Genomic DNA, 57,671 nt, shown 5'->3' on the forward strand with positions numbered 1-57,671 from the left:
GGCGTACGTAAATTCAAATAGCCATCAATCATGCTGTTCAATAAGCGTAAGCATAAATCGGCAGGTGTACTGGCTAATTTTCTCGGCTTATTTTGTTCCGCAATCGGACGACCCATAATTACTTGAATACGTTGAATATAGCTTTCGATTGCTTTATTTCCCTGCTCCCTCACACTCACCAAAATATTCGGTGTTAGGATAAAACTCATCGGTGTAGTTGCTAGGCCAAAAATACTTTCATGAGATTCTAAAGCATTGTCACTTTCATAAATTTGATCGTCTGGACTGATCAATTTCCGAAATACTAATAGGTCATATTCTTCAACTGTATCAAAAGCACAAGGATGTTCAATATTGAGCAAATCACGCATATGAAATTCGTTAAGCACTACACCTGTATGCTCATAAATATTTTTTTGCCAAGAATCGGTATGATTAACCAAATCCTGTCTCAAACTATCAACCCATAAAAACTCAAGCGTATGTTCTGTTTGTTGTTCCACGCTAATAAAAATCGTATTTTCACTGTTATGACGATAAAAATAATAAAGCTGCATAGAGTCGAGATAAGTTTGAAAATCTATAGAAATGCTGCCATGAAGCACAATAAAAAGCTATGTTTATTCTATTATCAAAATCAAATGACATGAAAAAGCCTCGTATGCGAGGCATCGAGGCTTTTACAAATTAGGCGGTATTAAACTTCTTTGTTTACTACCACGCCATGTTTTAAGGCTTGGTCGAGTTGCTCTTTATCTAATGCCTTATCCCATTTTGCAACAACAATTGTTGCGCAAGCATTACCAACTAAATTGGTTAAAGCACGGCATTCAGACATAAAGCGATCAATACCTAAGATCAATGCCATTCCCGCAACTGGAATCGCAGGAACAACCGAAAGCGTTGCTGCCAAAGTAATAAAGCCTGCGCCCGTAATCCCCGCAGCCCCTTTAGAACTGAGCATAGCCACCAATAAAATTGTCACTTGTTGAGTGAGTGTCAATTCAATATTACATGCTTGTGCAATGAATAATGCAGCTAATGTCATGTAAATATTGGTACCATCTAAATTGAATGAATACCCTGTCGGAATTACTAAACCCACAACCGATTTTTCACAGCCTGCTTTTTCCATTTTCGCCATCAATGATGGGAGTGCTGCTTCTGATGAACTTGTACCAAGAACCAACCACAGTTCATCTTTGATATAACGGATCAGGTCGATAATCGAAAAACCGTTATATCGAGCGACTGCACCCAAGATAACGATAACGAAAAGTAATGCGGTGATGTAGAAGGTTGCGATTAATAACATCAAGTTCCCAATTGAACTAATCCCATAAGCACCAATGGTAAATGCCATCGCACCAAATGCACCAATAGGTGCAAACTTCATTAACATACCCACTAGAGTGAATACAGGATTGGTTAATTGTTGCAAGAAATCAGTAATTGGACGGCCTAAATCGCCTGATTTAGCAAGTGCCAAACCAAATAAGACTGCGACAAACAAAACTTGAAGAATTTGACCTGATACAAATGGACTCACCAATGTATCTGGAATGATATTCATCAAGAAACCTGTAATAGTTGATTCATGTGCTTTAGCTGCATATTCATCAACTTTAGTACTGTGTAATGTACTTGGATCAATATTTAAACCATGACCAGGTTCAATTAAATTACCAACAATCAGACCAATGATCAGCGCAAGTGTTGAAAAGGTCAGGAAGTAAATCATTGCCTTACCTGTAACACGACCCACACTGCCAAGATTTTTCATCCCTGCAATACCAGTCACGACAGTCAAGAAAATCACAGGCGCAATAATCATTTTCACCATTTTAATAAAAGCTTCACCAAGCGGCTTTAAGCTTTCACCAAACTCAGGAAAGAAATGACCTAATAGTATCCCCGCAACAATTGCGAAGATCACTTGTACATAAAGAATTTGATAAAACTTGGGTTTCTTTGGTGGCTGCTGGTCATCTTGACCTGCGGCTACATGGTCGACGTGCATGTGCGATATTCCTTCATATTGGGATAACAAATAGACTTCCGACTGTCTATCTAAAACCTTATAAACACAGGCAGGAGCGGAAATTTGGGGAATTCTACGTTAATTGTAATCCTCACAATTTAAGCACTCGACTAATGTCTAATATAAAATAATTTTATGTTTATTGTTTCGCCAATTTATATTTATAGTTTTCATCTAGTTAATAAAAAAGCGCATTGTAAAAACAATGCGCTTTTTTTAAGCAAAAGTATTGCTATTATTGAGCTTGCTCAATATCTTTCATTGTCAACTTAATACGACCACGATTATCGACATCAGCAACTTGTACTTTTAGTTCCTGACCTTCTTTTAACACGTCGGTCACATTCGCAATACGCTCATTTGAGATTTGTGAAATGTGAAGTAAACCATCCGTACCAGGCATGATATTTACGAACGCACCAAATTCAACGATACGAATCACTTTACCGTCGTAGATTTTACCTGGCTCAACTTCAGCAGTCAGTGCTTGGATTTTTGCAATCGCAGCACGAGCAGCAGCTTTAGTTTCACCAAATACACGAACTGTACCATTGTCTTCGATATCAATCGCAGCTTTGGTCTCTTCTGTAATGGCACGAATGGTAGCACCACCTTTACCAATCACATCACGAATCTTATCTGGATTGATGTTAATCACTTCGAAAGTCGGCGCATTCGCACTGATTTCTGCACGCGCACGTGAAATGACTTTATTCATTTCATTCAGGATATGCATACGACCAGCAAAAGCTTGGTTTAATGCAACTTCCATGATCTCTTCAGTAATCCCTTCGATCTTGATGTCCATTTGAAGCGCAGTAATACCATTTGCAGAACCTGCTACTTTAAAGTCCATGTCACCAAGGTGGTCTTCGTCACCTAAGATGTCTGAAAGAACTGCAAAACGCTCACCTTCTTTTACTAAGCCCATTGCAATACCTGCAACTGGTGCTTTAAGCGGAACACCTGCATCCATAAGTGCAAGAGATGCACCACAAACAGACGCCATAGAAGATGAACCATTTGATTCAGTAATATCAGATACGATACGAAGTACGTAAGGGAAACGATCAACAGGTGGAAGAACCGCTTGTACACCACGACGTGCTAAACGACCGTGACCAATTTCGCGACGCTTAGGACCTGATTCACGACCCGTTTCACCTACTGAGTAAGCAGGGAAGTTATAATGCAACATGAAGTTGTCAGTTTTCGTACCCGCTAAGGTATCAACCATCAATGCATCACGTGTGTTACCTAAAGTTGCAGTTACAAGTGCTTGTGTTTCACCACGTGTAAACAATGCTGAACCATGAGCACGACCTAATACACCCACTTGAACGTCGATACCACGAACTGTTTTGGTGTCACGACCATCAATACGTGGCTTACCAGACAAGATGTTGTCACGTACGGTACGGTATTTAAGATCTTCGAATAAGAAATCAACTTCATCAGCGATGCCATCAACATCTTCTTCAGGAACGAATTGCGCTTTTGCTTCTGCATAAAGTGCATCTAAAGCTGCATAACGTTCTTGTTTTACCGCAATCGTATACGCTTCTGAAATTTTTGCTTCAAATGCTTCTTTTAATTTAGCACGTAATTCTTCATTGTGCGTTGGAGCAACCCACTCAGATTCTTTCGCGCCAACTGCAGCAGCAAATTCTTTGATTGCTTGTACAGCAATTTGCATTTCGTCATGACCGAAAAGTACTGCGCCTAACATTTGGTCTTCTGAAAGTTCTTTCGCTTCAGATTCAACCATTAACACTGCTGATTCTGTACCTGCAACGACAAGATCAAGATCAGATTGTGCAAGTTGTTCTAACGTTGGGTTAAGAACATATTCACCATTGATCAAACCAACACGTGCACCACCAATTGGACCACGGAAAGGTGTGCCCGCAATCGACAATGCAGCAGATGTACCTAACATCGCAGCAATATCAGCATCCATTGTTTTGTCAGAAGAAACAACTGTTGCTGTGACTTGGATTTCGTTGAAATAACCTTCTGGGAACAATGGACGAATCGGACGGTCAATCAAACGAGAAATTAAAGTTTCAGCTTCAGACGCACGACCTTCGCGCTTGCCATAACCACCAGGGATACGACCCGCCGCATATTGTTTTTCTTGATAGTTAACAGTTAACGGGAAAAAGTCTTGACCCGCTTTTGCTTTTGGCTGTGCAACAACCGCAACAAGCACAGTTACACCACCCATGGTGATTAAAACGGTATTTGCTTGACGTGCAACACGACCCGTTTCTAAAACAACTTGGTGCTGACCAAATTGGAATTCTTTACGAACGATATTAAACATTGACATGTATTATATTTTCCTAGTTTTATTCTAGTGAGACCCCTAAGGTTTGGCATTCAGACTACAACTCATGTGTAGATAAATGACAAAGCTTAGAAGCCATCGCACTAGATCAAAATTTTTACATAAAAGTTAAACACAAAGAAGGAGCGAACAAGCGCCCCTTCTAAAATCACCTAAACCAAATCAGGTGAAACTCTCTTTTCAGCGATAAAGCATTGCAACATGCGAAATAGCGAAAACAAAGTAAAATCGAATTAACGACGTAAACCTAATGCGCCGATCAAAGCAACATAACGACCGTGATCTTTACCATTTAAATAGTCAAGTAATTTACGACGTTGGTTAACCATACGAATCAAACCACGACGGCTGTGGTGGTCATGTTTGTGTTCTTTAAAGTGACCTTGCAAATCATTGATTTGAGCAGTCAATAAAGCAACTTGTACTTCAGGTGAACCAGTGTCGTTTTCTGCACGAGCAAATTTAGCAATGATCTCTGCGCGATCTGCGTTAGTTAAAGCCATTCGATTTCTCCGAGATGCTTAAAAAATAAAATGATAATGATCAGTTGCAAGCAACTGACTGCCGTGCATCACTACAGCAAGTCACCTATTTTAAGTGATCTATCACCATATTGCAAAAATGTTTTAACTTTGCTGGCATTTCGGCAGCTGACAGCATTGAACAAAATAGGCACACTATCGTATATCTGTTTTCAATTTATGACAGAGACGAAAGAAAACGAAAATATTGCGAGGGAATCGTGAAAATTTTATCAACCAATACTTGTTATGTACCAAATGACTTAAATCAAGTGATTCGCTCAAAAGATGAAGTTGCAGCTGAATTGGGTGGAATGACTGAAAAACAGATTCAAAAGATCTGGAATAGCGTTGAATGCCTGTATAAAACAGGAAACTATCCACTCGTTACATTATGTTTGCGACGTCAAGGACAAATCTTACTGAACCGCAGTATTGGTTATGCACAGGGTAACTCCCCAGATGGCTTAGCCGCGGATGCAAAAATTGGTACGCCTGATACGCCTGTATGTTTATTCTCTGCATCAAAAATGGTTACAGCAATGCTGATCCATATGTTGGATGAGCGCGGTGATTTAAATCTGCTCGATCCGATTAGCTACTATATTCCTGAATATGGGGTCAATGGTAAACGTCGTGCGACTATTTTCCATTTGCTTTCTCACCGTGGCGGGATTCCACGTATTGATACAGAAGTCACACCAGAACTTTTATTTAACCAAGAAGAAATCTTAAAAGTACTTTGCGCAGCTAAACCTGTTTCGCCATCAGGGACACATCTTGCTTATCACGCTGTTACCGCTGGTTATATCCTAGGTGAAATCGTTCAGCGTGTAACTGGACAAAGCGTACGTGAGTTTTTGGCTGAAAATATTGAAAAACCAATGGGGCTAGATTATTTCAACTATGGTTTGAAACCAGAATATCGAGACAATGTTGCACTAAACTATGCCACAGGAATTCACCCAAGCTTAGGTACAGACCATTATCTTAATCATGTACTCGGTGGTGGTTTACAACTTGCAGTGGATGTCACCAATGATACTCGTTTCATGGATACTATTTGTCCTGCTGGAAACATTTATACCAGTGCTGAACAAGTTGGTCGCTTTTTTGAAATGTTACTCAGCGGTGGTGAATATCAGGGTAAAGAAATCATGAGCGCAAAAACTGTATTTCGCTCAACCCTACCAACATCAGGAACAAGCCTAGACCGTACTCTACTCGCCCCAATGCGTTATGCGTTAGGTCCAATGCTTGGTAGTAATCCAGTCGGTTTATTTGGTCCAATGACTGGTCAGGCTTTTGGGCACATTGGTTTTTCTAATATTTTATGTTGGGCAGATCCAGAGCGTGATGTTAGTGTATCGTTGCTTACCACAGGAAAATCTGTCGTTGGGACACACCTCCCTGCTCTTGCCAAAACATTATATCAAATCTCAACAAACTGCCCTAAGATTCCAAAGAATCAACGTCGTTCATTATTTGCAACAGATCGACACGAAGCAGACATCGTCTAATTCATTTGATCGCAGCAAAAAAAAGAGCCCAAGTCAGACTTGGGCTTTTGCGCGTTATTCAAGGTTCTTTTCAGTTTTCTATTATTATTCTTTATGTTTCTTATTAAGCTACTTTCAGACCCTCTGAACGTATTTTACACATCACTTTTTATGTTTTTGCTTTGAGTGTGTATCTTCTTTATACGGACTATTCTGTCAGAACTAATTGTGGAGAAAAATAGCATTTTTCTTATCTCTATGTAAGCAAAAACGTACAGGTCTGTATAACATTTAACTTAATAATACAGGAAAATTGTCAAACAATCATATTTTTAATTTAAACTTTTGGTTAAAAGCTTTTATAGAAAAATTAATGTTTACTTCACACAGTCAGAGGTAGATATTCTTCATTAAAATCATTTTGATTAAAATAAATACAATAACTATCATGATGTTAGTAAGATTAAAAATAAAAAAGCCCTGTAGTCTCTCCCAAAACTACAAGGCTTAGCGGCTGTAAGTTTCCTCTTTTATCACTTACCTCACTGTAAGTTCGCTGTCTCATTGACTTTATTATTATATTTGTGCGATTTACCTAGCTTTCCTTGCTAGGCTCTTTGTGTGTACATGATCTCAAAAACAGTTATTTCACTCTAGCGACAATATCTCGAATTCGTGTAAGCTTTTACTTACAAAACAGTGAATTTTAAAGAATAAGTTCATAATCACCCTAAATTGATCTTTTGCACTAAACCACTACGACGAACGGTTCTAGTAATCAATGACTGTTGTAATGCCTTCCGATCAGACAGAATACTCACTACTTTTTTAGCACGTGTCACTGCGGTATAAATCAATTCCTGACTCAATAGTTTCTCGGCATGTGCATCTAAAACAATCGCAGTATGGGTAAATTCCGAACCTTGTGATTTATGAATGGTTAAAGCAAAAGCGGTTTGCATACTGCGTGGGAGTCGGTGCGCTGCAATCCATTTATTTAAGCTCGGGAAAAAGACTTCGAATTGTTGTGACTGGGTGCGATGCTTAAAACAGATGCCGATATCACCATTAGAAATTCCAAGCTGATAGTCATTATAGGTCATCATGACAGGACGTCCGATATACCAGTCTCCAACAGCGATTTGTTTGAGTTGCTGATTGAGCCAATGCCCCGCATAACGATTCAGTTGCTCAATCCCCAATGACCCATGTCGAACTGCCGTTAAGATTCGATAATCATCAAAGGCTTGAACCACATGCTGGATTTGCTCAGCAGACTCATCTGCCTGTATATAATGTTTTAAAGCCTCGATATAGCCGTGAAATCCTGCCATTAGCTTCTGCTGATAAGGCTCAACATCAACCTGCTGTTGCTCGGGTAAATATTCCAGCTGAATCAGGTCTGGCATATCCTTACTCAAGGAAATTGTTTGCAAAGGTGCAGCAGGAACAATGTCCATCTCTAGTTTTGATAAGACTAAATCGGGATCGCTTAGATCTTGCTGGGCCTGAATAAATCGTGCGAATTGCCCAATCTTGGCTTCACCAGAGAAACGGCGGCTAGTCTGTAGCTGGACTCGGTTTTCAGCCAATCCCTGTACTTGCTGTAAATCAGCCAAAACCGAGCCGACATCAACCGAAGCCAACTGATTGGCATCACCGAGCAAAATAACTCGGCATTGATCTGGAACTGCCTCGAATAACAGGGTTGCCAAATTCAAATCCAGCATGGAGGCTTCATCCACCACAATCACGTCATATGGCAGAGGTTGTTTGAGATGAAAGCGTGGTATTTGTCGATTGCCCATGCCCAGTAAACGGTGCAAGGTCTGTGTGGTTTGATTACGCAACTCATCGGTGATGAGCCCTGATTGCAATAATTTTGGATCATTAAAAGAGTTTTGTAATGCTTCCTGCATACGCTGTGCGGCTTTGCCTGTCGGTGCTGCCATGGCAATACGAATATCAAGTATGGTCTGGTTGAGGGCTGCAATAATACGTGCCAAAGTATAGGTTTTACCTGTCCCTGGCCCGCCGGTAATAATGCTCAGACCTTGTTGCAACACCATTTTCAGTGCAGCCTGCTGGTGTTCATCACTGAGTAAGTCTTGATAATGTTCGGTATCAACAACCTGAATCGTTTGTCGCTTTAATCGACAAATCTGCTGTGCAAGGCGTTGCTCTAAGTACCAATATCGGTATAATGCCAAGCCCTGCTGATCATAGACACATGGGGCAACCTGTGTGGTTGCGATTTCGCTAGAAACAGCCAAATCACCCAATGCTTCAAGCTGTGTCGTATCGACTTCGATACAACTGTCACCTTGCAAGCTGGCTTCAACCAATTGCTGTAAAATATGCGCAGCGTTAACTGCTTGAGCAGAGTGAGAAAAGGGTGCTTGTGTGAGGTAGTTACTCCACATATTCAACCAAGTCATTTGTTCTGACTGACCACTGATTAGCTTGTCCACAGAGTTATCCTCAAACTTACCCACACGATTGTCCACAAGGTTATAAACACTCTTATCCACATGATAAGTTTTTGTTTAATCTAAAATCATCTATTTTATCTACACTATTTTTCCTACTTTATCCTCAGCGAAATATCCAAGAATCGCATCTAAGCGTAAAATAAACTCATCCTCAGGTTTCCAGTAAAAATAACCCTGCTGCGTCTGCCCATTCATGCCGCGCAAATACAAATAAGATGCGCCACCCAAATGCAGTTGCATATCATAATCCTGCAATTTGACTGACAGATAACGATGCAATGCCACTAAATATAAAGCGGCTTGTAACCAATAGCTCGACAGCGACATACTTTCTGCAATCTGAGCAGGCTGATAATCCAGTTGCGCTGCCCCCAAATAATTACTCTTATAATCGGCAATATGGTAACGCTGTCCATCGAAGTAGACTAAATCGATTGAACCATTTAAATAACGGGCAGATTTAGCTTCAAGTAACTCAGGCATTTCGATGCCATATTCCTCAAATAGCTGCTGTACACGCTGCATCGCCAGCACTCGATCAGATAACGCCAAATAAAATGGACATTCCGACAGATATTGTCCTGCAACTAATTGCTTTAACTGAAAACCCTGATTCAGTGGCGTGTGTAATACTTCACTAAGCCAATCAGCAATCCATTGATAGAGTTGCTGCTCAGCATTTTCTTGTTCAGGGAAATGCTGTTGATATTGAAATAGTAGCTCTGACCATAAACTTTGATAGGTATTTTTAAAACGACGGCGAATTTCTTCCACCCACATGTGGGGTTGCTGAAAATCAATCTGCTCAAAAATCTCATGTAAGAAATTGCCCGCCAAAGTCCCTTTCGGGAAATACTGTTTAATCCAGGCAATCGGCTGGGACGTGGTTTTATTTTCCAATTCTGCAAGATTCAACTCATCTTCTGCTTGCTCAAAATCGGTATCGATATTAGCCAAGCGATCAGCCCGAGTCGCTTTGTGCTTTAAATGTTGTGCCAAATAGCTAAAACTGGTTTTTCCGCGTGCATAAAAACGTTGTGTCGGCAATGCTTGGGCCAACAGTACGCGCTGTTGTTGAGTTTGTTGCATCTGTAAGGCTTGTGGTCGCGCTAAGATCAGCGCAGCATCGGCACTATAGGGATGTTGAAAGTTATCGCCCTGATTCTTCCAAAAAGCCAAACCTGAAAACTTATTCTTATCGCCTTTTTCCGGTTCAAACACAGCATAAACACGGTGACTGGCACGTGTTAGTGCAACATACCACAAACGATTTTGTTCCGCTAAAGCGCGTTGCTGATGTTGATCCAGCTCAGTTTGCTGTAAAAAATTTTTATCCGCCACGGCTACCACCCGTTGCGTCCGTATTTGGCCTGTCTCAGGCAACTGGATTTCAGTGGTAGAAAAATTCAGTGTTTTCTGTACTTCAGTAAAGGCCTTATTCGCCCCCAGTAAAAAGACGATTTTAAACTCTAAGCCTTTGGACTGATGAATGGTCATCAGTTGCACACCCGCCTCACTGGACAGCTTGTGCTCAAGCTCCCAATCGCGATCACTTGGTGAATTTAATTGTTTTAAATACCAGTGATACAGGTTTTGCATCCCTTGTACATGTTCACTGTGCTGACTCAAGAGATCTGTGAGGTGGCGTAGGTTCACCACGGCACGTTCATTGTCTTTACTTTGTGTAGCCACCAGTTGCTGCCAAAGACCAAACTGATTTAGGCAACGCTGCCATGCCGATAAAAAGCCCTGATTCAGCCACATTTCGCGTATGTCATCAAACTGCTGAATATAATCACTCAAGCCTGCTGCACTTTGTTCTAAGGCCAACAGTCGAGCCAGATCAAAGCCAAATAAACGGCTGAGCAAAGCCCGTTTGAGCTTGGCTTCGTCATAAGGATGAAGCAACGCCGTCAATAAGGCCCCCACATCCTGTGCAATGGGGGAATCAAACACACTACGTTTCGACGGTCGGTTGACCCGAATTCCCATACGTTCCAATACATATTGCACTTCATCCAGTTGGCGATGGCTACGCGAAAGAATAGCAATATCATCTTCATCAATCGCAGTCGGGACATCACCTTCTAAGTACAATTGCTTTAAATACGATTGATTGAGTAAGTGCTGAATCTGCCACGCCACTTGTGTGGCCTGTTCATTGCCCTCTTGCAAATGCAACCAGCGTAAAGGCATTGGATTGGGTTGGGCATTTTCAATCAAGGCAGGGTGCGGACGTGAACCCGATTGAATCGGGTCATAGCTGACCTGCTCACCAAAATCGATCTGGCGCTGAAATAGCACATCCACCACTTCAACCAGCTCTTTCACCGAACGGTGGTTATGTACCAACTTATACTCACGCCCCTGTTTGGCCATAATATCCTGATAGGCATTCAGGAAGGTCAACATATCTCCGCCACGGAAACCATAAATCGCCTGCTTACGGTCGCCCACCATAATCATGCAGCCTTTTTGGTAACGCTGCGGATGGCGCCAGATACTGGCCAACATATCATCTTGGTCTTGGTTGGTATCCTGAAACTCATCCACCAGAATCAATGGATAGCGTGACTGTACAAATACCGCAAAAGATTGTCCTTGCTCACCTTTTAAAGCTTCAGACAAAGTCTTGATTTGCTGAGCAAAGGTAGTCTCCCCTTTTTGCTGCAACATTTGCGGCAAACGTTTTTTGACTTCAACACACAAATAAGCTTTTAAATAGACCTGTAACTGCTCAAATTCTTGCTGAGTCTGCTGTACAGCTTGAAACAGCTTTTGCAGTTGCAACACGCATGGATGTTGATAGAAGCCTTCGGCAATTTCCGCAGGACATTTCTTAAAAATTTTTTGTGCTTCGAGTTTGTCTAAAAACTTAAATACCGCATCACGTGCATCGGCAAAATAGGCATCAAAGATCTGTATATTCTCAGGACTGTTGAGTGCAGTTAATAATGGTGGCAAGGATTCTGTAAACAGTTTATGAAAGGCATTGTTACGGAAAGAAGCACCATTGATATGTGCATAATAGGCGCCCTCTAACTGAAAGTATTCAGCCAAGCTGCTCAGGTCAATCTGCTGCGCTTGCTGTTGCCACTGCTGCAACTGATCCAACTCAATTTCAGGCATGACAGGCAGTTTAAATTGTGCCGAACTAAAATTCAGCGAGCTTTCCACCATCCCGACAAAATGATCGACACTCTTCAGTCCACCCACGCTATACATCGCATTGATCACTTGCTGGGGTTGGGTCTGAATCCATTCCCGCAACACATCATGAATCAATTGACGGGTATAACTTTTAGCATCCTCTGTGATTTCTGCGCGTTCAATTTTGCCACTTTCAAAGGCAAACTCTCGCAATAGCTTTTGGCTAAAACTATCCAAGGTTCCAACAAATAATTCATCCAATTGATCGATGACCAATTTTAGCCGTTCACAGGCATAGGCAATTCGTGGTGCAAAGTTTTGCAAGACCTGTTGTTTTAAGGGATCAGATTCTTGTAATGCCTGTGCCTGAATATCTTGTTCCAATACATCACGAAAAGGTTCTAAAAACTCAAGGATTTCGACCAAACGCAAACGGATACGCGTTTTGAGTTCTGCGGCTGCAGCACGGGTAAAGGTGGTGGCAATCACCTGATTGGGTAGATATTTTTCTAAGAAAATCCGCACCATCAAACTAGAAAGTGTATAGGTTTTCCCCGTCCCTGCTGAGGCTTCGATTAAATGCAGCCCTTCAAATTGAATATCACTAATCGGCTGATAAGACACTGGGTACTTTGAGTTCATGTCTTACTCCACCCGTAAAAATTCAAAAATCGGTTGATACAAATCATAAGAATAATGATCACAGGCATATTGCAATAAAGCGGTTGCATCTTGTTCCTGCAAAATGAATTGCCAATCACGGTGCAATTTACAAGCTTCATTCTGGGTCATATCAAAACCCGAGAAATCACCCGTATCATTCCAGTCTTTCAATACTTGCTTTTGACTGTCTTCAGTTAACACCTGAGTTGAATCCTGCTCAATCCACTCATATTGTTTGCCTTTTTCCAAAGGCTTTAACACTAAGGCCGCAGGCAAGACCACAGGCTGCTGCTGTGAAGCTTGCCAAAGCTGTAACCATGCCTGCAGATAAACTTGGGCTTGCTGAGAGTTCAACCCTTCACAAATCACCGTCTGATCGCTAAACACCACAATTCGGCGCTTCGTTGTGACAGTCTCACTATTCAATACCACCAACCAAAGCAAGTATTCCAGCCAGACTTTGGCAAAGCGCTTGGCACGTGCACTGGAAGCATCCAAACTGACCCAATCTTGGCTCAGTTGCTTCGGGGTCACACAGGCGATTTGTAATTGTTTCGAGACCCGCCAAACCCGTTGCGTGGTTTCAGTCGGCGCTGGGGCATACTGCTGCAAGCGTTCCGACAAGCGTTGCTGCTCTAAGCGACTTTGCTGCCAAGCACTGTGCTGAACTTTGCCAACGGGCAACTGATCTTGCAAAATACTCGGTGATATCGACTCATCCTGCTGCTGTAAAAAATGCCGAATGGCATATTTACCGAGACCATCGAGTAATAACGGTTCAGCTTGATCAAGCGATGCTTGTGCAGTTAAATTTTCCACACCTAAGGTCTTTAAATACAACCGTGCAGGGAAACTAATATCCTGAATCCATTGCTGACTCTCCAAAATAATCATTTCATTTTGTTCAACGGGATAGGTGATATTGGCCCACGCCTGCCGCTCACCTTTCATCTGCTGAATCTGTGAGGCCACCTTAAACCATTGGTCTTGAAAGCGCACAGGACGATCCGAAACAAAGCCGAGTGGATCGAACGGTTGTAGACGATGTAAATGATACAGTGGATAAAGCTGTGGCGGGATTTGTAATGCATCCAATCCAGCTAAATCCACTTCAGATAAAGGAGGCCTATCTTCACTGCTGGTCGGTTTTACAATCAAAGCCAAATGCTCGCGGAAGCCCTGCAACACACTGGATGGTTCTCTGACTTCACCATCATTAAGATCAAAGCCATTATAAAACAACCAAACTTGTTCTTGCGCCAGCAGGACTGCATCTAAAAATGCTCCCTGATCATCTTCCAAACGAGAGCGATCACCTAATTGCTGACGTAGTGCATCCATCAAGTCAAACGGAATATGGCTGTCCCGATTTGGAAATTTGCCTGTATCCAAGTTCAACATCACGATCAAACGATAAGGAATCGGGCGAATTTGTCCAATCTGACTAAAGGTAATTTGTCCTGTCGGTTCAACTTGCGCAGACTGACTTTCCAATGTGCGCTGAATTTCTTCAATAATATAAGGCAAAGGTAAGGTAATTTGGCGCAACTGCATTTCTGCATCGTCATAATAGCTGGCCAGAGTCAGCATCCGCTCCTGCTTCTGAATAATTTCACGGATTGCTTTTAATGCCACCACATCGGCTTGTTCAAACTCTTGTACATCCTGTTTGATCCGTTGCAACCATACCTCAACAGGCAAACGCTGTCCTTGCTCATGTGCCACCAGCCAATCTCGTCGCGCTGCTAAATCTTGATAGATCTGAATCAGAATACCTATCAGTTCAAAATCACTTGGCTGCACCAAGGCATAACTAAGCATATCCTGCACCATTACATGGGCAGGCACAGCAATTCCTAAAGCCAAACGGTCCAAAGCAAATTTAAAACTATAACGATAGTCTTGATCATCGTCACTCAAACTTTGCTTTAAGTGTTGTTCGTCTAAACCACGCTTAAAGCCAGCATCATCGAGTAAACTCAGAATCCGTTGTACCTGTGTATAATCCAAGCCATAACGTTGTTGCGTCGCGGAAAGATTGAGCCAATCCGCAAAATCATCTTGATTAAATCGCCCTTGTGTCAGTTGCAAACGTCCGAGTACAGCACGCCATGCGTTTAAGGCATCTAATTGCGCAACGCCAGCAATTTTAACAGGTAAAAATATCTCATGTTCATTGGCAACTGCTGGGAACACACTACGGATCAAAGGCTCTAGTTCAGCTAAGTTCGGAGCCAAGATCAATACGTCATTTGGACGACGTGGCTGAGCATCCGCCTGAGATAGCCAATGCACCAACTGCTCTTTTAAGACTTCGAGTTGTCGTATGCTGGAGTGGCAAACATGGATTTGAATGGATTCATCTTCTGCCGCAAGCTCATATTGCTGCGACTGTGGCTCTGCCAAATAGAAGATATCGGATTGAATTTTACCTAGTAAACTTTCTGGAAACTGCTCTACAAAGGCATCAACCCACTTACCTTCATCTCCAGTTGCCAGTTGTGACAACAGCGAAAAGTGGTCACGTGCCTGCTTGCCCAAACGGGTCAGCAATGGATGTCGAGACTCACGATTTAAGGCATTAAAGCCCAAACTGAAACTGTCAAAGAAAGCAGCAATGTCTGCATCGCTGGCGTTGGGATGTTTGGCAATATAGCGCTCTTTTACACCCAAGTCATAACGCTTCTTCCAGAGTGGATCGACACTGTCAGCCCAATATTCTTGTGATGGGTTATAGTGCAAAATTACCACATCCAGATATTGCCCCAAACGACGTAAAAATTGCAGTTGGCTCGGCGGTAAATCTAAAATCGTAAATACAATCACCTGACTTGGCAGTTGTGTCAACGCTTTCTGACGTGTCTGCTGATTCTCTAGAAGCTGCCAAAAATCAGCATCAATGCTTTGTATTTCAACAAAGTCATCATGAAAGTAGTTTTGCCACAACCAACGCTGCCAAGCTTCCAACTGTTCAGTTTGCTGCAAGCTAAAGGCTGAAGTTTGTTGATCCGTGGGCGCAATCAATTGTTCGATATTTAAGGCTTTATTCTGTCCCCAAGTCGATAGCCAATTCCCCACACAGGTACAATTGCTTTGGCAGCCGCGTTGACAATGACCACGATAAATCATGTAGTTATTAAACAGTTGTGAAACCTGCTCCGCCACCCAATACAACATACTTTGTTTTTTAAGTTGTTTTTCAGTACCTTGCTGCAATTGATCAGCACTATCATAAATCCGTTGCACAATCGAATATAAAGGGTGTTCTTGTGCAAGGCTATTCTGTTCGGGTTGAATAAAAGGCTGTAAAGCTTGATGAATGCGCCATTTTAAAATCAAGCGAGGAATATTGGCTTTACGCACTTGTTCTTTATTTTCTAATACTTGCTGGTATGCATACCACTGAAAACCACGAATGCGTTGATGAAATTGATAGTTGGCGGTCATGCCTTGTTGTTCGGCAATTTTCTGCGTCAACCATTGTTCTTGTGCGGGGCTAGGGACAATAAAATGCTGAGTTTTAAATACCTGAAATGGAGAAGAACTCGGTTGGGTGATTGATGCCATCACACCTTGTAATAACACTTCAAGGCGTTGACTTTGAATAACATGAATACCCATCTACGAATATGACCTCATCAGGAATGCTTATTGTATTGCACAAAAACGTACATATTTATCACTATACAACTTCATATAACTATGTCACGTTAAACACACAAGGAAATAAATAAATTGTTTTGAAATTCACCACTCAATCCGATTGAATGTACTATCGAGGGATAAACTTTAGGTATAACTTTATGAAAATTGAAAAAATTCCTGATTCGATTGATCCAAGCTTAAACTTGGAGCAAATTCGTGAAGAGTGTTTGGCACTGACCAAAAATCGTGCATATTGGTCTGCAGGCGCAGCGATTGTACCCATCCCATTTTTTGATGTGGTCGTTGATTTGGGCATGCTCTCTCAGATTATTCCTTATATTAATGCGCGTTTTGGTTTAGCACCTGAACATATCAGTGTTTACGACCCTGAAACTAAAAAAGTGCATTGGGATGAACTACGCAAACGTGGTTTCGAATTTTCAGGTTTTGTGGTGGCGCGCACAGCAATGAAAAAATCTTTTAATGGTTTTTTCACGAAAATTGCCACCAAGCAAGTGACCAAGTTTATTCCTTTAGGTGGACAACTGGTTGCTGCAAGCCTCGGTTATTTCATGATGCGTAAAATCACTGAAGCACATATTCAAGATTGCTATAACCTTGCCAAACGAATTCAACAAAAAAGTCGCAGTACTATTGTGGCTTAATCATAATATTTGATGACGACAAGGCGGTTTAATCCGCCTTGAGTTGTTTTAAAATCGCCTTTAAAACTTCGATTCGTGCTGTATTTTTATCATCGGTAGCGATTACATACCAAGGGGCATAATCTGTGTTGGTTCGTTCGAACATATCTGCAGCAGCTTCTAAATAATCGTCCCATTTATCACGATTACGCCAATCTTCTTCAGTAATCTTAAAACGCTTATGTGGGGTTTGTTCACGATCTTTAAATCGAATTTCTTGTTCATCTTTACTGATTGCCAGCCAAATTTTCACAATCACGGTTTGGCTATCTACCAAGTTTTCCTCGAAACGGTTGATTTCGTTATAAGCACGTTGCCATTCAACAACTGAAGCAAAACCTTCTATACGTTCAACTAGAACACGACCATACCATGTACGATCAAAGATGGTGATTTTCCCACCATCATTCAGCTTATTCCAAAAACGCCATAGATAAGGACGGCGTAATTCATAACGTTCAGGTGCAGCAATACTATGAATTTCATATTCACGTGGATCTAATTTTTTAACAATTCTTTTTATCGCTCCCCCTTTACCTGCAGCATCCATACCTTCAAAAGCAACAATCACTTTTCGTTCGTCGTAACGTAATGCATCAGCAACTTTTTTGGTTAATTTGTTCAATTCCTCTTTGTAGTCATCTTTATCTAAGCTTTGTTTTGAAGGTTCTAATAGTGCTGTGGGAATCTGTGCTTGTTGCCATTTTTCCGTGACTTTAGTTTGATGGTCAGGTAACTCTTGTAAAGTTTGTAATATGTATTGAGCAAAACATTGATCACGTAGAGCTTCGTCTTCACCGTCAATCACAAACCAATCATCGGTAAATCTTTGGCTTAACTCCTGTAAAGTATCGTATTGTTTTTTATTGCGCCAATCTAAACCATGTAATTTATGCCAATGTTGTTCGGACGCATCGATTTGGTCTAAGCGTTTTTGTAAAGACTTCCAAGATAGATCAAACCAAACTTTGGCCACATGTACATTATTATGCTGTAAGTCATGTTCGAATGAACGCATCTGATCAATATAGGCATCAAACAATGTTTCATCCAATGGTTTTGACACATGCATCGCGGTTGAAAGCAAGTCACTGTACCAATTCCCAAACATCACCACGATCTGACCTTCGGCAGGAATAAAGCGCGTATAAGACTGCCAGAAGGTTTGATAGGTCGTTAATAACCGTGGTGCATCTGCTTTAACTCTTAAATAGCGTGGATCTAACCATTCACGTAATTGCTTAACCGCCTCACCTTTCCCTGCTAATTCAATCCCACTTACTAAAATCAGAACACTTTTTGCATTTTTTTTATCTTGGCTATCTTTTAAGGCATATTGTGCTTCAATCAAATCTAAAGAAAGCTCATCTTCATCGCGCAATTCAAATTTTGGTTGTTGTACACTCATGTTCTGCTCTAAATGGCTCATTATTAAGAATAAGTATAGTGAAATCTATTTCACTGCATGCAAAACCCTTGTACAGTTTCTGTAGAGTAGAATCAGTGTATAAACATACTGACCGATTGTTAGACATTTAGGGTTTAAGCTGTCATGGTTCTTCGTTATGATGCAGCCTATGATTTTCTGGTTTTATTTTCTTTGAGTTCGAACATGTCAAAACTCGCAGCATTTGATCATCTTTTATTACAATATCAAACTCTGAATTACCACCAAAATCCAGCACTTAAGCAACGTCTGCATGAAGTACAAGCGTGGATGAAAGCACGCATCGCCGAAACCCATAAAGAATTTTTTGCTCTGCCTGAAAATCAACTGATGGCACAATATTTTCTCAATCGCTTGTATGGTGGTCCTGATTTTGATGCAATTGCACAACAAATCGAACGCCTGTTGAAATATGCACATAAAGCAGAAAGCTTACTCCCTGAAAATGCAATTAAAACAGGAACAAAATCGGTCAGTCTTGCTGTACTTGCCACTCAACTCGATGAACAAGTCGCAGAACAACTACTCAAAGATTATCCTTTAGAAACACGACTAACTGATGAAATCATGCGCCAGACCTTAGTCAAACTCGATCAAGGCGATGCACGTTATGAACAATTACAATTACTTGACGAGCTTGGTCTCACATTAGATAAGTATATGCGCTCTACGATGATGTATGCAGCTTTTAAAATGTGTAAAGGGATTGCAACCAAATATCAATTTGAACGTATGTACGAGTTTATCCAAGAAGGTTTTGCAGCAATGAAACCAATGAAGTCTGCTGCAACGTTTATCAAAACATTTACGGCAAAAGAACGTGAAATCATAGAAAAAGTGCACGCTGGTCACCCAAACCCATTTCGTGACTAAATTGAATTGATAGCCATCCCTCTTCGTGTTAGGAGGGATTATTGAATTCAAAAACAAAAATTAAAAATGCTTTTGAGCGTGTGACTTTCTGTATATTATTCATAACAATGATATGCTAAACCCTGTAAAAAAATACAAAATCTGTCATCATGCTTGCTGATTCGTGCCGCTAGAGCGAAAGTTTAGGAGAAAACAATGTCTAACGAAAACCAACAGCCTACCCCAGAAGTTGAGCAAAACCCAAGTTCAGACAAAGTCAGTCCTTTCCTCAGTTCTCCACTTCCTCAAGGAGCACCTCAAGGTCAACAGCAATCGTTACAACAAGGCTTAGCATCGACACCTACTGGTTCAGTGCCGAAATATAATTTACCGCGTGGTGCAAACACAGGCAATGTTGGTCAAACCACACACTTTGGTTATCAAACTGTAAATAGTGATGATAAAGCACAAAAAGTTGCTGAAGTTTTCCATTCAGTTGCAAGTAAATACGACATTATGAATGACCTAATGTCATTTGGTATTCACCGCCTTTGGAAACGTTTTGCGATTAATATGTCAGGTGTTCGCCGTGGTCAACATGTACTTGATATTGCGGGTGGTACAGGTGACTTGGCTAAAGTATTTAGCCGCGAAGTCGGGCCACAAGGTCATGTCGTACTGTCAGATATTAACGAATCTATGTTAAATGTAGGTCGTGATCGTCTGCTTGATGCAGGCTGTACCAATGTTGATTTCGTACTTGCCAATGCTGAAACTTTAGAACCCTTTGCCGATAACAGTTTTGATTTAGTGACCATCAGTTTTGGTTTACGTAACGTGACCGATAAAGATGCCGCACTACAAGCCATGTATCGTGTACTTAAACCAGGTGGTCGTTTATTGATTCTCGAATTCTCTAAACCTGTGTTCGAACCATTCTCTAAGCTTTACGATCTTTATTCATTCACTGCATTACCAATCATGGGTAAACTCGTTGCAAATGACTCTGAAAGTTACAAGTATCTTGCAGAATCTATTCGTATGCATCCAGACCAACGTACCCTCAAAGGTATGATGGAAAATGCAGGCTTCCAAAGCTGTGACTACCATAACCTCACTGGTGGTATTGTTGCAGTTCACCGCGGATTCAAACTTTAAGGCTTAAGATATGTGGTCGATTTTAGCACTCGGTGCAGTCGAACGTATCATTCATCATGTGATTGATTTGGATGCGATTACACGCATTCAACTCAATCAACTGCAAGGGCAATTATTACGTGTTGTGATTGATAGCCCACAACTCTCAGTTGATGTTTTTTTTGATGAAAATAAAGTTCGCCTAGAACCTACTGTCACAGGACAGGCTCAAACGCCTTCAATTTTCGAACAACGTCCTTTCGATAATCAAAATAAGATTACCGATGCTACTGCGACTTTAAAAGTTGCGAATGTAGTCGAGCTAATAAAGCTGCTGTTGAGTGATATGGATCAGATCGGTAATATTCCTTTACAGGGTGATTATCATCTTTTGCAAGACATTCAAAGAATTATGCAACAGGTCGAGCCTGATCTTGCGGCGCATTTATCCCCTTGGATTGGTCCACAACTGGCACATGAGTTGGGCAGAATTCAGCTTGCACCTCAACAAATAAAACGCTCGTTGCAAAGTCATTTGTTCTTTGTCGAAGATGCACTTAAAGAAGATAGTGGTTTATTTGCACCACGTTGGCAAATGGATGATCTGAATCGAGAAACTCGCCAGCTCAATCAAGAGCTAGATCGCTTAGAAGCTAAGTTTCAGCAATTACAGGCTTCTTTCAACCCACAAAAACAATCCTCTCAAGACTAGGTAAGATTTTATATGATTCCGCATGTTACACGGTTACTCGAACTCTGGCGTATAGCAGCACACTACCGCCTTGACACCTTGTTCCCTGCGGAAGAATTACCAGTTAAAGCACGCCATGCCCTAAACATTATCAAAACCCACCCTGCGGCATGGTCAAGCCGTGAGAAAAAGAATCCGCTCAAGCTCAAAGAAGCTTTAGAGGATATGGGACCCTTAGCGATTAAACTGGGTCAGTTGCTTTCTACTCGTCGTGATTTGATTCCACCAGAAGTATTATCACAATTGGTGTTGTTACAAGACCGTGTCAAACCCTATGACACCCAATTGGCAAAACAACGCATCCAAGAATCGCTCAAAGCAGATGTATCCACATTATTCTCTCGCTTTGATGAGCAACCCCTTGCTGCGGCATCGATTGCACAAGTACATACTGCTGCCTTACACGATGGTCGTGAAGTAGTGGTTAAAGTCACTCGCCCTGATATTCGCAATCAAATTTTACAAGATTTTGAAATCTTGGCATGGCTCGGTGACTGGCTTGAAAATCGTTTAGAAGCAGCACGTGCGCTGCATTTATCTGAAATCATTCAAGACTATCGTCAAATTATCTTGAATGAACTTGATTTGAGTCTAGAAGCGGATAATACCCGCCGTATGCGTCATTACTTTACAGGCTCAAGCATGATGTACGTGCCTGAAGTCTATATGGACAGTAAAGATGTCATGGTAGCCGAACGCATCACAGGTGTGCCTATTTCAGATATCGCAACCTTTGATCGTTTGGGTATGGATCGTGCTGATTTGGCTGAAAAAGGTTTAACCATCTTCTTTACCCAAGTGTTTCGTGACAATTTCTTCCATGCCGACATGCATCCGGGTAATGTGTTTGTTGAAACCATTAACCCAAGCAACCCACGCTTTATTGCGTTGGACTGTGCCATCATGGGTGAATTGTCTAAGCATGATCAAATGACGATTGCACGGATGTTGCTTGCAGTGATGAACAGCAACTTTATGCAATTGATTCAGATTGTACATCAAGCAGGTTGGATTCCGCCGGGGACTGACCAAGATGCCTTGTCGCGTGAAATGCGTCGCACAGTTGGTCCAATGGTTTCAAAACCAATGGATCAACTGGATTTTGCAGGAATTTTAATTCAAGTCATGGATATTGCGCGTCGTTTCCATTTAGAAATTCCACCGCAATTGATGTTGTTACTCAAAACCTTGGTACATGTTGAAGGCTTAGGCACAGATCTTTACCCACAACTTGATATTTGGAAACTGGCAAAACCGATTTTGACCGAATGGGTCAAAGCCAATATGAACCCAGTTAAAAATATCAAAGAACTCGGGCAACAAATCCCAGACTTGTTATTAGGCGCTCAAGACTTACCTACCCTACTGATCGACAGTTTAAATGGTTTAAAAAACCAATCCGCATGGCAGGACAAACAACTCCGCGAAATTCAGCAAATGCGTTTGCAAATGCAACAGCAGCAACGCCGTAGTTGGATGTTTGGCAGTACCATGTTGATTTTACTGACCATTGCCATCATCAGCCCTTGGTTTGTCTCAGTGGTCTTGATTGGATTGAGTGCATTGATCGCACTTTGGCGAATTATGAAATAAGTTCTAAATCCCTTGTACTGACAAGGGATTTTTTATAAGCAAGATTTATTTTCAGAAATTGCCGTGATTCAATTAAGATCATAGCTAAACAAATTTATAGATCCTTAAAAAGAATAAATAATGAAAACACCACACTTTGCCATTATTGGTGCAGGTACAGCAGGACTGGCGACTGCGATTTTGCTCGCACGAGAAGGTCATCAGGTCACGATTTTTGAAAAGGTTGAAGAACTATCGCCTGTTGGCGCAGGCTTGTTACTACAACCTGCGGGTTTGGCTGTTTTTGAACATTTAGGCATACTCGATCAGGCGTTAAAACTCGGTGCAAAAGTCACAGGTTTAGAAGGGCAACTTGCAAATAAACGTCTATTGATCAATAGCCACTATCATCAGGCAGGCAACAACCTTTATGGTCTCGGCATCCATCGTTCTACGTTGTGCTATATCCTCACTCAAAAACTCGCTGAATATTCAAGTCATGTCACGTGGCGAATGAGCCATCATATTGAACGCATTGAAGAACAGCCGCATGAAATTCGATTATTTGGCACTGATCAACAACACAACTTTGATGACTGTTTCGATGCTGTACTAATTGCCAATGGCGCGCGCAGCCAACTTCGCCCTAAAGCATGGGTCAAAGTTGATCAAGCTTATCCGTGGGGAGCTGCATGGACAATCGTGCCTGAATGCCTAAATTTAAATCCTGAAATTCTGCATCAATTCTATGATCGTTCTAAAATCATGATAGGCGTTTTGCCTACAGGTGCAATACCCTCCGCACCGCAACAACGACTTTCCAGTGTGTTTTGGAGTTTGCCGACATCACAACTGCAATCATTCTTAAAAACTGAACAATCAAAACAAGATTGGTTAAAGCAAGTATCAGATCGTTGGTCTGATGTCGCTGAATGGCTAGAACAACTTTTATTGGATGAACACAATCAACCGCAATGGTTGTCTGCTCAATATCGTGATGTGGTGATGTCTCGATACGGACAAGGTCGAATCGGGGTGATTGGTGATGCTGCACATGCCATGAGTCCACAATTGGGACAAGGTGCGAATATGGCACTTTTAGATGCGTGGGCTTTTTCCCAATCATTACGCGCCGCTCAGAAAAATCAGCAAATTGACTGGTCAATGTTATGGCAACATTATCATCAACAGCGTCGTTCCTCGACTCAGTTCTATCAATTCCTTAGTCGTTTACTGACTCCACTTTATCAATCTGATCATTGGTGGGCGGGTGGCATACGTGATCTTACTTTTCCTTGGATGTATCAAATCCCCTATTTCCGTAAAGAAATGGCGATTACCATTTCAGGTTTAAAAACAGGTATGTTCCAACATATGAGCTATCAAGAGATTGCGACATATCCGCACAATCAAAATGTCTTGATTCAAAACAATCAATCATTGCCTGAATATGACTAAGATCAAAAATAAGAGTTGAATTCAATATGAAAATTAGTCATTTAGATCATTTGGTTTTGACAGTCGCTGATATTGAAATCAGTTGTCAGTTTTATCAGTCTGCCCTAAATTTTGAGGTGATTACTTTTGGTGAAAACCGAAAAGCACTGCGATTTGGTCAGCAAAAAATCAATTTACATCAAGTTGGAAAAGAGTTTGAACCTAAAGCACTTCGTCCAACCTCAGGTTCTGCGGACTTATGTTTTATTGCTGCGACGCCTTTAAAGGATGTGATTGCACATCTTCACGCATTAAACATTGAGATCATTGAAGGCCCTATCGAAAGAACTGGGGCAATAGGAAAAATTCTTTCGATTTATTTACGTGATCCAGATCAGAACTTGATTGAAATATCGAACTATCTCAATACTTAAAAATTAAAATTCATCAATAAAAATAGGGTTAGACATGAAATATAGTTTTCTATGGGCTTTGTATCGGCAGGATAAAGGCAAGGCGATTCGAAAAGGATGCTGGTTTTTATTTCCTAGCCTTTTTAACTTGTTTTGTTTTCTAAATTTTCACCATCACTTTATTGAATGGCAAATAAATCCTAAATCAACGATAGGACGATTGGTGATCAGCCCTCTATTTCCGTGGGTGATTTTATGGGACAGCTTGCCCTTTATATTTCTTCTATTGATCCATCAAAAATATTTGCCTCGAATTTTAAACATTTGGCTTTATATCACAGGCGCTTATTTTTTAGTTGATGCTTGGTTTTGGTCAAGCTATCCTTGGGGTATGCTGATCATTGTTGCTTCTGCATTACCCTTTCTCGAAATAGAAAACAAAAAACTCATGGGTACTTATATCCAACCAAGCACCTAAAGCATTTTTTACCCAACAAGCATAGCCAACCCTAGTCACAACCGCTACACTAACGGCTTTCCGCTCAATGGATTTTTCACTCATGTCAAACTGGTTAGATGAAGTTAAATTTGATTCCAATGGTCTTGTTCCAGCCATTGCACAACATCATCAAACTGGTCGAGTGTTAATGGTTGCGTGGATGAATCGTGAAGCCTTACAACTGACTGCTGAAAAAAATCAAGCTGTGTATTACTCACGTTCACGTCAAAAATTGTGGCACAAAGGCGAAGAATCAGGGCATTTCCAAACAGTGCATGAAATTCGTTTGGATTGCGACGCCGATGTCATTATTCTGCAAATTGAACAGCATGGTGGAATTGCTTGCCATACAGGTCGGGAGTCTTGTTTTTATCGTAAACTCACGCCACAAGGCTGGGAAATTGTTGATGCTCAACTGAAAGATCCGACTGCAATTTACGGCGCATCTGCGAAAGTCGAAGCACACGATCATGGTCAGGCTGAGCAAGTTGACGTACTTAGCCACTTAGGTCGTTTGATGCAAGAACGCAAAAAAGCTGAAGCAGATAATTCCTATGTTGCCAGCTTATACAAAAAAGGCATCAATAAAATTTTAGAAAAAGTCGGCGAAGAAAGCGTCGAAAGCATTATTGCAGCCAAAGATTATGCAGCACATGCTTCTTTAGAAAATAAGCATGATCTGATTTATGAAGTTGCAGATTTATGGTTCCACACGATTGTCATGCTCGGCTACTTCGACCTTGATCCACAAGAAGTTCTAGATGAACTGGCTCGTCGTCAAGGTCTTTCTGGTTTGGTTGAAAAAGCCAACCGTAGCCAAGAAGCGTAACCCCTGCCTGTGTCGAATATCGAGAAACCCAAAGCCACCTATGAGCAAGCGATTGCGATAGACAATGCACGTTTAGGTCAGTCCTTTAAAGTGATTGCGTATGCTGGCACAGGTAAAACCACGACTTTACAAATGATCAGTGATGCCATGCCCGAACGGCGTGGTATGTATTTGGCTTTTAACAAAGCCATTGCAGCTGAAGCACAGAGTAAATTTCATGGCAATGTAAATTGTCGTACCTTTCACTCTCTTGCCTTTCGTAGCGTACCGCGTGGAGTGACTGATAAATTACGACTACCTCGCTTAAGCCCAAGTTTTATTGCTAAAGAATATCGTTTAGAGCCTATTACGCTCCGTCGTTTAATGGGTGGACGTTACGAAAAATATGTATTGATGCCAAGTCGTCTTGCGAGTTTGGTTGCCAATGCCGTCAGCTATTTCTGCTCGACCAGCTCACAATACCCTGCCCCTCGTCATATCCAAGCACCTAACTGGTTGCATCAAGATGATATTGAATCGTTACAACAGCACTTATATCCAGCAGTTGAACGCCGTTGGTTAGAGTCGATTGATCAAAATCATCAAGCAGGCATTGGTCACGATATTTACCTCAAACTTTGGGCATTATCAGAACCCAATATTCCAACAGATTATGTTCTGTTTGATGAAGCACAAGATGCTGACCCATTGATGTTGGGCATTTTACTACGCCAAAAAAGCACACAAGTGATTTATGTCGGTGATGCACATCAACAAATCTATGCTTGGCGTGGCGCAGTCAATGCCATGCAACAAATGCCATTACATGAAAGTCGCTTAACCACCTCTTTCCGTTTTGGCGATGCAATTGCTGATGTTGCCAATAGTCTGCTGGGTGCATTAAACGAAACTGTTCCGCTACTTGGCAATCCAAATGTTAAATCGAGTGTGGTGAATAAACCGCATACCAAAATGCGTGATGCAATTCTATGCCGTACCAATGCAAGAGCAATGGAACTATTACTCTCAGGTTTAGTACATGGTGACAAAGTCGGTTTGCAAGCTGATCACCAAAAACTCAGTCGTTTTGTTGATGCAGCCAGTTTACTCAAACAAGGCAAACGTATTACCGATGTACCCGAATTGGCTTGGTTCAACTCTTGGCATGATGTGCATGAATATTGTGAAACCAATGATGGTAGTGATATTAAGCCCTTAGTTAAACTGGTTGATGATCACGGTACTGAGCCACTCAAAAAAGCGCTTGCTAAAATCACGCCCATTGAACAAGCAGATTATGTGATTTCCACCGCACATAAAGCCAAAGGCTTGGAATGGAATCGTGTGCATATCGAAGATGATTATCAATTTAAAATCAATGGACTAGAACACAAAATTACAGATGAGGAATTAAGATTACTTTATGTTGCCTGTACTCGTGCTAAAGTAAGTTTAAATATTCATCATCTTTACGATTTGATACAACAATTAAAACGGGGCGCTCCCTCAAGTCTTCGCCAGTCCGTAGGTTAAAGCGCTTATGTTCAGGGAGAGCTTATGCAACTTGAATCAGTGCTATTTAAACATGTTGGCATGTTTCGTGACTTAACCATTGAATTTCAACCAACACAACGCCCAATTACACTTATCTTAGGTGAGCAAGCTACAGGCAAAACTACAATTTTAAGAAATATCTATCAAGCCTTAACGTGGTTCTCCGCACGTTATAAAGATATTCGCACTGCTGGTGTTGTGATTGCTGATCAAGATATTTTGTTGACACGCTTACAAGCCAAAGTTCAAGTCCAAGTTAGAATGAGCAGCGAATTAAATCATCATCTACCAGAAAGTAGCTCTGCACAAACGACCGACACCCATAACTGTAGTTGGAAGTTATTTAAAACATTTAACAGTCAAGGCGTGGGCATTAGCCAAGTTGAAACTCAACAATTGGATCAAATGGTGTCGTTGTATCAAAAAACCAGTCTTCAAGACCCGTTATTTGGTTTACCGTTCATTGCCTACTATCCTGCTGAACGTTTTGTGCAAGAAGTCAATTTACAAAGTAAGAATGCACCAGGAACATTACAAGATATTGCTGCCTACGATTTAATGGCGATTCCTTACACAACTTTTGCGCGTTTCTTTGAGTGGCTACGAGAAATTAGTGATGTTGAAAATGCTCACTCTGCCCACATTGTCAGACGTATTATTGGCAACGATTTCACTCAGCAGAATCAATCAGAGGTTTTGCAGCAATTACAACAAGAACTGATGAATCATCCTAAACAACTTTCAGCACCTAATTTATATGCGTTGAAAAAAAGCTTACATACCATCTTTCCAGAATTGAATGATATCTATATTCAATATATTCCTAAACTTCAATTAATGGTGCGTTACAAAGATCAGACCATTCCATTTCAGCAATTATCGGCCTCTCTTAAATCATGGATTGCATTGGTAGGTGATATTACACGTCGTTTATGCTTGCTTAATCCACATTGTTTCGACCCATGTTTAGAGGGTGAAGGCATATTATTAATTGATCAAATTGAGCATCAATTAGATCAAAATATGAGTGCTGAAATTTTAGAGCGTTTACATCAAGCATTTCCAAGACTACAAATTATTGCTTCAGGCAATCGCGATGAATTATTAGAACATGCTTTAGAATATCAATGCTTAAGGTTAGGTGATAAAGAAATTTATGAGATTAATCTTGAGAAATCTCAACAACAACTTTCACAACTCTATAATGAGTTAAGTCAATCAGAAAGCATTCTCTTGCAGCAGAATCAACACTTATTAGAATCAGAAACTTTGATCAGTAAAGTTGATGAACTCTTTCATCAAATCCAAGCGCTTGATGAGCAAGAAAAGAGTAATTTGCTTCATCTACTTAAAATTGATGATACCCCTCAAGAGACATCACTTTAATATTGGGGTTTAAGCTTGATTGCATCATTAATCCTCATAAACTAGAGATCAATTTTTTCTTTTGAATAGGTCTTATATACCTGAACACTAGATTGTAGGGACAAGCATTTGATCCAAGACCAGATCTCTATCCCTCTTATGTATACAGATAATTGAATGGAAAACATTCAATTAAATAGCGAACAAAAAACATTGATAGACAAGTTTTAGCGACAAAGATGTTGTTATTTTCATGTAATAACATCAGATTTTTGTTGATTTTTTATAGTAAAATAAAATTCATTTTTTACTTTCAAGTTGTGCAATACAACTTGCCCTTTCCGTTAACTTGATTGGGTTTCGAGACTTGAAAATTTGGCTTTCTCTTTGAATGCCTTAAGTCTTGGAAGAAAATCCACCATTAGGTCTCTCTCGACCTAAATCATCGACATGGATATCAGTGTGCTACCGATTATTATTTTATTACCACTCATACTTGGCACAACCCTTGTCTCACAATTGCAACGTATTTCACGGGGTATGACGGCAATTGGAGCAATTGGCATTAGCCTGAGTTGTTTTATTTTACTGCTTAGCCAAGCTGAAACGGTTTTACAGGGTAATGCCCTGCAACAGAGTTGGGAATGGCTTCCACAACTGGGCATCAATCTGAGTTTTCGCCTTGATGCGTTAGGATTATTGTTCGGCTTACTGATTAGTGGGATCGGCACACTGATTTATATTTATGCCTATTATTATCTCAGTCCCAAAAACTCACTCAGCAAACTGTATCAGTTGCTCATGCTATTCATGGCGGCTATGCTTGGAATTTCACTCTCCAACAATTTGATTATCTTACTGATATTTTGGGAACTGACCAGTATTTCTTCATTCTTGCTCGTGGGCTATTGGAGTCAATATGATGCCGCACAACGTGGCGCGCGTATGGCACTCACCATCACAGGAATGGGTGGTTTAGCAATGTTAGGGGGCTTTGTACTCCTAGGGCAGATCACAGGGACTTATCAGATTGATCAATTGGTGTCAATGAAAGAGGCTATTCAACAGCATCAATTATTTGTTCCCACTCTACTGCTCATTTTACTAGGTGCATTTACCAAAAGTGCGCAATTTCCTTTTCACTTTTGGTTGCCAAATGCAATGGCAGCTCCCACCCCTGTTTCAGCCTATCTACATTCAGCAACGATGGTGAAAGCAGGCATTTTCTTATTAGCACGTTTAGCCCCTCTATTTATTGGTGCTGCGCTGTACCACAACATTGTGACCTTTGTTGGTCTATTTACCTTGTGTATGGCAGCAGGTTTCGCCATATTCAAAGAAGATCTCAAAGGGCTTTTAGCTTATTCAACCATCAGCCATTTAGGTTTGATTGTTTGTTTACTCGGCATTGGTTCACCACTCGCTGTTGCAGCAGCAATCTTTCATATCATTAATCATGCAACATTCAAAGCTGCTCTTTTCATGATTGCAGGCATTATTGATCATGAAACAGGAACACGTGATTTACGTAAGCTCAGTGGTATCTGGCAACTCCTTCCGTTCACAGGTACCCTAACCATGATCACCGCTGCTTCGATGGCTGGTGTACCGCTGACCAATGGCTTTATTTCCAAAGAGATGTTCTTTACGGAATTACTGGCAAACCTATCAGGCCCAGTAATGATAATTGCAGCCACCGTGGCAACTTTATCTGGTATTTTTGCTGTTACTTATTCTATTCGTTTGGTACATGGTGTGTTCTTTGATGGTGGGATTGGTAAACACATTCCTAATAAAGATGCGCACGAACCACCTCTCGGAATGCGCTTACCAGCGATTATATTAGCGACATTATGTATTCTGGTCGGTATTCTGCCTGCACTATTGGCTGGAACAGTCGTGAATAGTGTAATGCGTGCGAGTTTGGCTCAACCTGAATTTGAGGGTGTTCACTTAGCGATTTGGCATGGTATTAATGCACCTTTAATCATGAGTCTGATTGCATTGATGGGTGGTGGTTTATTTTACTTTAGCCTCATTAAAAATGAGCGTTTACGTAAAATTGACTTAGACCCTTATTTAGGTAAATTCCAAGGCAAACTTTTATTTGAATCATTCCTGAAGCATCTCTTACTTACCAGTCGAAAAATCAAACAAAAGACAGAAACTGGTTCTCTACAAAGTTATCTTCTTTGGATTGTTTTCTTTAGCATCATCATGGTGGGTTTACCCCTATTCAATCAGGGTTTAACAACTGGCACACGTGAGCTTACCCATGCTCCATGGATTGCTGTGGTCTTATGGCTCACATTATTCTCTGGCTGTTGGATGATGTTGTGGTTCCACCACGAACGGATTAAAGCTGTTTTAATTAGTGGTGCTGTTGGACTTGTTGTCACCATGGTGTTTGTCACCCTATCTGCACCAGATCTTGCACTTACTCAGATCACAGTTGACGTTGTTACTACTGTTTTATTGTTGATGAGCTTATCGTTATTACCGCAGTTAACCCCTTACGAATCGAGTCGTCCACGCCGCTGGCGAGATGCAAGCTTAGCAATCGCAGGTGGTATCGGTATTGGTTGGATTACATGGCTAATACTAACACGAGAACATAATTCAATCTCATGGTTCTTCTTACAACAATCCCTCCCATTAGGCGGTGGTTCAAACGTCGTCAATGTCATTCTTGTTGATTTCCGTGGTTTTGATACCTTCGGTGAAATTACAGTATTGGGTATTGCAGCAATAGGAGCACTGTGTCTCATGGATGGTATGCGTGCGCATGGCACTACCATGACACAAGGTTTATCTTATCGTTTTAACCCTTCACCATTGATGTTACGTATTTCAGCCTCATGGGTACTTCCTCTTGCCCTTGTCGTCAGTATCTACATTTTTATGCGTGGGCATAACTATCCCGGGGGTGGATTCATTGCAGGTCTGATCACGGCAATGGCACTCATCATTCAATATATCGTATTGGGTCAAGATCAAGCTGAGCAATTGATTAAAGCAAAATCTGGTCGCTTATATGAGATTTGGATTGGCTCAGGTTTAGCAATTGCAGGTTTAACGGGTATTGCAGCTTGGTTTTGGACACGCCCATTCTTAACAACAGCACATATTTATATAGAACCACCATTATTGGGGAAAATGCATTTAGCTTCGGCTGTCTCATTTGATCTCGGGGTTTATATGACCGTTGTTGGCGCGACAATGCTGCTAATTTCAGTCTTAGGTGATTCGCGTCACTCAAGTATGTCTGGACCTGTTCCAAGTGGAGATAAATAAAAATGGTTAGTATTGAATTTTTGCTCGCTTCGGGAATTGGTCTTCTAACAGCAACAGGCATCTATTTAATTTTACGTGCCAGAACCTTTCCTGTCGTACTCGGTCTGGCCATGATCGGTTATGCCGTAAATTTATTTTTATTTGCAGTCGGTCGTATTCAAATTAATGCACCTGCAATCATTACAGAAACAACTAAAGTAACAGATCCGTTACCGCAAGCGTTGGTACTGACTGCGATTGTGATTGGTTTTGCAACAACCGCTTTTATTGTACAGCTTGCTTTACGTAGTCGCTATGAATCTGGAACAGATCATGTTGACTCCAAAGAAGAACCAACGGTAACTTATGACCCACGTGAGGATGAGCCATAATGTTTGATTTCAATAATTTTTGGCATGCTCATACTCCTATTTTAAGTATTTTGATTCCAGCATTTACGAGTTTTTTATTACTTTTATTAGGCAATCCTGGTTCCGGTTCTCTAAAACAGGATTGGCGCCAACCTTGGCGACGTGGCATTAGTTTAGGTTCTGCACTTCTAGGCTTAATCACAGCAATCAGTTATTTGATGATCGCCAATACAGGTCAAGTTACCGTTTACCAACTTGGTGAATGGTCTGCTCCTTTTGGAATTGTTTTAGTTCTCGATCGCCTCGCTGCATTCATGTTGGTGCTCACTTATGCACTTGCAGTGCCTGTCATTTGGTATGCAAGTGATAACTGGGACACACGTGGGCGCTATTTCCACACCATGTTCCATTTTTTATTAATGGGTATAACAGGTGCATTCCTGACAGGTGACTTATTTAACTTATTCGTGTTTTTTGAAATCCTGTTAATGGCATCTTATGTATTGCTATTACATGGTCAAGGGCGACCGCGTTTCCAGCTAGGCATACATTACGTCACGATTAACTTACTCGCATCAGCGCTATTTTTGATTGGTTTAGGGATGATCTACAGCAGTGTTGGTAGTTTAAATATGGCTGATGTGAGTCGCCTTATCCCAACCCTAGACAGCGATCAACATAAACTTGCAATCGCTGGTGGCTTGTTACTGTTTGTAGTATTTGGAATCAAAGCAGCAATGCTACCTGTCGGCTTTTGGCTACCAAAAACCTATGCTGTTGCAAGCACACCTGTTGCTGCAATTTTTACTATTATGACCAAAGTTGGTATTTATGCCATTCTACGTGTCAATGGTACTGTTTTTGATGATGCAATGGCACAAAGTATTTTCAAAAACTGCTTATTAATGATTGGCTTGATTACTTCATTCTATGGTGTAATCGGTGCAATTGCTGCTGAACGCTTACGCCGTTTTGTTGGCTTTATGGTGTTGTCATCGATTGGAACATTACTCATCGCTATTGCCATGTTTAATACCCAAGCATGGTCAGCAGCCTTGTATTATTTAGTACATAGTACGCTGGTTGCCGCTGCATTCTATTTATTCTGTGGTTGGATGACCTCACAACGTGGTTCTTTCAAAGACCACTTAAAAGTTGCACCTAAAATCAAACAGGAAAAAGCGGCTGCTTTTACTTATTTTACCATTGCACTCATGATGGCAGGTCTACCCCCTTTCAGTGGTTTCTTAGGTAAAGTTTTTATCTTACAGGCTACCGCTGAAGCGCCTTATCAAGGTTGGATTATTGCTGTTATTCTGATTGTTAGCTTACTCAGCATTATCGCATTCACACGTGTTGGTTTTATCCTTTTTTGGCGTGCTAGCCCACCCGAAGAAAATCCTAAAGAATCAGCATATATCGCTTATCAATCACTACCTGATACAGCACCTAATCGGAATGACAAAGCAATCTATGTATTACTGACCGCTTTGATAAGTTATGTTGTATTTGCAGCACCAATTCAGAGTTATACAACTTCAACTGCACAACAAATTCAAAATCATGCGCTTTATCAAAAAGCGATTCTAAAACATGATAGTCAAGGTCGTGCCATTAGCGTGCAGCCATTTGATGCAGCGTATTTGCCTGAAACTAAATATGGTGGTGAGGTTGAGGATCATAATGCGGTATTAATTCCAGATGTTATCTCAAAACCGACGCTACAAGGCGAGCATATTTCGGAATATAAACAACGTCAAATTGCAGAGCAAACTTTATCAAATCCAACTATTCCAAATGCTACACAATTAAAACCGATGGAGGAACACTAATGCAAAAACGTGCTTTGCTTGATCGTTGGTTTCCCCACCCCTTTGTGTCATTTTTAATTTTCGTGACTTGGCTCATGCTGTCACATAGTTTAGACATCACAGATATTTTTATTGCAATTCTATTAGGTATCTTTGTTTCACGTTTGGTAAGCCCTTTTATTGCACGTACACCACATATTCATTGGTTTCCTGCAATCAAACTTTTTTTTGTGGTGTTATGGGATATTGTGATTTCAAACTTTCGTGTAGCTAAAATGGTACTTGGGCCAATGGATGAGTTGCATCCAAAATGGTATCGCGTGCCATTAGAAACTGAACATGAGCAAGTAAATACTTTACTCGCAATGATCATTACAACGACGCCAGGTACGGTATCCGCAGGGATTGATCAAGAGCGAGGAGATATTTTAGTTCATGCACTCAGTACCGATAATGCTGAATTAGATATTCAAGACATCAAAAATCGTTATGAGCTACCTTTGCTCGAAATCTTTGATGTAAAGATTGCAGAAGGAGCAGCGAAATGACCATTTTACCTTATGCACTTGCGATTAGTTTAGTGGCAATCACGATCTCCATGTTTCTTTGTCTCATCCGCATGATCATTGGACCATCTGTTGTTGATCGCTTGTTAGCACTCGATACTCTTTTTCTTAATGCAATATGCCTGATTGTGGTGTTAGGTATCTATTGGGCAAGTACCAATGTATTTGAAGGTGCTTTATTGGTGGCGATGCTCGGTTTCGTTTCAACTGTTGCACTGGCTCGCTATTTTACCACTGGACATGTGATTGATTAAGGAGAGAGGTTATGCAAATAATTTTTGAGATTATCATTTCGTTCTTTTTGATCTTTGGTGCATTTTTTATGCTCGTAGGTTCAATCGGAATGATTCGCTTACCCGACTTATTTATGCGCCTACATGCACCGACTAAATCAAGTACGCTAGGCTTAGGGAGCTTTTTAATTGCGGCTATGATATTTGGAGCGACTCAAGGTCATTTCGGTTTTGCTGAATTATTGATTACTTTATTTGCATTTATTACTGCCCCAGTATCTGCAAATTTGATGGCACAAGCTGCAATTCATTTACGTTTGCGTTCAACCAGTGGTGATGTTCCAGAAGCTTTAAATCGTCCGCTACCATGGCAACGTTATCGTCGTAATGCAGAAAAGAAAGATCAACTTTAAGTTGGTCTTTTTATTGAGCTCAATGTGTTTTTAAGTTTCAGAAAGCCTAAACTAATTAACTAGCTGAAAGATATAATTTTAATAGAAAAAATCATATCAATCACAATGATCTATAGCACAAAAGAAAGCCACCCGAGGGTGGCTTTCTTTTAAAACTTATTCTTTATCGTCTTGCCCTTGTTCAGGCAGATCCTTCACAGCTTCCGCGATCAGACCAAACATATAGTTACCATAGGCATTAGTTTTATCGTAATGGAAACGCAATCTTGGCGTAATACGTGTCTTGATACGACGGCTCAACTCATGACGCAAGAAACCAGAAGCTTTATTCAATACATCTAAAGTTTCTTTATTTGCGACTTCACTTTGCTCATCACCAAGTTCACGTCCCATCACAGTGACATAAACTTCAGCATAACCCATATCTGCACTGACTTTCACCGCAGAGATGGTCACTAGACCACCTAAGCGAGGATCTTTAAGCTCTTGACGGATCAGCTCAGACAACTCACGTTGTACTGAATCCGCCATCCGCTTTAAGCGTTGGCTACCCGCCATTAAAGACTCCGTTTAATCAATTGAACATCATAGACTTCGATCTTGTCTTTGACTTTGATGTCTTTATAGCCTTTCACCGCAAGACCACATTCCATACCGGCACGAACTTCTTCAACCACTTCTTTATAACGACGAAGAGATTCAAGTTCACCTTGGAATACAACCACGTCATCACGTAATACGCGAATTGGTTTATTACGGTGTAACATACCTTCAAGTACCATACAGCCTGCTGCTGCACCAAATTTACTTGAGTGGAAGACTTCACGCACTTCTGCAACACCTAAGATCGTTTCACGATGTTCAGGTGCAAGCTTACCGCTCATTGCAGCTTTTACATCATCAATTAAATGATAGATGACGCTGTAATAACGAATATCAATGCCATCTTGATCAGATTTTTGACGAGCAGTGTTATCTGCACGGACGTTGAAACCTAATAATACTGCTTCTGAAGATTCAGCTAAAGTCACATCTGACTCAGTGATTGCACCAACACCAGAACCAATGATGCGGACTTTAACTTCATCTGTAGAAAGTTCGTCAAGCGCAACATGTAATGCTTCTAAAGTACCACGCACATCAGTTTTGAGTACGACATTCACATAAGGAATATCTTTTTTACCCATAGATGCCATGATGTTTTCAAGACGCATTGCACTGGCACGCTCTAGACGCTTATGACGCTCACGGTCAGAACGAGCATCAGCAACTTCACGTGCTTTCTTCTCATCATTCACTACAAGAACTTCATCACCTGCCATTGGTGCATCAGGTAAACCTAAAATTTCAACTGGAATTGAAGGACCTGCTGAAGTGATACGTTGACCATTTTCATCAACCATCGCACGTACACGACCATAAGATGAACCCGCAAGAACCAAGTCACCAATGTTCAATGTACCATTTTGTACAAGAATTGATGTTACCGCACCACGACCTTTGTCAACACGTGCTTCAATTACTACACCTTGCGCCGCACCTTCTGCTGAAGCTTTAAGCTCCATCAGTTCAGATTGGATCAAGATAAGATCAAGTAACTCATCAATACCCGCACCAGAATGTGCTGAAACTTTAGCGATAGGTGTATCACCACCCCATTCTTCAGGTACGATTTCTTTATGTGCTAATTCGTTTAATACGCGATCGACATCCGCAGATTCTTTATCCATTTTGTTGATAGCAACAATAATTGGTGTACCCGCTGCACGTGCATGGTCGATTGCTTCAGCAGTCTGTGGCATTACACCATCATCAGCAGCTACAACAAGAACCACGATATCCGTTGCTTTTGCACCACGTGCACGCATAGACGTAAACGCTGCATGGCCCGGTGTATCTAAGAAAGTAATAATTCCTTTCTCAGTCTCAACGTGATAAGCACCGATATGCTGTGTAATACCACCCGCTTCACCCGCTGCCACTTTAGAGCGACGAATACGATCCAGCAATGACGTTTTACCATGGTCAACGTGACCCATGATTGTTACTACTGGTGGACGAGTCGTTTGTTCACCACGTGCTTCTTCAGCTGCTTCTAATAAATTATCTTCAGCTTGTGTATCAGAAACTAATACTGGGTTATGACCCATTTCTTCTACAACGAGTACCGCAGTATCTTGGTCAATTGCTTGGTTTTGAGTGACCAACTCACCCATTTTCATAAGTGTTTTGATAACTTCACGAACTTTAATCGCCATCTTTTGTGCAAGATCGGCAACTACAATTTTTTCACCAATTTCAACATCATAAACCTGTTTTTTAACAGGTTTTTCAAAACCATGCTTGTTTGCCTGACTGGTTTTCAAGCCGCGCTTATTATGGCTCTTACTGAAGCTTTGCTCAGACTGAGCATCGCCACCACGACCACCTTTCTTACCAGCACGAGGATTTGCAGTTGCGCCCCCACGTTTGATTTCACGGTCTTCTTTATTGAAAGAATCTTCGTATGCCTGACCAACGAGACCCGCAGCCAAAGGCGAATCATCAATAACACGAATCGTTGTCGTTGCATCATCACTTGAATATTTTGATGCCATCTGACGCATTTGCTCAAGTGTACGCTGTTGCGCTTCTTCAGCTGCTTTACGACGCACTGCTTCTTCAGTTGCTTTCAACTGAGCTGCTTGTGCTTCACGTGCTTTTTTCTGTTCAGGGGTTTCTGTAGGCTTAACAACAGGTGCTTTAATCACCTTGTCACTACCACGTTTTTTTACCACAACAGCCGTTTTAGCTGGTGCTTGCGCTGCACTATTAGACGTATGCGCTGCACGCATTGCATCTAAAGTTGCATTGGCTTTTTGTTCAGCTACATCACGTGCATTTTGAACAGCTACATCACGTGCATTTTGCTCTGCACGTACTTTAGCATCTGCTTCTACACGTGCTTTCGCTTCTGCTGCAAGTAATTCTGGATTCGGTTTAGCAAAAACTTGTTTCTTGCGAACTTCAACATTAATGTTTTTTGCTTTACCCGAGGTACTTGTTACTTTAGCAGTACTGGTTGTTTTACGTTTCAACGCAATTTTTCCTGTGTTACCACTGTCCTGACCATGTACTTTTTTCAAATGATTGACCAAAGTATTTTGTTGTTCAGCGGTAATAATGTCATCTGCTTTACGCTGTGGTAGACCTGCTTCGCGAACCTGCTCTAGGAGTTTCTCTACAGGACGTTCTACGCTGAGCGCTAACTCTTGAATCGACTTGTCCGTCATCTATTATCTCCTAGTTAAACCATGATTCACGTGCTTTCATGATCAATTGACCTGCTTTGTCATGACCTAAACCTTCGATATCTGAAATATCATCAGTCGCTTGATCAGCCAAATCATCAATTGTAATCACACCACGCGCCGCCAATGCATAAGCAATCTCAGTGGTCATACCATCCATACCGAGAAGTTCTGCACTTGGCTCTTGAATATTTTCTTGCTGTTTCAGTGCATCAGTTAAAGCAGCTTCTTTCGCACGGCTTTGAAGCAATTCAACTAAATCTGCATCTAGTTCAATTTCATCAAATGTTTCAGCTGGAACATAAGCAATCTCTTCTAATGAAGTAAAGCCCATTTCCACCAATGCCATTGCTAAATCTTCTTCAATATCGAGACGTGTAACAAACATATCTAAATACTGTTGTGCTTCATTTTGCTGACGAGCACGATACTCTTCTTCTAACATCATGTCGAGTTTATAACCCGTCAATTCCGATGCTAAACGAACATTTTGTCCTTGCGAACCAATCGCACGTGCTAACTGATCATTGGTTGCGAAGATGATATCTGCACTGCGTGCATCTTCATCTAGCACAATACCTGATACATCAGCTGGTTCTAATGCGCTTGCAATATATTGTGCTGGATCATCAGACCACACCACTACATCAATACGCTCACCGTTCAACTCTTGTTGTACTGCTTGAATACGTGTACCACGCATACCAATACATGCACCAACTGGGTCGATACGATGATCATTGGTTTTCACTGCAATTTTAGCACGAACACCCGGTTGACGAGCAGCTGCTTTAATTTCGATGATTTCTTCAGAAATTTCTGGAATTTCTTTTTTCATCAATGCAATTAACATTTCAGGACGGGCACGAGACAATAATAATTGTGCGCCACGACCTTCGCGGTTTACGCTGTATAAAATGGCATTGATACGTTGCTTAGGACGCAAAATTTCTTTATGAATGGTTTCTTCACGCGCTAAGTAAGCTTCAGCATTGTCACCTAGATCAATGATAAAGCCATCTTTAGTTTGCTTTTTCACTTCGCCGTAAATCAACTCACCCACTTTAGATTCATAAGCATCTGCAACCAAAGCACGCTCAGCTTCACGAATCTTTTGCACAATGACTTGTTTCGCAATTTGAGCAGCAATACGACCAAACTCAATTGACTCAACTTCTAGCTCACGCACATCACCGATTGACCATTTTGATGGATCAACATCTGAGATTGCATCTTGGCAAGCTGGCATTTCATGATCTTCATCCGCCACAACTGTCCACTGACGGAAGGTGCGATAATCACCTGTTTTACGGTCAATCTCAATACGAAGCTGTGCTTCTTCTGAATGTGTTCCTTCGTAAAACTTTTTCTTCGTTGCTGCAACAAGTGCTTGCTCTAATGCTTGGAAGATCGCCTCACGACTAACACCTTTTTCATTACTAACCGTTTCTGCAACGGTAAGAATTTCGCGGCCCATAAGTCACCTACCGATTTCTTATAAAATTAAGTTAATATTAGTCTTGATAGATTAAATTTGCTTTATCAATATTATTACTATCAATTTCAAGCACATGTTTAGCTTCCACTTCAACTTGAATGATTTCATTTTCTAAGTCTACAGAAAGTAATTTCGCTTGAAACTTACGACGATTTTCGACGGCAGCAATTAATCGTAAAGCCACTTGTTGCCCAACATAAGCAGGCAATTGATTGAGTTGAAAAAATGGACGATCCCAGCCTGGTGAAGAAACTTCTAAAGCATATTCACCTGAAATTGGGTCATGAACATCAAGCATTGCACCCACTTGTTGTGTCACTAAAACACAATCTTGAACGCCAATACCACGCCCTTGTTCAACTTCGCCATCTTCATTTAAGATAGGTTCAACATTCTCATCAACTACTTTATCAATATAAATACGTAATAAAGAACGTTTACCTTGAGGTAGGAATTCAATCCCCCATAGATCTACACCACACGCAGCTACTGCTGGCGCGATTAGATCATGCAATGCTTGAGATTTATTTGATAATTTCATTTACTCTCGTCGCTCTCATGCGAGCCAATCAATCTTAACCGTATAGTGAAGCACGACTATTTGACCAATTGATGTCGAACACTACACGATAGCTAAACAACCAATAAAAAAGGGCGTAAATCGCCCCTACATTACACAGAAAACCGAAGTCCACTGTGCAAAAAGGCCCACCTTATCGTGAGCCTCTTTTAGAAACTTGGTAGCGGGAGCTGGATTTGAACCAACGACCTTCGGGTTATGAGCCCGACGAGCTACCAGACTGCTCCATCCCGCAACAACGTGCAAAAATTATATACAAATATGAAAAAAAGTCAATTTAAGTTTTCTTCACACCTGCTTGATTAAGTTGCACCTTAATCAAATGGTAGCGGGAGCTGGATTTGAACCAACGACCTTCGGGTTATGAGCCCGACGAGCTACCAGACTGCTCCATCCCGCAACAACATATACACTGCATACACCAAACTTACTGGTTATTAAGCTTGGTGCGGAAGGGGGGACTTGAACCCCCACGCCCTAAAGCACTACCACCTCAAGGTAGCGTGTCTACCAATTCCACCACCACCGCAGCTTTGTGGGACGCATTCTATTCCTTTAAATATAAAAAGGAAAGCACTAATTCAACTTATTGAGTTGTTTTAGGTGCGTTTGATGAAGTTTCAGGCGATGTTACTGGTGCAGAGGTCGTGGTTTGAGCGGATTTTAAGCTATACGCATCCGCTGTTTGTTTTTTTGCAAAAACAGCCAAAGTTAAACTCGTAGCAAAAAACAAGGCTGTAAAAATCGCGGTTAAGCGTGTTAAAAAGTTACCCGCTCCAGAAGCACCAAATACCGTAGCAGCACCACCGCCACCAAACGACGCTCCTGCTTCAGCACCCTTACCTTGTTGCACTAAAACCAATCCAATAATCATAATTGCTAAAATGATATGTACAACGAGTATAAAACTATACATTTCTACTTCCTATTATTTGCTTTGAGCAAATGCTTTTGCAATTTGATAAAAAGATTGTGCATTGAGTGATGCACCTCCAACCAAAGCGCCATTAATATCAGGACATGCAGCCAACTCAACAGCATTGTCGGCTTTGACACTACCACCATACAATATAGCCATGTTTGTACCGAATGATGTAATTTGTTTTAAGCCTTCACGTATTTTTGCATGCATTGCTTGAGCATCCGCAGGTGAAGCTGTCTTCCCTGTTCCAATCGCCCAAATCGGTTCATACGCTATCACAATATTTTGCCATTGTTCAGCTTTAACGACCGATGCAATATCACAAATTTGTTGTAATACCACTTGCTCAGCAGCGCCTTGCTCACGCTGCTCTAAACTTTCACCAACGCAATAGATCACGGTCAAACCTGCATTTAATGCATTTTGCAGTTTTGCTTTTAAAATATTGACGTTGTCACCAAATAATTCACGGCGCTCAGAATGTCCAATCAATACATATTCAATCTGACTATCTTTTAACAGTTCCGCACTCACCTCACCTGTGTAAGCACCAGTACCTGCCACACGAGAAAGATCCTGAGCCACAGTATAAACAGCTCTGGTTGCATCTTTTAGCTGAGCGTGAACACCAGTCAACGCAATCGTTATTGGCGCTACACCAATATGACATTGCTCAGGAGAAATATTGTCCTGTTGTAGTAACTGCTTAAATTCTTCTATTAATTGGAAAGCATTCGCATGCATTGGATTCATTTTCCAATTGCCAATAACCCAAGGGGTAATCGCCGAATTCGACATACTTCGCCCACCTACGACTAATTTATAAAAAATGCTGCATATTTTACACGTATTTTTATAAAATTCAGTTTTTCTTTTCAGTTTAAGTTTCAACCAAAAGAAAATAGATCTAAAAAACCATCAACTTTTTTTACATGTATATGTCGATTTCTTACAATAGTTTGCTTTATTTCTAGCGAACGCTACTCACTGAATCTGAAATTAATTTGTAAAAAAATCGATCAGTTCAAGTTTTTCAATATGAACCAAGTAAAAAACAACACTTTCTATAGTGGTATTTTTACGTAACAAAAGTATAATTTTGAGGATAGCTATTATAACCATATTGTCAGTAAGGCGGACAGATGTCAGGATTACATACGTCTCCAAAGTTTTCGGGGTTCATTCGACGTTTAGTTGAAGATGGTCATATGACTGCTGCAAATATGCAGAATGCAATTGATGCAGCCAAGAAAGCCAAACAAGATATTGTTGCTCATTTGATTGAACAACATCGTCTTTCTCCACTTACCATTGCAGAAAGCATCTCCGTAGAATTTGGCGAACCACTTTTTGATTTGGCGGTTTACGATGTTGGATTATTACCTCGAGAATTAACCGACAATAAACTCATACAAAAACATCGTGTTGTTCCGTTAATACAACGTGGACAAATTTTGTATGTTGCTACGAGCAACCCAACTAATATTGATGCATTAGATGCAATTAGGTTCAATACGAAACTTAATATTGAACCAATTATTGTTGAGCATACGAAACTTGAAAAGTTAATCGAACAACATTTCGGTGATTCAGGTAGTTTCGATTTTGGTGACAGTGAAGACTTCGATTTAGATATCGATGTTAATCAAGATTCTCCTCAAGAAAATGACGATAATTCATCTCAAGGTGATGAATCGCCTATTGTTAAATATATTAATAAGCTTTTAATTGATGCAATTCGCATGGGCGCATCAGATTTACATTTTGAACCTTACGAAAAAACGTATCGTGTGCGTTATCGTGTAGATGGCGTTCTACGCCAAATTGCTACCCCACCATTACAAATGGCAAATCGCTTGGCTTCTCGTTTAAAAGTTATGTCCCAAATGGATATTTCAGAAAAACGAATGCCTCAAGATGGTCGTATTAAACTCAAGTTATCAAAAACCAAAGCAATTGATTTCCGTGTTAACTCTTTACCTACTTTATTTGGAGAAAAATTAGTACTACGTATTTTGGATCCATCAAGTGCTATGCTCGGGATTGAAGCATTAGGTTATGAAGATGATCAGAAAGCATTATTCATTGAAGCACTTGAAAAGCCTCAAGGAATGCTATTGATTACAGGTCCAACAGGTTCTGGTAAAACCGTATCGCTATATACTGGTCTAAATATTCTAAACACTGAAGATACCAATATTTCAACAGCAGAAGACCCTGTTGAAATTAACTTGGAAGGCATTAATCAGGTCAACGTGAATCCAAAGACGGGATTAACTTTCTCTGCTGCATTAAAGGCTTTCTTACGCCAAGACCCGGATGTAATTATGGTCGGTGAGATTCGTGATTTGGAAACAGCCGAAATTGCAATTAAAGCAGCGCAAACAGGTCATATGGTGATGTCAACACTGCATACCAACAGTGCGCCAGAAACTTTAACTCGTTTACGCAACATGGGTGTACCTTCGTTTAATATCGCAACATCAGTTAATCTTGTTATCGCACAACGTTTAGCACGACGTTTATGCTCACAATGTAAAATACCTCTTAATGTACCTAAGCAGAGTCTCATTGAACTAGGATTTACTGAACAAGATTTAGCCAATCCAGATTTACAAATATTTCAGCCTATTGGATGTCCTGAATGCCGTGAAGGGTATAAAGGGCGAGTAGGTATTTATGAAGTCATGAAGGTCACCCCCGCAATCTCTAAAATTATCATGGAAGATGGAAATGCACTGCAAATTGCAGCAGCATCAGAACAAGCAGGGTTTAATAATCTCCGGCGTTCTGGTTTGAAAAAAGTAATGCAAGGAATTACCTCATTGCAGGAAATTAACCGAGTAACAAGTGAATAAAATTAATAATAAGGATTAATAATCATGGCAGTTAAAAAAGCGCAAATGATGCCTACTTTTGCCTATGAAGGAATAGATCGTAAAGGGGCTAAAATCAAAGGGGAAGTTCCAGCACGCAACATGGCTTTAGCCAAAGTCACGTTACGAAAACAAGGAATTACCATTAAAAATATTCGAGAAAAACGCAAAAATATTCTCGAAGGTTTAATGAAGAAAAAAGTATCAACATTAGATATTACGATTTTTACTCGTCAATTAGCAACCATGATGAAAGCAGGCGTACCCTTAGTACAAGGCTTTGAGATCGTCGCCGAGGGTTTAGAAAATCCCTCTATGCGTGAAGTTGTACTAGGAATTAAAGGGGAAGTTGAAGGTGGCAATACATTTGCTGGCGCGCTAAAAAAATATCCACAACATTTTGATAATCTATTCTGTTCATTAGTTGAATCGGGTGAGCAATCGGGTGCATTAGAAACTATGCTAGATCGTGTTGCGATCTATAAAGAAAAAAGCGAATTATTAAAACAAAAAATTAAAAAAGCCATGAAATATCCAATTAGTGTTCTTATTGTAGCCGTGATTGTAACTGTGATTTTAATGGTTAAAGTCGTTCCAGTGTTTCAAGACCTATTTAGTTCCTTCGGTGCAGATCTTCCAGCATTTACTCAAATGGTTGTAAACATGTCCAATTGGACACAGAAATACTGGTTTATCTTAATTATAGTAATTGCAACATTAATTGCCTGCGTCTTAGAAACAAAAAAACGTAGTAAAAAATTCAGAGACTTTTTAGATAAAATGGCACTCAAAGCACCTATTTTTGGTGATCTAGTCTATAAAGCGATTATTGCTCGTTATAGCCGTACACTTGCAACCACTTTTGCCGCTGGTGTACCACTGATTGATGCTCTCGAATCTACAGCTGGTGCAACGAATAATGTTGTTTACGAAGAAGCTGTGATGAAAATTCGTGAGGATGTCGCAACAGGTCAACAGCTACAATTTGCGATGCGTGTGTCAAATAAATTCCCGTCCATGGCGATTCAAATGGTTGCAATTGGTGAAGAATCTGGAGCATTGGACACGATGTTAGATAAGGTCGCAACACATTTTGAAAATGAAGTGGATAATGCAGTCGATGGCTTAACATCAATGATGGAACCACTGATCATGGCGGTATTAGGTGTACTCGTGGGTGGTCTAGTTATCGCGATGTACCTTCCTATTTTCCAAATGGGATCAGTAATGTAATGCATCAATTTTTATCTTACTTTATAGACAACCCAACTGCGTTATATGTCGCAGTTGGACTTTTAAGTTTATGCATTGGTAGTTTTTTAAATGTCGTCATCTATAGAACACCAAAGATGATGGAACAAGAATGGCATCATGAATGCCAAATGTTGTTACACCCAGAACAACCTATAATAGACGAAACTAAATTAACCTTAAGCACCCCACCATCTACATGTCCAAAATGTAAATCTGCTATTCACTGGTATCAAAATATTCCTGTAATGAGTTGGTTAATGCTTCGTGGCAAATGTGGTGCTTGCCAAAATCCAATTAGTATTCGCTATCCACTTATTGAACTATTAACAATGATTTGCTCATTAATAGTAGTTGCTATATTTGGTGCGACCGTACAAATGTTATTTGGCTTAATACTCACTTGGGTCTTAATCACATTAACGTTTATTGATTTCGACACACAGCTATTACCCGATCGCTTTACCTTACCACTTGCCGCACTAGGCTTGGGAATCAATAGTTTCACTATTTATACTTCTGCTGGTTCAGCGATTTGGGGCTATTTGATTGGCTTTCTATGCTTATGGATTGTTTACTATATCTTTAAACTCGTCACAGGCAAGGAAGGTATGGGCTATGGTGATTTTAAACTACTTGCAGCTTTAGGTGCTTGGATGGGACCATTGATGCTCCCCCTAATTGTGCTACTCTCTTCAGTTGTTGGTGCAATTATTGGAATTATTTTGATAAAAATGCGTGGTGAAAACCAACCATTTGCATTTGGTCCTTATATTGCAATTGCTGGCTGGATTGCATTTTTATGGGGAAATCAAATTATGAAAATATATCTAGGTGGATAATATGAGTTTTATCTTGGGCATTACTGGTGGCATTGGTAGTGGCAAATCCGCCGCGACACAATGGTTTGAATCCCAAGGAATTGTTGTAGTCGATGCAGATATTGTAGCTCGTGAGGTGGTTGAGCCGGGTCAACCTGCTTTGAAAGAAATTCAACTTTCTTTTGGAGACTGGGTATTATTAGAAGATGGCAATCTGAATCGACGTGCACTTCGTGAACACATATTCCAGTTTCCAGAAGCGCGAGAAACACTCGAAAAGATCACTCACCCTGCTATACGCCAATCCATTATTCAACAATTACAACAAGCAGAAAGCCCTTATGTCATTTTAGTTTCACCTCTTCTCTTTGAAACCAATCAACATGAACTTGTGCATCATACCCTACTCATCGATGCAAATGAACAAACACAACTACAACGTGCAAGTCAAAGGGATGGACAAAATGAAGAACAAATCCGCAAAATTATCGCGGTACAAATGCCTCGCACCCAAAAGCAATTACTCGCAAATGATATTGTTATGAATGATGGTTTACTTGAGCATCTTCATCAACAACTAAAACCATTACATCTAAAATATCTACAAAGTGCTGAACAGGCATTTTAATCCTGCTTCTGTTGCGCGAGTCGTTCACTCAGCGTGTCTTTTTTAAACCAGCGCCATGGCTGTAATGCACCAATACCCATTCCTACTAAACCACAAGCAATCGCTGTATTTAAAGGCTCATCAAGCAGTGGAACAGCAATCACAGCGGCAATAAAAGGTGCCAAAGTAACAATACTACCCGTTTTAAATGCACCTAAACGCTCAATCGCAGCAACATAGGTCAAAGTCGCAATAATTACGACCAATACACCATGAAATAAACCTTGAATGACTAAATGAATGGGTTCTGCTTCTTGAAAATGTTTTGGAACAAATAAAATATAGACAGGTAAATAAATAATCGCCGACCAAATTGCCACGCTTGCCATGGAATGCCAAGCCGATAATTTCCATTGTTTAAGCAATACTGTAAAAACTCCCCACCAAACAGCACTGATAAAAAAAAGTAAATCGCCTAAGCCAAAAGCGGCCGCTTGATCATGCAGCATCAGATAGCTCATTAATACAAGCGCACTTAACATGATGCTAAGACTTAACCAAGTATGTTTATCAAAAGGCTGTTTAAACAATAAATAAGCAGCAACCGCCGTACATAGAGGAATACAGCCATTTAAGAAAATTGCAGCATGGGCTGCTGGTGCTTGCAAAAAAGCCGTATAAACGGTTAGACAATAGGCTAAACCACCTGTTAATGCCAAAACCACAGGACGAGGATGCCACAAAAAAGCTAAATCTTTTTTATAAATGAGTATCGGCATTAAGATAAGAAAAGCAATCGCAAAACGCATTGCCACCAAATCCCAAGCACTGACATGCCAATGTAAATTTAAACGGGAGAAAATGGTAAATCCCCCCCAAATACACATTGTAATTAAAACAAATAGATAACCTTGTGTACGAGCAGTCATTTAAGATTACATTGGCAATACTTGTGTGAATTATACAACACTACGTTGACGGCATGCTTCATAAAGTGCCATACCTGTTGCGACACTCACATTTAGACTTTGTAAATCACCAGACATTGGAATATAAACCGTATGATCACATTGAGACTGAGTAATCGGTCTCAAACCTGTGTCTTCCGCACCCATAACAATGACGACTGCACCCTTAAAGTCACATTGCTGAATTGGCAATGCTTTTTCATCTAGCATTGTGCCAATAACACGTGTATGTGTGGTCTCTTTTAAATGAGCTAAGGTTCGAGCTAAGTTAGTCACTTGAATAAACTTAACTTTTTCCGCCCCACCTGCTGCAACTTTACGTGCCGTCGGGGTTAAACTAGCTGAACGATCACGTGGCACAATCACCGCCTGAACACCCATCGCAGCTGCAGTACGAATACATGCACCGAGATTATGCGGATCAGTCACTTGATCTAATGCCAGTAACAAAGCGTCCGGTGACTGCTGCATCAATTCGTCTAAATCTTTTTCATTTAAGGTTGGATGTGGTCGAACTGCAGCCACTACACCTTGGTGAAAAGGTAAGCCTGCAAGCTTTTCCAAGCTATCCCGACTCGCCTTTTGGACGCTAATACCAAAAGGTTCTGCGAGTTGCAAAATCTTTTGTAATCGCTGGTCATCACGACCTTTTAAGGTAAATAAAGTCAAAACGCGTTCAGGCTCTAACTCCAATAATGACTCAACCGAATGAACGCCATAATAATATTCAGGTTTTGCCATGAACGACCTCTTGCAGTATTCCCGATCTATAAAGGGAGATTTTGAAAAATAAAAATCCTGCAAAGTAGCTTTACAGGTGAGGAGCGAATAGCTCCACAAGGGAATTTAATAAAAAAATCCTGCAAAATGAATTTACAGGATTCTCTTTAGGTATAGTGTACCCGATTTAGGAAGCGATCAGTTAACCTTCTAAATGACATACATAATCAAGTACTTCATCAGTCTCGATGTGGAAAACACTATTTCCTGGGACATAAAAAGACTGACCTGCGCGGAATAACTCACTTTCTGTACTATCTGCGATTTTTACACGACATTCACCAGAAATGATTTCCATACGTTCTGGCACATGTGTTTCAAAAGTTAATGCCTGTTCAGTAGGTAAAATCACACCTAATGTCTTTTTAGTACCATCTTCAAATTGTACAGTATGGCTGATACATGCCCCACCAAAATATACATTTGACTTTTTAATGACCGTAACATGATCAAACTGCACTGAACTCATGCCTACTCTCCAAATAATGCAGCATTTATATTAGGTTATGATGGACGTAGTTTAATTGTGCCTGCGTCACTAATCAATCCATTTTTATCATGCTTTAACAGCAATTTTTATGCCTTTCTACTAAAGTTATGTTCAACTCACAAGCGCTTTTAGATCAAAGCATCCGATCTAAACTACAATAGAAAAAATCTTATAAATTGATAGATGAGCTTTACATCACTAAATTATTCAAAACAGCTCCAAAAATAAAATATGATTTCATCAACACAACGCTGCTCCTCTTGTTCGATTAGCAAAATTTCTCTATCTTTAAGCAAAAGATTACGTGCACTGGATGCATATATGCTCACCCATTTAACTTTAATTAATTTTGCACTTGCAGACCATTTAGCTTTAGATATTGAACAAGGTTTCAATGTTTTGACTGGGGAAACTGGTGCAGGAAAATCGTTATTGTTAGATGCACTGTCTGCATGCTTGGGTGAACGTACCGATACCAACTATGTCCGTTATGGTGCAGATAAAGCAGACGTCACTGCTGTGTTTAGTTATCAAGCTGAAAGTGCAGAAGCAAAATGGCTTACAGAACATGAACTAGATGATGATTCTGGTGAGATTCATTTAAGACGTGTCATATTTGCGACAGGTCGAAGCAAAGCATGGATCAATGGGCGCCCAAGTAGCTTGTCTGAGTTAAAAGAAATTGGACGCTTACTGGTACAACTTTATAGCCAGCATAGCCAACAGCAATTACTTGAACCCCCTTATCCGAAGCACTGGTTAGATCGTTATCATAATTTTGCCGAACCAGCAGATGAAGTACGTGAAGCGTATAGCACATGGCAAAAAAACATTCGCCAGCATCAAGCCGCTTTGGATGCGCAAGCCACGCGTATTCAAAAAATACAAAATTTAGAATCTCAAATTGAAGAACTTGAAGAGATTGTCCAAACGGATTATCGAGAGATTGAACAAGAATTTGATCGTCTCAGCCATCATGAACATATTATGCAAGACTGTAGTTACAGTCTAAATGTCTTGGATGAGGCGGAACAAAATATCACTCAAGAAGTTGCTTCAATCATTCGTCGTTTAGAGTCCCATGCAGGACGCAGTGAACAGTTATCAAATATTTATAATTCGTTACTCAATGCGCAAAGTGAGATTGAAGATGCAACCGCGAGTTTACGCCAATTTATTGATCGCCAAAGCTTTGATCCTGAAAGAATGGAACAGCTCAATACAACCTTAGAAATTTTCCATCGTCTCGCGCGCAAACACCGTACCCAACCTGAATTACTCAAACAAGAATATGAAACTTGGCAACAGGAATTAGAGCAATTACATCTATTAGAAGATCCTGCAACCTTAGCGGAACAAGTAGAAATTTCTTATCAAATTTTTATGCAAAAAGCTGAACATCTAGATCATATTCGTCGTGCAGCCGCAGTTCCATTGGCGAAGCAATTGACTGAACAAGTGAAGCCGCTTGCTCTACCAGAAGCATATTTTGAATTTAAATTCGAGCCAATGGAAGCAAATGCCGAAGGTCTCAGCTTTATTCAGCTTCTTTTCACTGCCAATAAAGGGATTCCGCCACAACCGTTGGCTCGCGTTGCTTCTGGCGGTGAACTCTCTCGTATTGCACTGGTCATGCAAGTGATGAATGCTGAAAAAACAGAATCCGAAGTTTTGGTCTTTGATGAAATTGATGTCGGAATTAGTGGTGGTACGGCCGAAGTGGTTGGTCGTTTACTCGCTGATTTGGCTCAACATGTACAACTGCTCTGTATCACTCACCAAGCTCAAGTTGCTGCACAGTCTGACCAACACTTATTGGTCAAAAAACAACAAACAGATCCAGCAAGCAGTACTATTATTGAGTTAAATGAGGAACAACGCATTCTAGAACTAGCACGTATGTCTGGCGGCGTTGAGATTAGCGAAACCACCTTGCAACATGCCAAACAACTGCGTCAACTAAAATTTCAATCAGCTTAAAACGCATAACAAAATGTGAGAAAAAGATTGGCGAAATCCGATTAACTCTTGTATGTTGATAAGAAGAACCTATATAGATAGATCAGCATACTATTTTTGATGGAGAATCGCCTAGGTGACGAAACAATATCTAACTCACCGTTGTCTCATCGCTCCACCAGACATAACAGATGACTTCTTTGCCAATACTGTTATCTATGTGGCACGCCATGATGAAGATGGTGCACAAGGCATTATTATCAATCGCCCTTCTGAGTTACAGATCAAAGAATTATTGAATGATTTAGAGATTGATGCAGATAATGTACAACCTCATGCCGTGTTGCAAGGTGGACCATTACGCCCAGAAGCAGGTTTTGTCCTACACACAGGTCAACCTACTTGGCATTCATCAATCGCAGTCGGTGAAAATGTTTGCATTACCACCAGTAAAGATATTTTGGATGCAATTGCACATAACGAAGGTGTCGGTCGTTACCAAATTGCCCTAGGCTATGCCAGCTGGGGCAAAAATCAGCTTGAAGAAGAAATGGCACGTGGTGACTGGCTGATTTGTGACTCAGATATGGATTTAATCTTTAATCTACCTTACGGCGATCGTTGGGATGCGGCATACAAAAAAATGGGGGTAGACCGTACATGGTTTGCTTCAGAGATTGGTCATGCCTGATTTTAAAACTTCGCAATCTATTATGGCCTTTGATTTTGGTACTCAAAAAATGGGGATCGCAATTGGTCAATCAACTATTGAGAGTGCTAATCCTTTGCCATTATTCGCCATGAAAGATGGTATCCCTGACTGGAACCAGCTATTAAAACTTGTCAAAGAATGGCAACCCAATCTTTTTTTAGTCGGTTTGCCATTAAATATGGATGATAGTGAATCTGAACTCTCCGCTCGCGCACGAAAATTTGCACGACGTTTGCGTCATCAAACCAACATTGAAACGTGGATGGTGGATGAACGCTTGACTACACGCGAAGCGAGAGAAGAACTTGAGTCTTATCAAAATAAAGGCCAAGCAAAACGCTTATCGGCTGATAGTTTCGCAGCTGCACTACTCATTCAAAGCTGGTATCGTGATCCCAATGGAATAACACCTTAATCATTTATATTTAAGCGCTTTATCACGGTATAGCACACTGATGTACCGTGATAAAATCAGATCCAAATGCTCAAAATAACTGCTTTAGCACGTCTATAACCCAAACCATTTGAATAAAATTTAGAATGCAATTCTTAAAAAATAAATCAGCTCAGACTATGCCTGATTATTTCTCAATAATTCTCACGGTTGCAGTTCGCCCTGAAACAAAAGCCAATGGATTCTGAGGTTGTTCATCTAAAACAATTTTTACAGGCACACGTTGCGCTAAACGTACCCAACTAAAAGTAGGGTTTACATTTGCTAATAGATTAGAACTACCAGAACGCTCACGATCTTCGATCCCTGTTGCAATACCTTGAACATGCCCACGAATTAATTGACGATCCCCCATCAACTGTACCGTTGCAGCATCACCGACATGAATACGATTCAATTTGGTTTCTTCAAAATAGCCCACGACATAAAGCTGATGACGATCTAGCAGCGCAGCAACCGCTTGCCCAACCTTAACATAATTCCCAACACGTAAATCAAAGTTAGCTAAGGTCCCATCCGCAGGTGCAACGACTGCCGAACGACTCATATTGAGCTGAGCTAAATGTAAATTGCTATTCGCCACTTCGATCAAAGCTTGCTGTTGTTGAATAGCAGCCTCGGCCTGTTCAATACTCGCTGCTAGCTGCTCTTTTTCCGCAATCGCCTGATCGCGTGTAGCAAAAACCTGATCTTGCTCTTGCTTAGAGATTGCACCATCCATCAAACTGGCATAACGTGCTGCATTCTTCTCAGCCAATTTCATATTAGCTTCAGTCTTGACCAAATTTGCCTTTGAACCGACTAAGTTTGCACGCGCCTGAGCCAAACCAGCATTGGCTTTTGCTAAATCAGATTTAGCTTGTTCAACATCAAGCGCTTGACGTTCAACATCAATCTTGAAAAGAACTTGTCCTTTCTTTACCGTTTGATTGTCCTGTACCAGCACCTCAGTTACTAATCCATTCACATCTGAAGCTACTTGAACCACATCACCACGCACACGACCATCACGTGTCCACGGTGCAGCATTGTAGTAATTCCATAAATGCACGACTGCATATATCGCAATCAAAACCGAAAGTACTAATACAATTGGACGTATGACTTTTCGTACATCAAATGCATTCATGTTCATTACCTCTACCACATATTTTTAAATCATTAAATTTCGGAGAAAGCTACTTAAAGGCTTGTACCTTGTAAATAAAGACATAACCAATGCATACACAGCAACAATCCCAAGTACAAACACAAGTTGAAAATGTTCGGTAGTACAATCCAACCTCTCATAACCAAGTGGTCGATCAGTGGACTCATCAGCTTAAAGAACACGTAGGCGATGATGGCTTGCACCAAAAGAATTGGAATATAGATTCCATAAACGTTAATCTCACCCATGCAATACACCTAAATCATATGTTTCTGAATCCAGCTTTTGTGTTGAGACATGCCCTATGCTTTCACAAATATTATTCAGAGAAATCAACATTCTTTGAGCGAGTTGCTCATCTTCAATTTGCACTGCAATCCGCTGTAATAGATCAATCTGCTGTACAATTCGAATTGGAAAATGGTTCAGAGAAAGTTGTTTCTCCTGCATTTGAAAATATTCTGTCAGTTGCTGTTGCAGTACATTGACTTCATTTTTCAAACTGACCAATTGGGGGAGTTTTTGGCTGATTTCTTGCAATCGGACTAAGTCAATAATTGAACTACTTTCAATCAGAGCATTCTGAATCGAGATCTTAACTTCAGGATTTTGAACCATTTTGGTATTCAATACTCCAACTCGGTCCAACATACTGCGTAGATGAATTTTGAACTCACTGCCATAAGATAGATTTAATGCCTGACGCATCGCTTGATAATGTAAAGTTAAAATTCGCGTTGCACTGGTATCAGGTGAAACAGCTCGAACTAAATCAATCACAATTAGTGAAACCAATACGCCCAGAACCATTGCAAATGAGCTATCTAAATAAGAAACAGCATCCATGGTGTATTTATTATGCAGATTCAGTCCCATCATGGTGTTAATCCCAAGTACCATTCCTACAGGCATTAACATTTGATTTGCCATCATGGTGACAGCCACTAAAAACACAGGGAATAGCACCAAAGCCAATTGCCAAAAATGAGTCACATGCGGAAAAATACCAAATGCATATAAGAATACTAAGCCTGCGGATACAATACTGCCCCAAATAAAAATCCGCAGCACAGGTACTGGGTTATCCAAAGCCGTTAAGATACACGCCGTAATTGCACCCATTTGCGCCATCATAAAACCCGCTTTCCAACCTGACAGAATCCAAGCTGCAGTGACAATAAAAGTAATCAGTACCGCACTAATTCCACCTCGTATCGCAATACCATGATCACGATGTAAACTTGGATATTTCGTCGTAATGGCTGTAATTTCTATTGGAATCTCTTTATTGCCTTGCTGAATCTGTTGCCAAAGTAGTTTTACTGCCAAGATATTGGCTATAAAATGACGAACATCCATCTTTAATGCAGCCAATACAACTTTCTGTTCAGACGTTACTTTAGAAATCAGCTCAGCGAAATCCTCTTCAAATCCAATCGGCAAAGTCTGTAAATCAGCAGGTACTAAACTTTTCTCTTGTTTTAAAAATGTCAAAGTATGCTGACGAATCATATCCAAATGCGAAACAAGATTAACTAAGTGCAAATGTTCGAGTTGTTTCACACGTTGAGACAATGCAACCAAATTCGCAACCACCAATGACACTTGATGTAGCATTTCTTGTAAAGGTTTGGTCATGCCTTTCAACTCACCTTTCTCATAAGCCAAATGTACAGCTAAGGCATGAATATCAGAGGCATCACGAGTAATCACAGATAAAACTTGCGTGTAATTTTCAGGTGTTTCTTGAACTGCAATCAATTTTTCAAAGGTTGCTTCTAGATCGTTTAACGTTTTATTGACACGTTGCTTAATCATTGCGCCAACATGAACTGGAAAAAAAGTTGCCGAAACAACGGCGGAAGAGACCACCCCAACTGAGATTTCAAGTACACGTGCAACAGCGATATCAAAAATATTGTAGGTATCGATATAGGTAATTGCATTGTAAACAATCATGGCAGTTGAATATCCTGCCAACATAAATACGTAGCTTCGCGGCGTGCGGTCTAGTAATGACACATATAAAGCAAAGCCCACCCAGAGAGATAAAATAACCGTAAATAGCCATGGCGTATTAATAAAATGTGGGGTCAATAACAGTGCTATGACTGCCCCTGCTACAGTCCCAATCAAACGATACACACATTTCGAAGACACCATTCCCGAATAAGGATTGGCAATAATCATGACCGTTCCAATCGACCACATCGGATTAATCAAATCTAATTCAAAAGAAATAAACAGCGCCAGCATGCCTGCTACAAAGGTTTTACAAGCAAAAATAAGATCAAGTCGGCTTGGTCTGAAAGCTAACAGCTGTTTAAGTAACATGAATATGTCTCAATTCTAAGTCAGCCTGATCTAATGACACATAACAATGTGGCACGAAGTTAGACCGATATGGAGTATTAAATCAGTTGACAAGAAAAAGCTGATTATGGGGAACAAGGCATAGTGTCTAGAGCAAATGGAGATAATTTAACTAATTTCATTATCCAATAAAGACACTACATCTATAATTTTTTCAAAACAAAGCAAATTAGTCAACATAAATTATCACTATTTGATAATTTTTCATTTTAATTTAAAATATTTTCAATAAAAACCATATCTTTTCTCAATTCAATGCCTAATTGATTGAGCAAAAATATTCCGACCTAAAAGTCCATACACGATCTCGGGCTTTTCTGTTATAAAGCAATAAAAGTTCGATTTTCACGTTATTTTTAAGGAGTAGACAACGGATCATGGCAATTTCGAGTTTTGGTAAAATTCTCACCGTGCTGGATTTATTTTCAGTTTCACGTCCGATTATCAATGTCGATATCATTTGTGATGAGCTTGGTCTGTCAAAACCCACAGCCTATCGTTATCTTAAAGAACTTGTTTCAACAGATATTTTAAAACGCATTAGTGGTACATCAGGAGACTACACTTTAGGGTCTAAAATTGCCGTTCTTGATTATATTTCTCATAGTACAGATCCATTGGTTCAGATCAGTATTCCTTTTATGCGTGATATCGTAGATCGTACTGAACTCTGTTGTTTGTTAACCTATTTAAACCATGATTATTGTATTGATTTACACCATGAAACCTTTAAAGAAGCAGAACTTATTTCTTACGGAAGAGGTTGTCCACGCCCTGTTTATGTAGGTGCTTCACCCAAAATTGTGATTGCTCATCTCTCGAAGCAGCATATTCAAGCTTATTATCATCAGTTTACTCAGGAACTTGCTCAGGTAGGCTTTGCCCATAGCCTCGATGAATTTATGCAGCAAATGCGGAAAATTAAAAAACAAGGCTTTTATTTATCGCAGGGTGAGATTGATCCAATGGTATGTGGCCTTTCCGTGCCGATTCGCTTTTCTACTAAAGAAGCGCCGATTGCACTCACGCTAGTAGCATCAAAAAATCGTTTTGATTTCTTGAATATTCAAAAACTGATCGAGATCTTGCAAAATAATGCAGCGCAAATTGAGCATAAATTTGCAACACTTTCCGAAAATCAGTCAAACTGAATTGAGAATTTTAAAAAATATTTACATTTTTATCCGTTGTAAATAGCAATATATTCTCATATTATGATTATGTTCTTCAGCATGCTTTCCCAAAGAGCGTGTATTTCCTCAGAGAACTAAGCTCATCTTTGTATGGGCTTTTTTCTTAAGCGCTATCCAAAACTCTTAATTAAAATAATTTATAAACAATGAGTTAGAATAAATTTATTGAGTTAACACATA

47 protein-coding genes and 3 tRNA genes (2 of these 50 cut by a window edge) are annotated in these 57,671 nt (G+C 40.5%); 26 read left to right on the forward strand and 24 right to left on the reverse strand.

Annotated elements, in window-relative coordinates:
- From O1450_RS14295 to rpsO, 4 genes are all read right to left on the reverse strand, one after another.
- Positions 1-557, reverse strand: the start of a protein-coding gene (locus O1450_RS14295; protein ID WP_269228960.1) for a magnesium transporter CorA family protein. It extends 667 nt beyond the left edge of the window; 557 of the gene's 1,224 nt are visible here — the first part of the coding sequence; its start codon is at positions 555-557; the stop codon falls past the left edge of the window.
- A 140-nt stretch (positions 558-697) separates the two neighbouring features.
- Positions 698-2,020, reverse strand: coding sequence for a dicarboxylate/amino acid:cation symporter (locus O1450_RS14300; RefSeq protein WP_269228961.1), 1,323 nt, complete (start codon positions 2,018-2,020; stop codon positions 698-700).
- Positions 2,021-2,276: 256 nt separating this feature from the next.
- Positions 2,277-4,367, reverse strand: a complete 2,091-nt coding sequence (gene pnp, locus O1450_RS14305) for a polyribonucleotide nucleotidyltransferase (RefSeq protein ID WP_171062387.1) — start codon at positions 4,365-4,367, stop codon at positions 2,277-2,279.
- A gap of 257 nt (positions 4,368-4,624) precedes the next feature.
- Positions 4,625-4,894 (reverse strand): 30S ribosomal protein S15, encoded by a 270-nt coding sequence (rpsO, locus tag O1450_RS14310; RefSeq protein ID WP_004637724.1) that lies wholly within the window; start codon positions 4,892-4,894, stop codon positions 4,625-4,627.
- A 239-nt stretch (positions 4,895-5,133) separates the two neighbouring features.
- Here rpsO and O1450_RS14315 point away from each other — a divergent pair, with 239 nt between their 5' ends.
- Positions 5,134-6,432 (forward strand): serine hydrolase domain-containing protein, encoded by a 1,299-nt coding sequence (locus O1450_RS14315; protein ID WP_269228962.1) that lies wholly within the window; start codon positions 5,134-5,136, stop codon positions 6,430-6,432.
- Between the two features lie 704 nt (positions 6,433-7,136).
- Here the strand turns inward: O1450_RS14315 and recD are convergent.
- The 3 genes from recD to O1450_RS14330 form a co-directional block, all read right to left on the reverse strand.
- Positions 7,137-8,882, reverse strand: coding sequence for an exodeoxyribonuclease V subunit alpha (gene recD, locus O1450_RS14320; RefSeq protein WP_269228963.1), 1,746 nt, complete (start codon positions 8,880-8,882; stop codon positions 7,137-7,139).
- A gap of 99 nt (positions 8,883-8,981) precedes the next feature.
- The gene (locus tag O1450_RS14325) at positions 8,982-12,695 is read right to left on the reverse strand and encodes a UvrD-helicase domain-containing protein (protein WP_269228964.1); all 3,714 of its coding nucleotides are present in this window, start codon (positions 12,693-12,695) and stop codon (positions 8,982-8,984) included.
- Positions 12,696-12,698: 3 nt separating this feature from the next.
- A complete protein-coding gene (locus O1450_RS14330; RefSeq protein WP_269228965.1) occupies positions 12,699-16,337 on the reverse strand; it encodes an exodeoxyribonuclease V subunit gamma in 3,639 nt (1,212 codons plus the stop codon).
- 182 nt (positions 16,338-16,519) lie between these two features.
- Between O1450_RS14330 and O1450_RS14335 the strand changes: the two genes are divergently transcribed.
- Entirely contained in the window at positions 16,520-17,026 is a 507-nt protein-coding gene (locus tag O1450_RS14335; RefSeq protein ID WP_269228966.1) for a hypothetical protein, read from the forward strand.
- A 28-nt stretch (positions 17,027-17,054) separates the two neighbouring features.
- Here O1450_RS14335 and pap read toward each other — a convergent pair whose 3' ends face one another.
- Positions 17,055-18,473 (reverse strand): polyphosphate:AMP phosphotransferase, encoded by a 1,419-nt coding sequence (pap, locus tag O1450_RS14340; RefSeq protein WP_269228967.1) that lies wholly within the window; start codon positions 18,471-18,473, stop codon positions 17,055-17,057.
- Between the two features lie 204 nt (positions 18,474-18,677).
- Between pap and O1450_RS14345 the strand changes: the two genes are divergently transcribed.
- The 16 genes from O1450_RS14345 (at position 18,678) to O1450_RS14420 (ending at position 35,567) form a co-directional block, all read left to right on the forward strand.
- On the forward strand, positions 18,678-19,385 hold the full coding sequence (locus O1450_RS14345) for an FFLEELY motif protein (protein ID WP_269228968.1): 708 nt from the start codon (positions 18,678-18,680) through the stop codon (positions 19,383-19,385).
- A gap of 195 nt (positions 19,386-19,580) precedes the next feature.
- A complete protein-coding gene (gene ubiE, locus O1450_RS14350; RefSeq protein WP_269228969.1) occupies positions 19,581-20,522 on the forward strand; it encodes a bifunctional demethylmenaquinone methyltransferase/2-methoxy-6-polyprenyl-1,4-benzoquinol methylase UbiE in 942 nt (313 codons plus the stop codon).
- A 10-nt stretch (positions 20,523-20,532) separates the two neighbouring features.
- On the forward strand, positions 20,533-21,213 hold the full coding sequence (locus O1450_RS14355) for a ubiquinone biosynthesis accessory factor UbiJ (RefSeq protein ID WP_269228970.1): 681 nt from the start codon (positions 20,533-20,535) through the stop codon (positions 21,211-21,213).
- 12 nt (positions 21,214-21,225) lie between these two features.
- Positions 21,226-22,845: an ABC1 kinase family protein gene (locus O1450_RS14360; RefSeq protein ID WP_269228971.1), complete on the forward strand. Its 1,620-nt coding sequence runs from the start codon at positions 21,226-21,228 to the stop codon at positions 22,843-22,845.
- Between the two features lie 120 nt (positions 22,846-22,965).
- Positions 22,966-24,282: an FAD-dependent oxidoreductase gene (locus O1450_RS14365; protein ID WP_269228972.1), complete on the forward strand. Its 1,317-nt coding sequence runs from the start codon at positions 22,966-22,968 to the stop codon at positions 24,280-24,282.
- A 26-nt stretch (positions 24,283-24,308) separates the two neighbouring features.
- Entirely contained in the window at positions 24,309-24,695 is a 387-nt protein-coding gene (locus O1450_RS14370) for a VOC family protein (RefSeq protein ID WP_269228973.1), read from the forward strand.
- A 34-nt stretch (positions 24,696-24,729) separates the two neighbouring features.
- Positions 24,730-25,152: a hypothetical protein gene (locus O1450_RS14375; RefSeq protein WP_269228974.1), complete on the forward strand. Its 423-nt coding sequence runs from the start codon at positions 24,730-24,732 to the stop codon at positions 25,150-25,152.
- Positions 25,153-25,234: 82 nt separating this feature from the next.
- On the forward strand, positions 25,235-26,002 hold the full coding sequence (hisIE, locus tag O1450_RS14380) for a bifunctional phosphoribosyl-AMP cyclohydrolase/phosphoribosyl-ATP diphosphatase HisIE (RefSeq protein WP_269228975.1): 768 nt from the start codon (positions 25,235-25,237) through the stop codon (positions 26,000-26,002).
- 9 nt (positions 26,003-26,011) lie between these two features.
- Positions 26,012-27,514, forward strand: coding sequence for a UvrD-helicase domain-containing protein (locus O1450_RS14385; protein ID WP_269228976.1), 1,503 nt, complete (start codon positions 26,012-26,014; stop codon positions 27,512-27,514).
- 24 nt (positions 27,515-27,538) lie between these two features.
- The gene (locus tag O1450_RS14390; RefSeq protein ID WP_269228977.1) at positions 27,539-28,921 is read left to right on the forward strand and encodes an ATP-binding protein; all 1,383 of its coding nucleotides are present in this window, start codon (positions 27,539-27,541) and stop codon (positions 28,919-28,921) included.
- A 429-nt stretch (positions 28,922-29,350) separates the two neighbouring features.
- A complete protein-coding gene (locus tag O1450_RS14395) occupies positions 29,351-32,194 on the forward strand; it encodes a monovalent cation/H+ antiporter subunit A (RefSeq protein WP_269228978.1) in 2,844 nt (947 codons plus the stop codon).
- 2 nt (positions 32,195-32,196) lie between these two features.
- Complete coding sequence (locus O1450_RS14400; protein WP_050042068.1) at positions 32,197-32,565, forward strand: Na+/H+ antiporter subunit C; 369 nt, start codon at positions 32,197-32,199, stop codon at positions 32,563-32,565.
- The gene (locus O1450_RS14405) at positions 32,565-34,376 is read left to right on the forward strand and encodes a monovalent cation/H+ antiporter subunit D (protein ID WP_269228979.1); all 1,812 of its coding nucleotides are present in this window, start codon (positions 32,565-32,567) and stop codon (positions 34,374-34,376) included. Before O1450_RS14400 ends, O1450_RS14405 begins: the two co-directional genes overlap by 1 nt.
- Positions 34,376-34,903: a Na+/H+ antiporter subunit E gene (locus O1450_RS14410; RefSeq protein WP_004659263.1), complete on the forward strand. Its 528-nt coding sequence runs from the start codon at positions 34,376-34,378 to the stop codon at positions 34,901-34,903. Before O1450_RS14405 ends, O1450_RS14410 begins: the two co-directional genes overlap by 1 nt.
- Complete coding sequence (locus O1450_RS14415) at positions 34,900-35,175, forward strand: monovalent cation/H+ antiporter subunit F (RefSeq protein ID WP_269228980.1); 276 nt, start codon at positions 34,900-34,902, stop codon at positions 35,173-35,175. The genes O1450_RS14410 and O1450_RS14415 overlap by 4 nt, the downstream gene beginning before the upstream one ends.
- Before the next feature lie 11 nt (positions 35,176-35,186).
- On the forward strand, positions 35,187-35,567 hold the full coding sequence (locus O1450_RS14420; protein ID WP_269228981.1) for a Na+/H+ antiporter subunit G: 381 nt from the start codon (positions 35,187-35,189) through the stop codon (positions 35,565-35,567).
- A 156-nt stretch (positions 35,568-35,723) separates the two neighbouring features.
- On the opposite strand, the gene O1450_RS14425 is transcribed toward O1450_RS14420, so the two are convergent.
- The 9 genes from O1450_RS14425 to tpiA all read right to left on the reverse strand — a co-directional run bounded on the left by O1450_RS14425 (position 35,724) and on the right by tpiA (position 42,655).
- Positions 35,724-36,125, reverse strand: coding sequence for a ribosome-binding factor A (locus tag O1450_RS14425; RefSeq protein ID WP_004659268.1), 402 nt, complete (start codon positions 36,123-36,125; stop codon positions 35,724-35,726).
- A complete protein-coding gene (gene infB / locus O1450_RS14430) occupies positions 36,125-38,839 on the reverse strand; it encodes a translation initiation factor IF-2 (RefSeq protein WP_269228982.1) in 2,715 nt (904 codons plus the stop codon). The genes O1450_RS14425 and infB overlap by 1 nt, the downstream gene beginning before the upstream one ends.
- A gap of 10 nt (positions 38,840-38,849) precedes the next feature.
- Complete coding sequence (gene nusA / locus O1450_RS14435; RefSeq protein ID WP_005218583.1) at positions 38,850-40,334, reverse strand: transcription termination factor NusA; 1,485 nt, start codon at positions 40,332-40,334, stop codon at positions 38,850-38,852.
- A 37-nt stretch (positions 40,335-40,371) separates the two neighbouring features.
- Positions 40,372-40,896 carry a ribosome maturation factor RimP gene (gene rimP / locus O1450_RS14440; RefSeq protein ID WP_269228983.1) on the reverse strand — a complete coding sequence of 175 codons (525 nt, stop codon included), beginning with the start codon at positions 40,894-40,896 and terminating at the stop codon, positions 40,372-40,374.
- 197 nt (positions 40,897-41,093) lie between these two features.
- Positions 41,094-41,170 (reverse strand) — tRNA-Met (locus O1450_RS14445).
- Between the two features lie 88 nt (positions 41,171-41,258).
- Positions 41,259-41,335 (reverse strand) — tRNA-Met (locus tag O1450_RS14450).
- Between the two features lie 44 nt (positions 41,336-41,379).
- A tRNA-Leu gene (locus O1450_RS14455) sits at positions 41,380-41,464 on the reverse strand.
- Positions 41,465-41,521: 57 nt separating this feature from the next.
- Complete coding sequence (gene secG / locus O1450_RS14460) at positions 41,522-41,851, reverse strand: preprotein translocase subunit SecG (protein ID WP_005162938.1); 330 nt, start codon at positions 41,849-41,851, stop codon at positions 41,522-41,524.
- Between the two features lie 12 nt (positions 41,852-41,863).
- Positions 41,864-42,655 (reverse strand): triose-phosphate isomerase, encoded by a 792-nt coding sequence (gene tpiA, locus O1450_RS14465; protein ID WP_269228984.1) that lies wholly within the window; start codon positions 42,653-42,655, stop codon positions 41,864-41,866.
- A 344-nt stretch (positions 42,656-42,999) separates the two neighbouring features.
- On the opposite strand from tpiA, the gene pilB reads away from it, so the two are divergent.
- The 4 genes from pilB to coaE are packed head-to-tail and all read left to right on the forward strand — an operon-like array spanning position 43,000 to position 47,433.
- Complete coding sequence (gene pilB, locus O1450_RS14470) at positions 43,000-44,715, forward strand: type IV-A pilus assembly ATPase PilB (RefSeq protein WP_269228985.1); 1,716 nt, start codon at positions 43,000-43,002, stop codon at positions 44,713-44,715.
- 24 nt (positions 44,716-44,739) lie between these two features.
- Positions 44,740-45,966: a type II secretion system F family protein gene (locus tag O1450_RS14475; RefSeq protein ID WP_269228986.1), complete on the forward strand. Its 1,227-nt coding sequence runs from the start codon at positions 44,740-44,742 to the stop codon at positions 45,964-45,966.
- Positions 45,966-46,826, forward strand: coding sequence for a prepilin peptidase (locus O1450_RS14480; protein WP_269228987.1), 861 nt, complete (start codon positions 45,966-45,968; stop codon positions 46,824-46,826). Before O1450_RS14475 ends, O1450_RS14480 begins: the two co-directional genes overlap by 1 nt.
- A 1-nt stretch (position 46,827) precedes the next feature.
- Positions 46,828-47,433 (forward strand): dephospho-CoA kinase, encoded by a 606-nt coding sequence (gene coaE / locus O1450_RS14485; protein WP_269228988.1) that lies wholly within the window; start codon positions 46,828-46,830, stop codon positions 47,431-47,433.
- On the opposite strand, the gene O1450_RS14490 is transcribed toward coaE, so the two are convergent.
- The 3 genes from O1450_RS14490 to ppnP form a co-directional block, all read right to left on the reverse strand.
- The gene (locus O1450_RS14490) at positions 47,430-48,341 is read right to left on the reverse strand and encodes a DMT family transporter (protein WP_269228989.1); all 912 of its coding nucleotides are present in this window, start codon (positions 48,339-48,341) and stop codon (positions 47,430-47,432) included. The genes coaE and O1450_RS14490 overlap by 4 nt on opposite strands.
- Positions 48,342-48,371: 30 nt before the next feature.
- Complete coding sequence (rlmB, locus tag O1450_RS14495) at positions 48,372-49,121, reverse strand: 23S rRNA (guanosine(2251)-2'-O)-methyltransferase RlmB (RefSeq protein ID WP_269228990.1); 750 nt, start codon at positions 49,119-49,121, stop codon at positions 48,372-48,374.
- A 181-nt stretch (positions 49,122-49,302) separates the two neighbouring features.
- Positions 49,303-49,629 carry a pyrimidine/purine nucleoside phosphorylase gene (gene ppnP / locus O1450_RS14500; protein WP_004659291.1) on the reverse strand — a complete coding sequence of 109 codons (327 nt, stop codon included), beginning with the start codon at positions 49,627-49,629 and terminating at the stop codon, positions 49,303-49,305.
- A gap of 342 nt (positions 49,630-49,971) precedes the next feature.
- Between ppnP and recN the strand changes: the two genes are divergently transcribed.
- From recN to ruvX, 3 genes are all read left to right on the forward strand, one after another.
- Complete coding sequence (recN, locus tag O1450_RS14505) at positions 49,972-51,630, forward strand: DNA repair protein RecN (protein ID WP_269228991.1); 1,659 nt, start codon at positions 49,972-49,974, stop codon at positions 51,628-51,630.
- Between the two features lie 115 nt (positions 51,631-51,745).
- Entirely contained in the window at positions 51,746-52,300 is a 555-nt protein-coding gene (locus tag O1450_RS14510) for a YqgE/AlgH family protein (protein WP_269228992.1), read from the forward strand.
- Positions 52,293-52,736: a Holliday junction resolvase RuvX gene (gene ruvX, locus O1450_RS14515; protein ID WP_269228993.1), complete on the forward strand. Its 444-nt coding sequence runs from the start codon at positions 52,293-52,295 to the stop codon at positions 52,734-52,736. Before O1450_RS14510 ends, ruvX begins: the two co-directional genes overlap by 8 nt.
- A 166-nt stretch (positions 52,737-52,902) precedes the next feature.
- Here ruvX and O1450_RS14520 read toward each other — a convergent pair whose 3' ends face one another.
- Genes O1450_RS14520 through O1450_RS14530 form a run of 3 tightly spaced genes read right to left on the reverse strand, consistent with a single transcriptional unit; the run spans position 52,903 to position 56,259 of the window.
- A complete protein-coding gene (locus O1450_RS14520) occupies positions 52,903-53,904 on the reverse strand; it encodes an HlyD family secretion protein (protein WP_269228994.1) in 1,002 nt (333 codons plus the stop codon).
- Between the two features lie 53 nt (positions 53,905-53,957).
- Positions 53,958-54,173, reverse strand: a complete 216-nt coding sequence (locus O1450_RS14525; RefSeq protein WP_269228995.1) for a DUF1656 domain-containing protein — start codon at positions 54,171-54,173, stop codon at positions 53,958-53,960.
- Positions 54,166-56,259: an FUSC family protein gene (locus tag O1450_RS14530; RefSeq protein ID WP_269228996.1), complete on the reverse strand. Its 2,094-nt coding sequence runs from the start codon at positions 56,257-56,259 to the stop codon at positions 54,166-54,168. The genes O1450_RS14525 and O1450_RS14530 overlap by 8 nt, the downstream gene beginning before the upstream one ends.
- A 416-nt stretch (positions 56,260-56,675) precedes the next feature.
- Here O1450_RS14530 and O1450_RS14535 point away from each other — a divergent pair, with 416 nt between their 5' ends.
- Positions 56,676-57,449, forward strand: coding sequence for an IclR family transcriptional regulator (locus O1450_RS14535; protein WP_004659301.1), 774 nt, complete (start codon positions 56,676-56,678; stop codon positions 57,447-57,449).
- Positions 57,450-57,661: 212 nt separating this feature from the next.
- Here the strand turns inward: O1450_RS14535 and O1450_RS14540 are convergent, their stop codons facing one another.
- Positions 57,662-57,671 carry the end of a hypothetical protein gene (locus O1450_RS14540; RefSeq protein ID WP_269228997.1) on the reverse strand. It continues 1,151 nt past the right edge of the window, so 10 of the gene's 1,161 nt are visible here — the last part of the coding sequence; the start codon falls outside the window, past its right edge — the gene reads right to left on this strand; it ends in the stop codon at positions 57,662-57,664.

It is taken from the genome of Acinetobacter sp. TR11, assembly GCF_027105035.1.
Classification (GTDB): domain Bacteria; phylum Pseudomonadota; class Gammaproteobacteria; order Pseudomonadales; family Moraxellaceae; genus Acinetobacter.

Bases quoted from the DNA above. Each gene is read 5' to 3' on its own strand.
- O1450_RS14490 (WP_269228989.1), bottom strand. From the start codon at position 48,341: ATGACTGCTCGTACACAAGGTTATCTATTTGTTTTAATTACAATGTGT.
- O1450_RS14530 (WP_269228996.1), bottom strand. From the start codon at position 56,259: ATGTTACTTAAACAGCTGTTAGCTTTCAGACCAAGCCGACTTGATCTT.
- pap (WP_269228967.1), bottom strand. From the start codon at position 18,473: ATGAGTGTACAACAACCAAAATTTGAATTGCGCGATGAAGATGAGCTT.
- tpiA (WP_269228984.1), bottom strand. From the start codon at position 42,655: ATGTCGAATTCGGCGATTACCCCTTGGGTTATTGGCAATTGGAAAATG.
- O1450_RS14520 (WP_269228994.1), bottom strand. From the start codon at position 53,904: ATGAATGCATTTGATGTACGAAAAGTCATACGTCCAATTGTATTAGTA.
- O1450_RS14415 (WP_269228980.1), top strand. From the start codon at position 34,900: ATGACCATTTTACCTTATGCACTTGCGATTAGTTTAGTGGCAATCACG.
- pilB (WP_269228985.1), top strand. From the start codon at position 43,000: ATGTCAGGATTACATACGTCTCCAAAGTTTTCGGGGTTCATTCGACGT.
- O1450_RS14365 (WP_269228972.1), top strand. From the start codon at position 22,966: ATGAAAACACCACACTTTGCCATTATTGGTGCAGGTACAGCAGGACTG.
- coaE (WP_269228988.1), top strand. From the start codon at position 46,828: ATGAGTTTTATCTTGGGCATTACTGGTGGCATTGGTAGTGGCAAATCC.
- pnp (WP_171062387.1), bottom strand. From the start codon at position 4,367: ATGTTTAATATCGTTCGTAAAGAATTCCAATTTGGTCAGCACCAAGTT.
- O1450_RS14390 (WP_269228977.1), top strand. From the start codon at position 27,539: ATGCAACTTGAATCAGTGCTATTTAAACATGTTGGCATGTTTCGTGAC.
- O1450_RS14525 (WP_269228995.1), bottom strand. From the start codon at position 54,173: ATGGGTGAGATTAACGTTTATGGAATCTATATTCCAATTCTTTTGGTG.
- ruvX (WP_269228993.1), top strand. From the start codon at position 52,293: ATGCCTGATTTTAAAACTTCGCAATCTATTATGGCCTTTGATTTTGGT.
- rlmB (WP_269228990.1), bottom strand. From the start codon at position 49,121: ATGGCAAAACCTGAATATTATTATGGCGTTCATTCGGTTGAGTCATTA.
- O1450_RS14335 (WP_269228966.1), top strand. From the start codon at position 16,520: ATGAAAATTGAAAAAATTCCTGATTCGATTGATCCAAGCTTAAACTTG.
- O1450_RS14345 (WP_269228968.1), top strand. From the start codon at position 18,678: ATGTCAAAACTCGCAGCATTTGATCATCTTTTATTACAATATCAAACT.
- O1450_RS14475 (WP_269228986.1), top strand. From the start codon at position 44,740: ATGGCAGTTAAAAAAGCGCAAATGATGCCTACTTTTGCCTATGAAGGA.
- O1450_RS14370 (WP_269228973.1), top strand. From the start codon at position 24,309: ATGAAAATTAGTCATTTAGATCATTTGGTTTTGACAGTCGCTGATATT.
- secG (WP_005162938.1), bottom strand. From the start codon at position 41,851: ATGTATAGTTTTATACTCGTTGTACATATCATTTTAGCAATTATGATT.
- O1450_RS14405 (WP_269228979.1), top strand. From the start codon at position 32,565: ATGTTTGATTTCAATAATTTTTGGCATGCTCATACTCCTATTTTAAGT.
- O1450_RS14395 (WP_269228978.1), top strand. From the start codon at position 29,351: ATGGATATCAGTGTGCTACCGATTATTATTTTATTACCACTCATACTT.
- ubiE (WP_269228969.1), top strand. From the start codon at position 19,581: ATGTCTAACGAAAACCAACAGCCTACCCCAGAAGTTGAGCAAAACCCA.
- O1450_RS14330 (WP_269228965.1), bottom strand. From the start codon at position 16,337: ATGGGTATTCATGTTATTCAAAGTCAACGCCTTGAAGTGTTATTACAA.
- O1450_RS14355 (WP_269228970.1), top strand. From the start codon at position 20,533: ATGTGGTCGATTTTAGCACTCGGTGCAGTCGAACGTATCATTCATCAT.
- O1450_RS14400 (WP_050042068.1), top strand. From the start codon at position 32,197: ATGGTTAGTATTGAATTTTTGCTCGCTTCGGGAATTGGTCTTCTAACA.
- O1450_RS14325 (WP_269228964.1), bottom strand. From the start codon at position 12,695: ATGAACTCAAAGTACCCAGTGTCTTATCAGCCGATTAGTGATATTCAA.
- O1450_RS14425 (WP_004659268.1), bottom strand. From the start codon at position 36,125: ATGGCGGGTAGCCAACGCTTAAAGCGGATGGCGGATTCAGTACAACGT.
- rimP (WP_269228983.1), bottom strand. From the start codon at position 40,896: ATGAAATTATCAAATAAATCTCAAGCATTGCATGATCTAATCGCGCCA.
- O1450_RS14420 (WP_269228981.1), top strand. From the start codon at position 35,187: ATGCAAATAATTTTTGAGATTATCATTTCGTTCTTTTTGATCTTTGGT.
- O1450_RS14300 (WP_269228961.1), bottom strand. From the start codon at position 2,020: ATGCACGTCGACCATGTAGCCGCAGGTCAAGATGACCAGCAGCCACCA.
- ppnP (WP_004659291.1), bottom strand. From the start codon at position 49,629: ATGAGTTCAGTGCAGTTTGATCATGTTACGGTCATTAAAAAGTCAAAT.
- O1450_RS14480 (WP_269228987.1), top strand. From the start codon at position 45,966: ATGCATCAATTTTTATCTTACTTTATAGACAACCCAACTGCGTTATAT.
- O1450_RS14360 (WP_269228971.1), top strand. From the start codon at position 21,226: ATGATTCCGCATGTTACACGGTTACTCGAACTCTGGCGTATAGCAGCA.
- rpsO (WP_004637724.1), bottom strand. From the start codon at position 4,894: ATGGCTTTAACTAACGCAGATCGCGCAGAGATCATTGCTAAATTTGCT.
- O1450_RS14375 (WP_269228974.1), top strand. From the start codon at position 24,730: ATGAAATATAGTTTTCTATGGGCTTTGTATCGGCAGGATAAAGGCAAG.
- O1450_RS14535 (WP_004659301.1), top strand. From the start codon at position 56,676: ATGGCAATTTCGAGTTTTGGTAAAATTCTCACCGTGCTGGATTTATTT.
- recN (WP_269228991.1), top strand. From the start codon at position 49,972: ATGCTCACCCATTTAACTTTAATTAATTTTGCACTTGCAGACCATTTA.
- O1450_RS14410 (WP_004659263.1), top strand. From the start codon at position 34,376: ATGCAAAAACGTGCTTTGCTTGATCGTTGGTTTCCCCACCCCTTTGTG.
- nusA (WP_005218583.1), bottom strand. From the start codon at position 40,334: ATGGGCCGCGAAATTCTTACCGTTGCAGAAACGGTTAGTAATGAAAAA.
- hisIE (WP_269228975.1), top strand. From the start codon at position 25,235: ATGTCAAACTGGTTAGATGAAGTTAAATTTGATTCCAATGGTCTTGTT.
- infB (WP_269228982.1), bottom strand. From the start codon at position 38,839: ATGACGGACAAGTCGATTCAAGAGTTAGCGCTCAGCGTAGAACGTCCT.